This window comes from Pseudomonas sp. Pmew2 (assembly GCF_058129885.1).
This window is the reverse complement of sequence record NZ_CM176702.1, coordinates 4162958-4219077: the sequence shown is the minus strand read 5'-3', so window position 1 is coordinate 4219077 and position 56120 is coordinate 4162958. Positions and strand designations below refer to the sequence as shown.

The following is a 56120-nucleotide window of genomic DNA, read 5'->3' as shown; positions in this document are numbered from 1 at the left end:
GTTGAGCCGCCGGCCATAGGTGTGCAGCGCACCGAAAATCCCGACGCGCAAACCGCGCCGCTTGGCGGTGTAGATCAGGTTATCGGCCGCCAGACGAAACAGCGCATCGAGCAGCCAGCGGTTGTAGAAGAACAGGGACCACAGCGTGTCGGGCAGCGTGAACACCAGATGCTGCCAGGGGCAGTCGGGCAGACGGTTGTTTTGCACGGCGATCCACTGGTCGGTGGCCTTTTTGCCGCAGGAAGGACAGGCCCGGCAATGGCAGGTGTTGCACAGGTATTTGACGTGCGGGCAATGCTCATTGGCACAGGTGTAGTGTTTGACGCCCAGTATCGAGGTGCCGCAGGCGAGCATTTTGCTGATCGACTCCACTTCGATTTGGCGCAGACCGCCGGCTTCCAGCAAATCTGCCCAGCAGCCGTTGGCCGTGAAGAGGTTTTTGAGCGGTCGAGGTTTGTAAGCAGGCGGTGCAGAGGCCACGTCAGCAGGGCGGCTCCTCATCGTGGTGAATGACGGCGGTGATGGCGAATCCGCCTGGCCCTTCTCTCATCTAAACGCTTACGCAAGAAGCGTCGGGAAACATGTCGTTCAGATACGTTGTCTGGCAGCAACTACAAAGATCGACATCACCGAAAGGATCGATATCGAAGGAAAAGTCGGTATCGGGCACGAAGGTAGTATGCCCGGCGCGTTGGAGACGGGTCTGCTTTGCCTTGGCTTTTGCCCGGCTCGCCCGTTTACGTTTTTTGGTCTCTGACGCCATGTGTAAGCCTGTGCTGAGGAGGGATCGACTCGATTTCGGCTATGATAACCGATTTCAAAATCCCACAATTTGCAGCCGCAGGCTGCCCAGTTCATGGCCATCCCCAAGGGGCAGGCCGAAGCAGGCATGGCGTATGGCCTGAGCAGCGGCAAGGTGTTCTTCCGCATTCTGGTGCCGCAGATGATTCGTCTGGCCATCCCCGGTTTCACCAATAACTGGCTGGTCTTGACCAAGGCCACTGCACTGATTTCCGTGGTCGGCCTGCAGGACATGATGTTCAAGGCCAAGCAGGCGGCCGATGCCACCCGCGAGCCTTTCACCTTTTTTCTGGCGGTTGCAGCGATGTACCTGGTGATTACCAGTGTTTCGCTGCTCGCTCTGCGTTACCTCGAAAAACGCTACTCGGTAGGCGTCAGGGCGGCTGACCTATGATCTTTGACTACAACGTGATCTGGGACAGCCTGCCGCTGTACTTCGGCGGCTTGCTGACCACCCTGAAACTGCTGGCGATTTCGCTCGCATTCGGGTTGCTCGCGGCGTTGCCGCTGGGCCTGATGCGGGTCTCGAAAAACCCTTGGGTCAATATGCCGGCCTGGCTGTACACCTATGTGATCCGCGGCACGCCGATGCTGGTCCAGCTGTTCCTGATCTATTACGGGCTGGCTCAGTTCGACGCGGTGCGCGAAAGCTTTTTATGGCCTTGGCTGTCCAGTGCTACGTTCTGTGCCTGTCTGGCGTTCACTATCAATACCAGCGCCTATACGGCCGAGATCATTGCCGGCAGCCTCAAGGCCACGCCGGCCGGTGAAATCGAGGCTGCGCGGGCCATGGGCATGTCGAAGGCCAAAATGTATCGGCGCATTCTGCTGCCGTCGGCCTTGCGCCGGGCGCTGCCGCAGTACAGCAACGAGGTCATCATGATGCTGCAGACGACCAGTCTGGCCTCCATCGTGACCCTGATCGACATCACCGGCGCTGCCCGCACGGTCAACGCGCAGTTCTACCTGCCGTTCGAGGCTTACGTTACCGCAGGCGTTTTCTATCTGTGCCTGACATTCATTCTGGTGCGGCTGTTCAAAATTGCCGAACGCCGCTGGCTGGGCTATCTGGCCCCACGGAAGGTCTGAAATGCAAAGAATCGATCATGTATTGCCGTGGAGCACCCTCGGCACCGAACGCACGCTGAGTGTCTTTCGCTTCGGCACTGGCGAGCGAAAAGCCTACATTCAGGCCAGTCTGCACGCAGACGAACTGCCCGGCATGCGCACCGCCTGGGAGTTGAAGAGACGCCTGACCGAGCTGGAACAGCAAGGCGCGCTCAAGGGCGTCGTCGAGCTGGTGCCGGTGGCCAACCCGCTGGGGCTGGGGCAGTTGCTGCAAGGTGCGCATCAGGGGCGTTTCGAGTTCGGCAGCGGCAAGAATTTCAACCGTGACTTCACCGAGCTGAGCGAGCCGGTCGCCGAGTTGCTGGAAGGCCAGTTGGGCGATGACCCGCGCGCCAATACCCAATTGATTCGTCAGGCGATGATGACTGCACTTGAAGGCTTGCCTGCCGCGCAATCGGAGTTGCAAGGCATGCAGCGCATCCTGCTCAAGCATGCCAGCATCGCTGATGTGGTGCTGGATCTGCATTGCGATGCCGATGCCGCGCTGCACATGTATGCCTTGCCACAGCACTGGCCGCAATGGCGCTCGCTGTCGGCGCACCTGAATATTCAGGTGGCACTGCTGGCCGAGGATTCCGGTGGCAGTTCCTTCGATGAAGCCTGTTCGCTGCCGTGGTTGCGTCTGTCACGGACCTTCCCGCAGGCGCAGATCCCGCTGGCGTGTCTGGCGACCACTATCGAGCTGGGTGGTCAGGCCGACACCGGCAAGCCTCAGGCGCAAGCGCACGCCGAAGGCATTCTGGCGTTTCTGGCCGAACAGGGTTTTATCAGCGGTGACTGGCCGCAGCCCGCACATCAAGCCTGTGAAGGTCTGCCATTCGAAGGTACCGAATTGCTCTATGCGCCGCATCCTGGCGTGGTGACATTCCTGCGTGCCGCAGGCGATAAAGTCGAAATCGGCGATGCGCTGTTCGAAGTCATCGACCCGCTGTCCGTTCAGGTCAGTACCATTTGTGCGAATACTGCCGGGGTGCTGTTTGCCATCGAGCGGCTTCGTTACGCTCAACCAGGTTTCTGGCTGGCCAAAGTGGCGGGGCGCACCGCGCTGCGTCATGGACGTCTGCTCAGTGATTGACCGTTCTGTGGGAGCCCAAAGCATGAACAAACTGGAAGTGCAGGACCTGCACAAGCGCTATGGCAGTCACGAAGTGATCAAGGGCGTGTCCCTGACCGCCAAAGCTGGCGATGTCATCAGCATCATCGGCTCCAGCGGCTCGGGCAAAAGCACCTTTCTGCGCTGCATCAACCTGCTCGAACAGCCCCATGCCGGCAAGATCCTGCTCAACAACGAAGAGTTGAAGCTGGTGCCGAACAAGGACGGCGGTCTGAAAGCTGCCGACGCCAGACAGTTGCAGCGCATGCGCTCACGCTGTCGATGGTGTTCCAGCACTTCAACCTGTGGTCGCACATGACGGCGCTGCAGAACATCATCGAAGCGCCGGTTCATGTTCTGGGCGTGTCGAAAAAGGAAGCGCTGGAAAAAGCCGAGCACTACCTGGCCAAGGTCGGCGTGTCCCATCGTAAGGACGCTTATCCAGGACACATGTCCGGTGGCGAGCAGCAGCGTGTGGCCATTGCCCGCGCGCTGGCGATGGAACCTGAAGTGATGCTGTTCGACGAGCCTACCTCGGCGCTCGACCCTGAACTGGTTGGTGATGTGCTCAAGGTCATGCAGGGGCTGGCTCAGGAAGGCCGGACCATGGTGGTGGTGACTCACGAAATGGGCTTTGCCCGGGAAGTCTCCAACCAGCTGGTTTTCCTGCACCAGGGTGTGGTTCTGGAGCGTGGTGACCCGCGCGAGGTACTGGCCAACCCGCAGACCGAGCGTCTGCAGCAGTTCCTGTCCGGCAGCCTCAAGTGACGATCGGCATCGCATGGCGATGCCTTTTTACGGCAGAACAGGGCATGCTGCGCGACGCGCGACATGACCTGGATGTTCCAGATCGAGCCATCTTCTGAGGCTCGGCTTTTGCGGCAATACGTATCGGATGTCCCAATGACTGCCCATCGAATAGGTTTTCTCGTCTGGCCTGGCACCAAAGCCCTGACTCTGGCACTTGCCGAGGAAGCCTTGCGTGTCGCTCAGCGCGTTCATCCTGAAGTGGTCTACGAATTGTCGTTTCTACAGGCCGAGGCAGGGGAGCCGACAGCGGTTGCCGGAGCCTGGCAATTGCCGGGCGAGCCCTGGACCGGGCGACTGGACGGTTTTCAGAAGCTGTTTCTGCTCGCTGATGAGCCTCCGGCAGGCGTGGCTCCGGCGCTGGGCAGCGCGCTCAAGCAACTGGTGCGTGCCGGCTGTTCGATTGGCGGGCTGTCGGCGGGCGTTTACCCGCTCGCGCAACTGGGCCTGCTGGATGGCTATCGCGCTGCCGTGCACTGGCGCTGGCAGGACGACTTCGCCGAGCGCTTCCCCAAGGTCATCGCCACCAGCCATTTGTTCGACTGGGACCGGGATCGTCTGACCGCCTGCGGTGGCATGTCGGTGCTCGACCTGCTGCTGGCGGTGCTGTCTCGCGATCATGGCGCGGAACTGGCCGGGGCGGTTTCCGAAGAACTGGTGGTCGAACGCATTCGCGAAGGCGGCGAGCGTCAGCGCATTCCGTTGCAGAACCGTCTGGGCTCCAGCCATCCAAAGCTGACCCAGGCTGTACTGTTGATGGAAGCCAACATCGAAGAGCCGTTGACCACTGACGAAATCGCCCAGCACGTGTGTGTGTCGCGCCGTCAGCTAGAGCGAATCTTCAAGCAGTACCTCAACCGTGTACCCAGTCAGTATTACCTGGAGCTGCGCCTGAACAAGGCGCGTCAGATGTTGATGCAGACCAGCAAGTCGATCATTCAGATCGGTCTTTCGTGCGGTTTTTCCTCGGGGCCGCACTTCTCCAGCGCCTACCGCAACTTCTTCGGTGCCACGCCGCGTGAAGACCGCAACCAGCGACGCAGCAGCAGCCCGTTCGAACTTTCGCCGGTGCCTGCCGAACGCGGTTGATTGTCTTGTCACGATAGAAGTGCTGCCGCGACAGCTCTGGTCCAGACAGGCCGGCCTCAATCCGTTTAAACTGCGCCTTTGTGACGCAATATGTCGCATTGCCGAAAACCTTGAAAAAACCCGGTTTTGCGCTGTAACAAGTTGTCGCCTGGCGGCAAGGCCGAACACAATTCAGTCCTTACAATCTTCCCATCGCTCGCCAGTTTCAGGCAGGCGTTCCTCATCAGGAGACTCCGATGTCCGTTGAGCATGCTGCGGTGCAACGCGCCGATTTCGACCAGGTAATGGTCCCCAATTACGCCCCGGCCGGGTTCATCCCCGTGCGCGGTGCGGGCTCCCGGGTCTGGGATCAGGCGGGGCGCGAACTGGTGGATTTCTCGGGCGGGATCGCCGTCAACGTATTGGGCCACTGCCATCCGGCGCTGGTCGGTGCCTTGACCGAGCAGGCCAACAACCTCTGGCATGTGTCCAACGTTTTCACCAACGAGCCGACCCTGCGTCTGGCGAAAAAGCTGGTGGATTCGACCTTCGCCGAGCGCGTGTTCTTCTGTAACTCGGGTGCTGAAGCCAACGAAGCCGCCTTCAAGCTGGCGCGTCGTGTGGCGCATGACCAGTACGGCCCGGAAAAATACGAAATCATCGCGGCGCTGAACAGTTTTCATGGCCGTACCCTGTTCACTGTCAGCGTCGGTGGCCAGCCGAAATACTCCGATGGTTTCGGGCCGAAAATCACCGGCATCAGCCACGTGCCGTACAACGACCTTGAAGCGTTGAAAGCGGCTGTTACCGACAAGACCTGCGCCGTGGTGCTGGAGCCGATTCAAGGCGAGGGCGGCGTGTTGCCGGGCCAGCTGGAATACCTGCAAAGCGCGCGCAAGCTGTGTGACGAGCACAACGCTTTGCTGGTATTCGATGAAGTGCAGAGCGGCATGGGCCGTAGCGGTCATCTGTTCGCCTACATGCATTACGGCGTGACCCCGGACATACTTTCCAGCGCTAAAAGCATCGGTGGCGGCTTCCCCCTGGCGGCCATGCTGACCACTGAAAAACTTGCCAAACACTTTGCGGTCGGCGTTCACGGCACCACGTATGGCGGCAACCCGCTGGCCTGCGCGGTCGGTGAAGCGGTGATTGATGTCGTCAATACGCCTGAAGTGCTGGCTGGCGTGCAGCGCAAGCATCAGCAATTCAAGACCCGCCTGGAGAGCATCGGCCAGCAATATGGCGTGTTCACCGAAGTGCGCGGCCTGGGCCTGTTGATCGGCTGCGTGCTGTCCGACGCCTGGAAAGGCAAGGCCAAGGACATTTTCAACGCCGCTGAAGCCCAGGATCTGATGATTCTGCAGGCCGGTCCCGACGTGATCCGTTTCGCGCCGAGCCTGGTGATTGAAGACGCAGACATCGAAGAAGGCCTGAACCGCTTCGAGCGTGCCATCGCCAAGCTGACGTCCTGATTCATCCGCTTTATCCCGGTGTCTGCCTGATCGGCAAACACCGGACATTTTCCTGTGCTGTGCGGCATGATGCCGTGTGGTGCTTTTACCAGTGCCGGCGTAAATGCCGGTCGATCTACAAGGAGTGGCACCATGCTGGTGATGCGCCCTGCGCAAATGGCTGATCTGGCCGAGGTTCAACGCCTCGCTGCCGACAGCCCTATCGGTGTCACGTCCTTGCCCGACGATGCTGGCCGCCTGACCGACAAGATCGGCTCGTCGGAGGCATCATTCGCCGCCGAGGTCAGCTTCAACGGCGAAGAAACCTACTTTTTCGTGCTCGAAGACAGCGAAAGCGGCAAGCTGGTGGGCTGCTCGGGCATTGTTGCTTCGGCGGGCTACTCCGAGCCGTTTTACAGTTTTCGCAACGAAACCTTCGTGCATGCTTCCCGCGAACTGAAGATCCATAACAAGATCCATGTTCTGTCCCAGTGTCACGACCTGACCGGTAACAGCCTGCTGACCAGTTTCTACGTGGTCCCGGAGCTGGTTGGCACTGCTTGGTCGGAGCTCAACTCTCGCGGCCGCCTGCTGTTTGTTGCCAGTCACCCCGAGCGTTTCGCCGATTCGGTGGTCACCGAGATCGTCGGTTACAGCGACGAACAGGGAGATTCGCCATTCTGGGATGCCATCGGGCGCAACTTCTTCGATCTCAACTACGCCGCTGCCGAGCGCCTGTGCGGGCTGAAAAGCCGGACCTTCCTCGCCGAGCTGATGCCGCATTACCCGATCTACGTGCCATTGCTGCCTGACGCTGCGCAGGAGGCCATGGGTCAGGTGCATCCGCGTGCGCAGATCACCTTCGACATCCTGATGCGCGAAGGCTTTGAAACCGACCATTACATCGACATCTTCGACGGTGGCCCGACCCTGCATGCCAAGGTATCCGGAATCCGGTCCATCGCGCAGAGCCGTCTGGTGCCGGTCAAGGTCGAAACCGCGCAAAGCAGCGATGTCGGCACAGGCGGGCGTCTTTATCTGGTTGCCAACGGCCTGTTGCAGGATTACCGCGCGGTGCTCCTGGAACTGGACTGGGCACCTGGCAGACCGGTGGTGCTGAGCCTGCAGGCCGCCGAAGCACTGGGCGTTGGTGAAGGTGCCAGTGTGCGGATCGTCGCGGTCTGAGCCAGACGTTCGATAGCCGATTAGCGAGTTTCAAGGCTCTCGATGAGCCGCTGAGGAGATAACATGATCGTTCGTCCTGTACGCAGCAGTGACCTGCCTGCGCTGATCGAGCTGGCGCGCAGCACCGGTGCCGGTCTGACGACACTGCCCGCCAATGACCAGCGTCTCGCGCACCGGGTAGGCTGGGCTGAAAAGACCTTTCGCGGAGAAGCCGAGCGCGGCGATGCCGACTATCTGTTCGTGCTTGAAGATGACGATGGTCGGGTGGTCGGTATCTCTGCCATCGCCGGGGCGGTCGGCCTGCGCGAGCCCTGGTACAACTATCGGGTCGGCCTCACGGTCAGTGCGTCGCAGGAACTGAACATCTACCGGGAAATCCCGACCCTGTTCCTGGCCAACGACCTGACCGGCAATTCCGAGCTGTGCTCGCTGTTCCTGCACAGCGATTCACGCAATGGCCTCAATGGCCGCCTGCTGTCCAAGGCGCGCATGCTGTTCATCGCCGAATTTCCGAAGCTGTTCGGTAACAAGATCATTGCCGAGATGCGTGGCATGTCCGACGAGAATGGCCGGTCGCCGTTCTGGGAAAGTCTGGGTCGGCATTTCTTCAAGATGGAATTCAGCCAGGCCGATTACCTGACCGGTGTTGGCAACAAGGCATTCATTGCCGAGTTGATGCCCAAGTTTCCGCTGTACAGCTGCTTTCTTTCCGAAGATGCACGCAATGTGATCGGCCGCGTGCATGCCGACACCGAGCCTGCGCTGACCATGCTCAAGGGCGAGGGTTTCTCGTATCAGGGTTACGTCGACATCTTCGATGCTGGGCCTGCCATCGAGTGCGAGACCGGCAAGATTCGCGCAATCAAGGACAGCCAGACGCTGGTACTGGCCATCGGTACGCCAGGTGACGATGCGCCGCAGTTTCTGATTTACAACCGCAAGCGTGAAGACTGCCGCATTACGGTAGGCGCTGCGCGTTTCGCCGCTGGCACGCTGGTGGTTGCGCCACAAACCGCCAAGCGGCTGCGCATGAGTGCAGGCGACAACGTGCGCGCCGTGCCTTTGTCTGCGGCGCGGGAGGGCGTTTGATGAGTACCCTCTACATTGCAGGTGCATGGCAGGCCGGGCAGGGCGAGCTGTTCCATTCGTTGAACCCGGTGAGCCAGCAAACGCTCTGGTCTGGGCAGGCTGCTACGCCAGAACAAGTCGATTACGCAGTGCAGGCTGCGCGTCAGGCATTTCCCGGCTGGGCGCAGCGCTCTCTGGATCAGCGCATTGCTGTGCTGGAGGCCTTTGCTGCCAGCCTCAAGGGCCGCGCCGATGAACTGGCGCATTGCATCGGTGAAGAAACCGGCAAGCCTTTGTGGGAGTCAGCGACCGAAGTAACCAGCATGGTCAACAAGATTGCCATCTCGGTGCAGAGCTATCGCGAACGAACCGGCGAAAAGAGCGGGCCGCTGGGCGACGCCACGGCAGTATTGCGTCATAAGCCACATGGCGTGGTCGCGGTGTTCGGGCCGTACAACTTTCCTGGTCATCTGCCTAACGGGCACATCGTTCCGGCCTTGCTGGCGGGCAATACGGTAGTGTTCAAGCCCAGCGAACTGACGCCGAAAGTCGCCGAACTGACCATCAAGTGCTGGATCGAAGCCGGGTTGCCTGCCGGTGTTCTCAACCTGCTGCAAGGCGGGCGCGAAACCGGTATCGCACTGGCTGCCAACCCAGGCATCGACGGGCTGTTCTTCACCGGCTCAAGCCGCACCGGTGATGCGCTGCACCAACAGTTCGCCGGGCGTCCCGACAAAATTCTCGCGTTGGAAATGGGCGGTAACAATCCACTGATCGTTGATCAGGTTCAGGACATCGACGCAGCGGTTTACACCATCATTCAGTCGACGTTCATTTCTGCAGGCCAGCGCTGCACCTGCGCGCGTCGCCTGTTGGTGCCCGAGGGCGACTGGGGCGATGCCTTGCTGGCGCGGCTGGTTGCCGTCAGCGCGACTATCGAGGTGGGGGTGTTCGATCAGCAGCCGTCTCCGTTCATGGGCTCGGTCATTTCACTGGAGGCCGCACACGCCTTGCTCGACGCGCAGCGCAACCTGCTCGCCAACGGCGCAGTGACCTTGCTGGAAATGCGTCAGCCGCAGGCCGGAGCAGCGCTGCTGACGCCGGGCATTATCGATGTCAGCGCGGTCGCCGAGCGGCCTGACGAAGAGCTGTTCGGCCCGCTGTTGCAGGTTATCCGCTACGCCGGTTTCGACGCCGCCATCGCCGAAGCCAACGCCACTCGCTATGGCCTGGCGGCAGGCTTGCTCTCGGACTCCGAAGCACGCTATCAGCAGTTCTGGCTGCACAGCCGCGCCGGGATCGTCAACTGGAACAAACAGCTGACCGGCGCCGCCAGCAGCGCACCGTTCGGCGGGGTCGGCGCCTCGGGCAACCACCGCGCCAGCGCTTATTACGCAGCCGACTATTGCGCCTATCCGGTGGCTTCGCTGGAGGCGGGCAGCCTGACCCTGCCGACGACACTGACTCCCGGCATCAGGCTGAGCTGACAGGGTGCGCACGATTGCTTATAAAAACAGATCCACGGAGCCTTGCCGATGAAGTCCTGTGAAGTGAATTTTGACGGTCTGGTCGGGCCAACCCACAACTACGGCGGGTTGTCCTACGGTAATGTCGCCTCCCAGAGTAACAGCCAGCAATGCGCGAACCCGCGTGAAGCGGCGCTGCAAGGCCTGGCGAAAATGAAAGCGCTGATGGACCTGGGTTTTACCCAGGGCGTGCTGGCACCGCAGGAACGCCCTGATGTGGCCGGTTTGCGGCAGTTGGGTTTCACCGGCAGCGATGAACAGGTGATTGAAAAAGCTGCCCGTCAGGACATGCCGTTGCTGGTTGCCAGTTGCTCGGCATCGAGCATGTGGGTGGCCAACGCCGCGACGGTCAGCCCCAGTGCAGACACGGTAGATGGGCGCGTGCATTTCACGGCGGCCAACCTCAACTGCAAATACCATCGCAGCATCGAGCACCCGACCACCAGCCGCGTGCTGGGGGCGATGTTTGCCGATGCAAAGCACTTTGCCCATCATCCTGCGTTGCCACCAGTCGCGCAGTTCGGTGACGAAGGCGCGGCCAACCACACCCGTTTCTGTCAGGACTACGGCCAGCCCGGTGTGGAGTTTTTCGTTTTTGGCCGCAGTGCGTTCGATACCCGCTACCCGGCACCGCAAAAGTATCCGGCCCGCCAGACCCTGGAAGCGTCACGAGCTGTTGCGCGTTTGCATGGCTTGAGCGAGGGCGGCGTGGTTTATGCTCAGCAGAACCCGGCGGTCATTGATCAGGGTGTATTTCATAACGATGTGATCGCGGTCGGCAACGGTGAGGTGCTGTTCTATCACGAGGATGCATTCCTCAACACCGAGCTGATGCTCAATGAGCTGCGCGACAAACTCGGCCGTGTCGGTGGGCAGTTGCGGGCGATTTGTGTGCCGCGTGCCGAAGTCTCGGTGCAGGATGCGGTGCGCTCTTACCTGTTCAATAGCCAGTTGTTGTCACGCCCGGACGGCTCGATGCTGCTGATCGTGCCGCAGGAGTGTCAGGCCAATGCGAGCGTCTGGGCTTATCTGCAGCGATTGATTGCCGATGACGGCCCGGTTGCCCAGGTCAAAGTGTTCGACCTCAAGCAAAGCATGCAGAACGGCGGCGGCCCTGCATGCCTGCGACTGCGTGTGGCGCTCAAGGAAACCGAGCTGGCTGCGGTGAACCCTGGCGTGATCATGACCGCGCCGCTGTACGACACGCTGACGCAATGGGTCGACAGGCACTACCGTGATCGCATGAGTGAAAACGATCTGGCCGATCCCCGATTGCTGAGCGAATGCCGTACGGCATTGGATGAACTTACGCAAATCCTTAAACTGGGTGCCGTCTATCCGTTTCAACTGAATTGAAACACCCTGCGCGCCGGGCAAATGTCTGGCGCATGATTTCTTTATCTAGAGCATTCCGACTATGAGCGACGCCCTGCAACTGATCCTTGAAGACACCGATGGCGCCCAGCTGGAAACCTCTTGCACCCGCGTTGCCATTATCTGGCAGGGCAAGGAGCTGTGGATTCAGCAGGATGGCCGTGGCCAATTGCTGATCGGTGTTGATGTCGAAGAAGACGATGCCGAGTACGCCAACCTGCTGCTGCGCCCGTTGGCAACCAACCTGGTCAGCCTGCAACTGGAAATGGAGCCAGCCGACGCAGGTGCCGACGAAGACGGTCACGTTCACGGTCCTGACTGCAACCACTAAGGAAGTTGCCCTATGCTCGCCCTTGGCAAATTGCTTGAACTGACCCTGGCTGGACGTGAGCCAGCGGAAAAGACTCAACTGACCGTCGAAGGCGTGCGAATGCGATGGATGGGCGAGGGGGCTCTGGAGGTCCGCCCGCCGGAGGTCCGTGACAATGGCACGGACCTGCTGCTCTCTGCCGGTATTCATGGCAACGAGACTGCACCCATCGAGCTGCTGGATGAACTGATCCGCAGCATCGCGCGCGGCGACCTTAAACCGCGCGCACGTATTCTGTTCCTGTTTGGCAATCCCGACGCCATGCGGCGCGGTACCCGGTTTGTCGAGCAGGACGTCAATCGGCTGTTCAACGGTCGTCACGAGCAAAGTGGCGGTGCAGAAGCCCTGCGTGCCTGCGAGCTGGAGCACTTGGCCGCCAGCTTTTTCAGCCTGCCGGATCGCTACCGCCTGCATTACGACCTGCACACTGCCATTCGCGGTTCGAAGATCGAGCAGTTCGCGCTGTACCCGTGGAAAGAAGGTCGTCAGCACTCGCGTCTCGAACTGGCCCGGCTGCGTGCTGCGGGGATGAGTGCGGTGTTGCTGCAGAACAAACCGTCCATTGTGTTCAGTGCCTATACCTACGATCAGCTGGGTGCCGAGGCCTTTACTCTGGAACTGGGCAAGGCCCGGCCGTTCGGCCAGAACCAACAGGTCAACCTTGCGCCGCTGCGTCTGCGTCTGGAGCAGATCATCGAAGGCCGCGAGCCCGAGCTGGATGAAAATCTTGAGGGGTTGCAGCTGTTCAGCGTGGCACGCGAAGTCATCAAGCGCACCGATGCATTCACGTTCAACCTCGCCGATGCTGTAGAAAACTTCTCACCGCTGGAAAAGGGCTACGTGCTGGCCGAAGACGCGGGTGGTTCACGCTGGGTGGTAGAGGAGGATGGCGCGAGAATCATCTTCCCCAACCCGAAGGTCAAAAACGGCCTGCGGGCGGGGATTCTGATTGTGCCGACTGATGCGGGTAGCCTTGGCTGATCGCTGGGCACCCACAAGATCGGACGCAGAGCGTCCAGAACGGCATTCCCACGCTGGAGCGTGAGGAACGATAATCTCAACTATCGTGCGACGCTGCAGCGTGAGGAGCGATAATCTCGACTATCGTGCGACGCTCCGCGTCGGCATGCCGTTCTGGACGCTCTGCGTCCTCTTTGCGACCGTCCTGAAGAACGCCTCTCGTGCCGCTGCTACGCGTTTCAGCAGGCCGCTTTTTGCTGAGCGTCCAGGCGACGCAGGCTGCGTACCTTGTTCAAGGTGTCAGCGCAGGTCTTGGCCGCTTCTTCGCCTTTGTGCGAGAAGTGATCGAAGAAGAACTTCTGATGTTCTTCGCCCGCATGGAAGTGGTGCGGTGTCAGGACCACGGAAAACACCGGTACTTCGGTTTCCAGCTGGACCTGCATCAGCGCGCTGACCACTGACTGCGCAACGAATTCATGGCGATAGATGCCGCCGTCCACTACCAGTGCAGCGCCGACGATGCCAGCGTAGCGGCCGGTATTGGCCAGCAGTTTTGCATGCAGCGGAATTTCGAAGGCACCGCCCACTTCAAAGATGTCGATGTCACTTTCCGCATAGCCATGATTGGCCATCTCGGCGATAAAACCTTTACGGCTTTGATCGACGATATCCTTGTGCCAGCAGGCCTGGATGAAGGCGACGCGTTCGTTCGGGTGGTTTTTGCTTTTGCTGTCGATTGCAGTAGGTTGCACGTGTTCTGACTCCTGTTTTTATGGAAAAAACAGGGCGTTTGGATCGAAAGGGATTCAAGTCGCGTAGGAAAGCCTCCTGAACGATGTCGTTCATGATGAGGTTTTGCAGACGTTCTTGCAGACACCAATCCCGCTCTCTCTTCATCCGGACTATGACCGTCGGCCCCGGAATCACACCGGGTCTGCTGACCTTGCCGATCGCCAGCCAAAGCTGCGACCCCCAAGCGCTCGCGGGCTAGACGCATTGCGCGCCATTACCGCCGGTGGGGAATTGCACCCCGCCCTGAGAACGTTGCCGGCACTTTACGTGGCCGGCGCGGGATTTTTATCACAGTTCGCTGGATCATGCATGGACACTTTCGTACGGTGCACCTACCTTTTTCTTATAAGGGCACGGAGTATCGAGAGCGGCGGTGCTTGATTATCATGTACCGCGTCTTCAGTAATGCCTTGTTGCAAGCCAAAGGTTGCATGCATTATCGATCTTCAACTTCAGGGAGCTTTTTCGTGACTGTCATCGATCTGCGCAGCGACACAGTGACTCTGCCTACGGCCGTTATGCGCGATGCCATGGCACGTGCGCCCGTTGGCGATGACGTCTACGGTGAGGACCCAACCGTCAACCTGCTCGAAGCGACGCTCGACGAGCGCCTCGGGTTTGATGCTGCGCTGTTCGTGCCGTCAGGCACCATGAGCAATCTGCTGGCACTGATGGCGCACTGTGAGCGTGGCGATGAATACATCGTTGGTCAGCAGGCCCACACGTATAAGTACGAAGGCGGCGGTGCAGCGGTGCTGGGCTCTATTCAGCCACAGCCACTGGACGTGCAGGCCGATGGCTCGCTGGACTTGCAGCAGGTGCTCGACGCCATCAAACCCGATGACTTTCACTTCGCCCGCACACGCCTGCTGGCCCTGGAAAACACCATGCAGGGCAAGGTGCTACCGTTGGAATACCTGGCCGCCGCACGCACACTGACGCTGGAAAAAGGCCTCGCCCTTCATCTGGACGGCGCACGGCTGTACAACTCATCGGTCAGGCTGGGAGTCGATGTCCGCGAGATTACCCGGCACTTCGATTCGGTATCGGTGTGCCTTTCCAAGGGTCTGGGCGCACCGATCGGCTCGGTGCTGTGCGGATCGCAGCCGTTGATCGCCAGAGCGCGCCGCTTGCGCAAAATGCTCGGTGGCGGCATGCGTCAGGCCGGAGTGCTGGCTGCCGCAGGGCTCTACGCGCTGGATAATCAGGTCGAGCGGCTGGCGGATGACCATGCCAATGCTGCGTTTCTGGCCGAAGGCCTGAGCGGGCTCGGCTACGCTGTCGAGCCGGTGCAGACCAATATGGTCTACGTGCAGATTGGTGAGCGCGCTGCAGCACTCAAGGCGTTCTGCGCCGAGCGTGGCATCGTGCTCACAGCCGCGTCGCGACTGCGCATGGTGACCCATCTGAATGTGTCGCGTGCGCAGGTTGAACAGGTCATCGCTGCATTTGCAGCCTTTGAACACTCATGAGATGACGATAATCCAGTTAGTTGTTTCTATCGCACAAACACACTGTACCGAGGGCGCAACGCCTATATAATGCGGCCCTTTGCCGTCGCTACGTCATTTGACGTTTTGCACTTGCCTCTGGCCGCAGTCTCCGTGGAAGAACCTATGAAAAGCGCAGAAATCCGTGAAGCCTTCCTTGGCTTCTTCGAAGAGCAAGGCCACACCCGTGTTGCTTCAAGCTCCTTGATTCCGGGCAATGACCCAACCCTGCTGTTCACTAACGCAGGCATGAACCAGTTCAAGGATTGCTTCCTGGGCCAGGAAAAACGCGCCTACACCCGCGCCGTTACCAGTCAGAAATGCGTGCGTGCCGGTGGCAAGCACAATGACCTGGAAAACGTCGGCTATACCGCTCGTCACCACACTTTTTTCGAAATGCTGGGCAACTTCAGCTTCGGTGACTATTTCAAGCGTGATGCCATCACCTACGCCTGGACTTTCCTGACCTCCGAGAAATGGCTGAACCTGCCCAAGGAAAAGCTTTGGGTCACGGTCTACGCGACCGACGACGAAGCCTACGACATCTGGACCAAAGAGATCGGCGTGCCTGCCGAGCGCATGGTTCGTATCGGCGACAACAAAGGCGCGCCTTACGCCTCCGATAACTTCTGGACGATGGGCGATACCGGGCCATGCGGTCCTTGCAGCGAGATTTTCTTCGATCACGGCCCGGAAATCTGGGGTGGCCCGCCAGGCTCGCCGGAAGAAGACGGTGACCGTTACATCGAAATCTGGAACAACGTATTCATGCAGTTCAACCGTACGGCTGATGGCGTGTTGCACCCACTGCCGGCGCCCTCGGTCGATACCGGTATGGGCCTGGAGCGTGTCAGTGCCGTTCTGCAACACGTACATTCCAACTATGAAATCGACCTGTTCCAGAGCCTGCTGGCTGCGTCGGCCAAGGCCATTGGTTGCAGCAATGACAACCAGGCTTCGCTGAAGGTCGTGGCGGACCACATCCGTTCTTGCGGTTTCCTGATCGCAGACGGCGTGCTGCCTTCCAACGAAGGTCGTGGCTATGTCCTGCGCCGCATCATTCGTCGCGCCTGCCGTCACGGCAACAAGCTGGGTGCCAAGGGCAGCTTCTTCTACCAGATCGTTGCGGCGCTGGTGGCCGAAATGGGCTCTGCGTTCCCTGAGCTGGTGCAACAGCAGTCGCATATCGAGCGCGTGCTGAAAGGTGAAGAGGAACAGTTCGCCAAGACCCTTGAACAGGGTCTGAAAATTCTTGAACAGGATCTGGCTGACCTCAAAGGCACCGTGGTGCCGGGTGAAGTCGTGTTCAAGCTGTACGACACCTACGGTTTCCCGATGGACCTGACGGGTGACATCGCCCGCGAGCGCAATCTGACCCTGGACGAAGCCGGCTTCGAGCGTGAAATGGACGCCCAGCGCGTGCGCGCCCGTTCGGCCAGCTCGTTTGGCATGGACTACAACAGCCTGGTCAAGGTCGACGTCGCCACGCAGTTCACCGGTTACTCTGCAACGACTGGCAGCGCCAGCGTTGTGTCGCTGTATAAAGAAGGTCAGTCGGTCACTCACCTGAATGAAGGCGAAGAGGGCGTGGTGATTCTCGACACCACCCCGTTCTATGCCGAATCAGGCGGTCAGATCGGCGACAGTGGTTTCCTGCATGCCGGTGATGTGCGTTTTGATGTCAGTGACACCACCAAGACTGGCGGTGCGTTCCTGCACCACGGTGTTGTGGCGTCCGGCAGCCTGAGCGTTGGCGCACAGGTTGAAACACAGGTGGCCGATGAAGTTCGCGATGCAACCAAATTGAATCATTCGGCCACTCACTTGCTGCACGCCGCATTGCGTCAGGTGCTGGGTGAGCATGTTCAACAGAAAGGCTCGCTGGTCGACAGTCAGCGTCTGCGCTTTGACTTCAGCCATTTCGAGGCGATCAAGCCCGATCAACTGCGTGCGCTGGAAGATATAGTCAACGCCGAGATTCGCAAGAACACCGAGGTAATGACCGAAGAAACCGATATCGACACGGCGAAGAAGAAGGGCGCCATGGCGCTGTTCGGCGAAAAGTACGGCGACAGTGTTCGCGTACTGAGCATGGGCGGCGAGTTTTCCGTCGAGCTGTGTGGTGGCATTCACGCCAGCCGCACCGGTGACATCGCGCTGTTCAAGATCGTCAGTGAAGGCGGTGTCGCTGCAGGTGTGCGGCGTATCGAGGCGGTTACCGGTGCTGCTGCGCTGGCCTGGCTGAATGCGGCCGAAGATCAACTCAAGGAAGCTGCGACGCTGGTCAAAGGCAATCGCGACAACCTGCTGGACAAGCTGACGGCTGTGCTTGAGCGCAACCGTCTGCTGGAAAAACAACTGGAACAACTGCAAGCCAAGGCAGCCAGTGCCGCCGGCGACGACATGTCGTCTGCCGCGCTGGATGTCAAAGGGGTCAAGGTTCTGGCTACGCGCCTGGATGGCCAGGACGGCAAGGCGCTGCTGGCGCTTGTCGACCAGTTGAAGAACAAGCTCGGCCGCGCAGTGATCCTGCTCGGCAGTGTTCATGAGGACAAGGTTGTCTTGGTCGCAGGCGTGACCAAGGACCTGACTGGCCAACTCAAAGCCGGTGATTTGATGAAGCAGGCGGCTGCCGCTGTCGGTGGTAAAGGCGGTGGGCGTCCTGATATGGCTCAAGGCGGTGGTGTCGATGCAGGTGCGTTGGATTCAGCGCTGGCACTGGCCGTTCCTTTTGTAGAGCAGGGTATCTGAGTCGAGTCTGCAGGCCTGTCGATTGCCGGCAGGCCTTGCAAGGATTTGAATGGGTTAATAGGTGCTCTTAACGGGTTCTGAGGCGGCTTTGAGATGGCTTTAATCGTACAGAAATTTGGCGGCACCTCGGTGGGCTCTGTAGAGCGCATCGAGCAGGTGGCCGACAAGGTCAAGAAATTCCGTGAGGCTGGAGACGACCTTGTGGTCGTGCTGTCGGCCATGAGCGGCGAAACCAACCGTTTGATCGAGCTGGCCAGGCAGATCAGTGATCAGCCGGTTCCCCGTGAGCTGGACGTGATCGTTTCCACTGGCGAGCAGGTCACCATCGCGCTGCTGGCGATGGCGCTGATGAAACGTGGCGTGCCTGCGGTGTCCTACACCGGCAATCAGGTCCGTATCCTTACCGACAGCGCGCACAACAAGGCGCGCATCCTGCAGATCGACGACCAGAAGATCCGCTCCGACCTGAAAGCCGGTCGTGTGGTGGTGGTCGCCGGCTTCCAGGGCGTCGATGAGCACGGCAACATCACCACCCTCGGCCGTGGTGGCTCGGACACTACCGGTGTTGCGCTGGCCGCAGCGCTGAAAGCTGACGAGTGCCAGATCTACACTGACGTCGATGGTGTGTACACCACCGACCCGCGTGTCGTGTCGCAGGCTCAGCGCCTCGACAAGATCACCTTCGAAGAGATGCTGGAAATGGCCAGCCTCGGGTCCAAGGTGCTGCAGATCCGAGCGGTCGAGTTCGCCGGCAAATACAACGTCCCGCTGCGCGTTTTGCACAGCTTCAAAGAGGGGCCGGGCACCCTCATTACAATCGATGAAGAGGAATCCATGGAACAGCCGATCATTTCCGGCATCGCCTTCAACCGCGATGAAGCCAAGCTGACCATCCGTGGTGTGCCAGACACCCCCGGCGTAGCGTTCAAGATTCTCGGCCCGATCAGCGCGGCCAATATCGAAGTCGACATGATCGTGCAGAATGTTTCGCACGATAACACCACCGATTTCACCTTCACGATCCATCGCAACGACTATCAGGCGGCCTTGCAGGTGCTTGAGTCCACCGCGCGTGAGATCAGCGCTCGTGAAGTGTCCGGCGATACCAAGATCGCCAAGGTGTCCATTGTCGGTGTCGGCATGCGCTCGCATGCAGGCGTTGCCAGCCGTATGTTTGAAGCATTGGCCAAGGAAAGTATCAATATACAGATGATCTCCACGTCGGAAATCAAGGTTTCCGTGGTCATCGAAGAGAAGTATCTGGAGTTGGCTGTGCGCGCGTTGCACACGGCTTTTGAGCTGGATGCTCCGCGGCAGGGTGAGTGATCCTGTCGTCGAAGGACGCGGTCCGACCGCGTCTTTCGGGTGCTGCGCAGAAAGGCTGTGGTTTTCTTTGCGTTAGTCGATACACAGGTAAGGGTTGTGGCCTTGTGCTACAGGTCGATGCCTACTGGTTTGCAGACTGTTGTCCCTGAATAAAGGCGTAAGGAGAAAAGTATGCTGATTCTGACTCGTCGGTGCGCGGAAAGCCTGATCATTGGTGACGGTGAGATTACCGTGACCGTGCTCGGAGTGAAGGGTAATCAGGTGCGTATTGGTGTCAATGCGCCCAAGGAAGTCGCTGTCCACCGTGAAGAGATTTACCTTCGCATCAAGAAAGAGAAGGACGAAGAACCAAGCCATTAATTTTTATTGAATTTTTGGTTTGCAAACGGGGAAAAGGGTGGTTATTATACGCCCCGTGTTGCGGAGAGCTGGCCGAGTGGCCGAAGGCGCTCCCCTGCTAAGGGAGTACACCTCAAAAGGGTGTCGGGGGTTCGAATCCCCCGTTCTCCGCCATTATTTATGTAGTGCGTAAGATTGGGCTTGATCGGTAAGTTGTTGAATTTACTAGAAAAAGTGCTTGACTAAACAATATTACGACCTATAATGCGCGGCACCAACACATGCACTCGTAGCTCAGCTGGATAGAGTACTCGGCTACGAACCGAGCGGTCACAGGTTCGAATCCTGTCGAGTGCACCATTTAAAGTTGTTTGAAGTGTTGTAAGCAATTACAAGGTTTCCGATAACTGGCTTCAACCAGAGGTGATCTGGTCTAAAAACACCAATGCACTCGTAGCTCAGCTGGATAGAGTACTCGGCTACGAACCGAGCGGTCACAGGTTCGAATCCTGTCGAGTGCACCATACAACGAAAAGCCCACATCGAAAGATGTGGGCTTTTTGCTTTCTAGCGTTTTCCTTTAACGCATCCGTTCCCGTCGAATGTCACATTGTTGCTGCGGCCCTTTTTCTGGTTGTACACGTAATGCAATTCGCCATTACGGTTGGTGATTTTGTCCGGACGCCCCAGCAGGCTCTCGACATCACGCATAGTCATGCCGGGAGGTGTGCGCTGGTTGATGATAGCTGCCCGACGCTGTTCGGCGCTAAGGCGGTTGCCGCAACCATCATCGCGCGTGCCGACCACTACCAGTTCCTGGCTCGCGGGCTTCCTGCGTGTTGGCGCTGAAAGGTTTGCGGGCGGGAGTAACCCGATGTTGGTTCCCGGTGGCGCATTGAAGGCCCTTTGCATGCTGGTGCTGTGGCCTTCAGGGCAGCCGAGAGTGGTGAACATGATTTTTCCGGAAGCGTCTTCGCAGCGATGAACAGTGCTGGCGGTCGCGGGTGCAGGAGCGCAGAGTAGAGCGCTCCACAGGGATAGATGAACGGCTGTGCGCATGCTCAAGTCCTCCATGACAGGGTGTCGTGCAAGCCTAGCCGCAGCCTCTGGAGGCGGCGAGCAGGTTTTCTTGGCTGAATGTGACGTTGAGGCCGGGCCAGCTCACAGAGTTTTACAGGTTTGTGCTGCAAACGGTTGTTATAGGCCGAATTTCTCGCATGCGCTTCTCTAAAAGCGGTGTATCATTGCGCCCGTCAGCTCCGCCGGGGCTTGTGGAACACCTCCATGGACTTACCCAGTCGTTACTCAATAATGTTTTTCAACAATCATGAATTAACTGATTGATCTCCCGGCGTGCTCCGCTGCTGGGAGTGGAGTTCGCCTATGACCGAAAGAGAAGTAAAAAAAACGCAGGAAAGCTTGCAGGATCGCCTGGCTCAGGTTGTCGATCTGCTGCAGCGCCAGCGTATTGTTGAAGACCTGACCCATCGTCAGGAAGGTCAGCATCAGGACCGTGTAGAAAACCTGGTTCACCGGCAGAACCTCGTCGAGTTGCAACGCAAGCTCGAAGACCTTCACTCTGCCGACGTCGCTTATATCCTCGAAGCCCTGCCTCTGGAAGATCGTCTGACCGTATGGCAGCTGGTCAAGGCTGAGCGTGACGGCGACATTCTTCTTGAAGTATCCGATTCCGTTCGTGAAACCCTGATCGCTGACATGGATGATCACGAGTTGCTCGCGGCGGCACGGGACATGGACGCCGACGAACTGGCTGACCTTGCTCCCGAGTTGCCCCGTGATGTCGTTCACGAGCTTATGGAGGCACTGGATTCACAACAGCGTGAGCGCGTCCGTTCGGCTTTGTCCTATGACGAGGATCAGGTCGGTGCGCTGATGGACTTCGAGATGGTGACGATCCGTGAGGATGTCAGCCTTGAAGTGGTGCTGCGCTACCTGCGCAGGTTGAAAGAGCTGCCGGGCCACACCGACAAACTGTTTGTGGTCGACTCCGAAGGCGTGCTCAAGGGTGTGCTGCCGATCAAGCGCCTGCTGGTCAATGATCCGGAGAAGCAGGTTGGCGAAGTCATGGCCAACGATCCGGTCAGCTTTCACCCGGAAGACGATGCCTACGATGCGGCACAGGCCTTCGAGCGTTACGACCTTATCTCTACGCCGGTGGTGGACAAGAACGGCAAGCTGATCGGCCGTCTGACCATCGATGAAATGGTCGACCTGATTCGTGAAGAGAGCGAAAGCGAAGTTCTCAACATGGCGGGTCTGCGCGAAGAAGAAGATATTTTCGCTTCGGTATGGCGTTCCCTGCGCAACCGTTGGGCCTGGCTGGCAGTCAATCTGGTGACGGCCTTCCTGGCTTCGCGCGTGATCGGCCTGTTCGAAGGCTCCATCGAGAAGCTGGTGGCGCTCGCTGCGCTGATGCCTATCGTGGCCGGGATTGGTGGCAACTCCGGTAATCAGACCATCACCATGATCGTTCGCGCGATGGCGCTGGATCAGGTCAATACCGGTAATACCGCCCGCTTGCTGCGCAAGGAACTGGCTGTCGGCTTGATCAACGGTTTGCTCTGGGGCGGGGTGATCGGCGTGGTTGCCTACATGCTGTATGGCAGTTGGTCGCTAGGCGTGGTCATGACCGCAGCCATGACGCTCAATCTGCTGCTGGCGGCGCTGATGGGCGTTTCCATCCCTATGGCGCTGGCGCGCCTGGGGCGAGACCCTGCCATGGGAGCAAGCGTCATGATTACGGCGATGACCGACAGCGGCGGTTTCTTCATCTTCCTGGGGTTGGCGACGATCTTTCTGCTCTAAGCTTTCTGTTTCAAGATAGGCTCTTAAAATAAAAAAACCGCCATGATCAGGCGGTTTTTTATGCCCTGACGAAGTCTTCGGCTTGCCATGTACTGCCGCTAGGCCTACGACTACTAACGAAAAAGGCTACAACGAAAAAGGCCAGCTTTCGCTGGCCTTTGTCTGTTACACCAAGTCTCAGGACTCTTCGGAAGCGAGTTCCGTGTCATGAGCAATCAGCGAAACAAGTGCATTCTGTTGACGATGTGAAAGCTGACGAAAACGTTGCAGCAGCTCGCGTTCGTGCAAGGACAGCTCAGGACTGTCAAGACGCAGGCTTGGTTCATCACCAAGTGCGCCTTCCTGAATCAGGCTTTGTTCGAGACGAGCAATGATTTCCGAGTTCATGCTGCGGTGATGATTCTTGGCTACCTCTTGCACGCGATTACGCATGCCGTCTGGTAGGCGAACGACGAACTTGTCAGCCGTGCGGCTGGAATAAGTAGCCTGTTTCATAGGGCTCATATATTTAACCGGTTAGTTCAGGGGAAGCGGTTCTAGCAAGTGGCCGCAAGATCGTGAGACAGTCATTTTGGCCAAATGTTCAACCGGGGTTCCAAGGGGCCGACATCATGCCGTAATACGTCGAATCCTTGGCGTCAATTCTGTGACAAATATTGACTCAGGTGGCGGCTTTTGGCCAGCACCAATTATCAGAAATGCGAGCAAATTTGCAAAGTCCTCGCATTTGCCCCTGAATAACCGGGCACGTCACTGAGCTTCTTTTTGCCATCATGGCCATCTGACTCTGAGAGTAGGTCGGAATTCAGCGCAAACGAAGCTACCCGACCAAGGGTTGCGAGGGCGGGGCGAAAGCAGGATTTGGAGGATATGAGCGCAGTGCTCGGCGCGATGAGCGGGTCGAGCGAGAGGGTTGTGAGCTTTTGGTGCTATGCCTTTTAGATTAGCGAAGCACCGGGTCGAATTTGATACGACGGCCGAGAAAAAGCGCTACTACGAAAAGACTGGCGAACACGCCTGCAGCGATGTTGGCAGCGATGCTCAGGGTGTGCGCTTGGACAGGAAGCAACAGGTCAACGATCACAGCCATAATCGCCAGGACCAGAAATGACAACGCGGATTTTGACATGGCTACTCTCTCTATAAATGGCTGGTTCAAGCGTTCTCAGAAAATCCAGCGCTGCTCGGCGCGTGGCATCTGGAGTGAATCATCATCGTCATTGGCCAATACCGCTGCGCTAGCAATGCGGTCAGTCATGATAGCCAACTGAGGCGCATGGCTGATCTGGTGATGAACAGGAGCAGGTGCGGTGACCTGCGTGTCACTGGCGCCGGAGTCATGAAAATGAAATGCCACCAGAGCCACCAGAGCTGCCGCATTCAACACTGAGAGAGTCTTGTTCATTTTCCAGTACCTGTGCCCGACCGTTTGGGAGGAGATGTGTTCACTGATACTGATAATGCAGTCTGCATGCCAATCAGAAAATGATAAAAATTCCTTTTAAATCAATGACATATTAATTGAAAAAAGTCGGGTGCAGTGCGTTTTGCAATGATGGCTTTTTGGGGGATTGCAAATTGCATGATCGGTTTATTCAGCCGCGTTTCGGGGCGACATCGGCTACAGCTTTGAAGGGCAATGACGACATGACAAAAGCGGCACATGCCGCTAAGATGCACGCCGTCCTCGCTGGCACCGATCGGTGTGCTGGCACGCAGTGTCTCAGTAGCTCAATTGGATAGAGCATCCCCCTCCTAAGGGGAAGGTTGGCAGTTCGAACCTGCCCTGGGACACCATAATTATCAAGTGGTTAGCGAGACTTGGTGTTAGCTTTTTCGATTATCCTTGTCGCTAGTCCCCACTTTGGTCCCCACTTCTCTGCACGTTCATTATCGAGAGATCCACCAAGGAACCATGGTTGTTTTGGTCGATTTCCGAAACTGGTGCTAGCTCGTTCTCACTTTCTTTGAATTCCATTCCAATTGAAAAGTCATTTGCGCTGCAGTTGATCTCGATACGTCGGAATTGGTCGGCACGTTTGAGCCGCCCATGTAGGGGCGGCTGACAGAGATAAACCCTTACAGGTCATGTGTGCTTGTGCCCAAATCCCCGAGGCTGAAGAAACATGTTTTCTAGGTCATTTGGGCCAACATCGGAAGCGTCCTTCACCTGCAACGATCTCTTAAGCAGATAGATTCCGTCGATGAATTGCGGTGGTTGCCCAGGCACCATTACAACTGGCATTAAGAGATAAGCACCAGCCTTCTTGTAGTCGTCCAAAAACCTTGTGAGGTTGACGTCATCAGCAGGTTCCATGGTCAGGGAGCGCGACGCCAGCATCGCAACTTGTAGATCCCCTTGATCCCTCGGGATCTTTGAGGTGATGACCATTCCGTAATGCGTCGGATGCTCGATGGAAAACCGGCGAACAATGCCTACGTGGATTTCCTCCTCCTTGTCTACTGTCCCGAATCGCTCTCGCCACCGCTCAAATATTTTTACGGCCGCATCCCTATCCTTAAACATTATCGCAATGAAGGGCGGCGCCATGGGATTAACCACTCCATAAGCTATGTGTAGTGGTCTAATGAAACCGGACACCCATTTAGGGAATCTCCGAACAAGTCCCGGTTATGCGAAAATCGCCTGACCACCTGATCCGAGCCTCCCATGAGCCAGATGAGCTTTTCCGATTTCGAATATGCCAGCAAGCGCAAGCAGACACGCCGCGAACGCTTCCTCGCCGAGATGGATCAGGTCGTCCCCTGGACAGGTCTGCTGGGCCTGATCGAACCGTTCTACCCCAAGGCCGGCGGTGGCAGAAAACCTTATCCGCTGGAAACCATGCTGCGCATTCACCTGCTGCAGAACTGGTTCTCCCTGAGTGATCCGGCCATGGAAGAAGCGCTCTACGAAATCACCCCCATGCGCCAGTTTGCACGCCTGACGTTGAGTGCGCCGATACCGGAAGACACCACGATCATGAACTTCCGGCACCTGCTGGAGAAACATCAACTGGCTCCTGCAATCCTCGCGGTCATCAACGGTTATTTGCAGGAAAAAGGCCTGTCGCTGCGCCAGGGCACCATCGTCGATGCCACCATTATTCATGCCCCAAGCTCGACCAAGAACAAAGACGGCGAGCGTGATCCCGAGATGCATCAGACAAAGAAGGGTAACCAGTATTTCTTCGGTATGAAGGCCCACATCGGCGCTGACGTTGAGTCTGGACTGGTTCATCACGTCCATGGCACTGCGGCCAATGTGGCCGATGTCACTCAAGTCGCCGAACTGCTCCACGGGGAAGAAAACGCGGTCTATGCGGACGCTGGCTACACCGGTGTCGAGAAGCGTGAAGAGCACGAAAATCGTAACGTGATCTGGCAAATCGCGGCGCGGCGCAGCACGTATTCCAAGCTGAACAAACGCAGCCTGTTGTACAAAGCCAAGCGCAAGATCGAGTACTGCAAAGCGCAGACACGCGCCAAGGTCGAGCATCCGTTTCGGGTCATCAAGCGCCAGTTTGGTTACGTGAAAGTACGCTTTCGTGGGCTGATGAAAAACACGGCCCAACTGACCACGCTGTTCGCCCTGTCGAACCTGTGGATGGCTCGAAAGCGACTAATGGGTTTGGGTGAGTTGCGCGCTTAACACGGAAAACCGAGCGAAAAACGCGCTCGACTCACACTGCATCAGACCGTTTTCAGAAAAATAGCGCTATGTGCCTGGCAAATTACGGCTTGCCACCGCTGCGCGGCAAGTTGATCGGAGCATCCTTAGGCGAGAATGCTCGCCAGACAGAGGTGTCTGATGACCAAACAACGCCGTACCTTTTCCGCTGAATTCAAACGTGAGGCCGTAGGCCTCGTGCTCGATCAAGACTATAGCCACATTGAGGCCTCTCGCTCGCTTGGTGTCGGAGAGTCTGCTTTGCGCCGATGGGTCGACCAGGTGCAGCAAGAACGCACGGGCGTCACCCCGCAGAGCAAGGCGCTGACCCCGGAGCAGCAGAAAATCCAAGAGCTGGAAGCCCGAATTGCTCGCCTTGAGCGGGAAAAAGGCTAACGGCTTCTTGCTGAGCCAATTTTTAAAACAGGTTCTTCGTCAGGCTGATAGGCCGTTTACGTCATCCACTATTCAGCTATCGCAAAACCTGAAAGGTAAATCGTGGTACAGCAACAACTGCCGAATCAGGCGCTCAGGCGCCTGGCCCTGCTTCGTACTGCGTATGGTGCGCGGCTATCGCCCAAGCGATTCGCGCCAGCTTGTTAGCCAAGGCACAGGCCACAACATTGGAGTGGCGTCGACTCAGCAATGAACGAACCCAGTCGGCCAAGGCTCCTTTCTGGTGATCGAGTCTCTGCATGTAGACCCTGGAACATTGCACGAGCAACTGTCGAAGGTGCTTGTCGCCGCGTTTACTGATCCCCAGTAAGTTGGCCTTGCCGCCGGTGCTGTATTGCTTGGGTACCAATCCCACTGATGCGGCAAAGTCCTGGCTGCATCGATACTGCTCACCATCGCCCATCTCCACAGCTAGCAGGCTGGCGGTGATCGGGCCTACACATGGAATGCTCAGCAAACGGCTACCCAGATCATCATCGGCCACTTGGCATGCCAGCTCTTTATCCATTGCCTTGATTTGCTCATCCAGATAGATGAGGTGATTGTGCAAACGCTGCAGCAGCACCGTCAGACGAACGGGAAGTTCATGCTCAGCCAAAACAACCGCCAGACGCTTCATGATGGCCAAACCTCTGGGCAGGCTGACGCCAAATTCCAATAGAAAACCGTGCATCTGATTAGCGGTTCTGGTGCGATCACGCACCAACGATTCGCGCATCCGATGGAGTACAGAAAGGGTTTGCTGGGATTCAGTCTTGGGCGTAACGAAACGCATCGAAGGACGAGAAGCGGCTTCGCAAATCGCCTCAGCGTCGACAAAGTCGTTTTTGTTGCCCTTGACGAAGGGCTTGACGAACTGCGGGGAAATCAGCTTGGGCGTGTGTCCAATTGCCGCCAACTGACGAGCAACACAGTGCGACCCCGCACAGGCCTCCATTGCCACGACACAGCTCTGCGAGCTGGCAAAAAATTGCATCATGTGCGCCCGTGAACATTTTTTGCGAAACACCTCCCGGCCTGACTTATCCTGGCCGTGCAGATGGAACGTATGTTTACCGAGATCAATACCTATCAGCGCTGACTCGCTCATGATGATGCCCTCCGAAAATAAAGCACCCTGCTAAAGCTTAGCCCTCGCAGGGTGTGGGGGTGACCATCTCATTAGGCTACCGCGCTCTTGATATCGGAAGATCTCGAGGGTTCGCGCTGATTGACCAGTTGAGCATCCACGAGCCGGTTGATTGGCTGTGCAAGGTGTTTGAAGTGACCCGCTCGTGCTACTACGCTCGGCGTCTCAGGCGCCGCACACCGGATGTAGAACGCCTTCGATTGCGCAGTCGGGTGAACGAGTTGTTCACCCAAGGCCGCAGTGCTCCCGGTAGCCGTAGCATCACGGCCATGATGCAGGACGACGGCGAGCGAATCGGGCGATTCAAGGTGCGCAGCCTGATGCGCGAGCTGGAGTTGGTCAGCAAACAACCGGGATCGCATGCTTACAAAAAGGCGACGGTCGAGCGGCCCGACATTCCTAATATTTTGAACCGGGAGTTTGATGTGTCCGCTCCTGACCACGTCTGGTGTGGCGATATCACTTACACCTGGGCTCAAGGGAAATGGCAGTATCTGGCGGTTGTGCTAGATCTTTTTGCCTGCCGTGTTGTGGGCTGGGCGTTGTCGGGAAAGCCGGATGCCGACTTGGTCATCAAGGCCTTGGACATGGCTTACGAGCAGCGAGGGAAGCCTCAAGGTTTGCTGTTCCACTCCGACCAAGGCTCGCAATATGGAAGCCGGAGTTTTCGCCAGCGCCTTTGGCGATATCGCATGCGTCAGAGCATGAGCCGGCGAGGAAATTGTTGGGATAATGCGCCGATGGAGCGGGTGTTCAGGAGCCTTAAAACCGAGTGGATACCGACCATGGGCTACACGACGGTCCAACAAGCTCAGCGGGATATCAGCCATTTTTTGATGCACCGGTACAACTGGATTCGACCGCACCAATTTAATGGTGGACTGCCACCGGCTCAGGCCAAGAAAAAACTTAACGTCGTGTCCGGGATCAGTTGACCACTACAATGCCACACTAAATCCAGCCGAAAAATACGGGCCGCCCGGAATCTTGGTATGCCGCTATGGAACTAAACCCATAATATCGACCACACATATCATATGTGTCATCTACGAATGGGAAAAACATATGAAAACAAATTTTGATCGATGGGTGGATGCTCTGATAGCGCGTTACAAGCTACCTACGCCACCCGGAAAGCAGTTCGAGGATGAGGTTTATCGCTTTATGGTCAACGACGATATTCCCGTTAAGATTTATGGAGAACGTGACGGTTGTATTTATTTACATAGCACTCTTGGTGCGTATCAAGATAAGTACGAAGGATTTAGTCGTGAGCTACTTCAAGCTAATGACTTTAGCCTAAAAAAAACCTGCCTGATATTAGGTCTTGATAATCAATATAATCTGATTTTGCATGCTCGGCTGTTGCCAGCGGACATCGAAGGCGCACAGGGGGTCGCAAGTTTTGAGCACTTTATCGATAGCAGTAGCGCAATAAAAAACCACTTCAATCTTAAGTGAGGAATCTTCCATGGGCATATGTGCATCATCCAGTCGCAACCAATATAGTCCAACAGTATCTAGTACCTGTTCACCTCAGCATGTCGCGTCGCACGGAAACCTAGCCAGCAGCGGCGGAAATCGTATTACGTCTGTAGACCAGCTAAACTCTACTGAGCGTAAACGGTTTTTAGAACAGCAAGATTGCGGATTCCACGACTATCCGGACACCCATTCCACCAACATCCGGACACTGATTCCATGCTGATCCGGACACTCATTCCACAAGCATCTGGACACCGATTCCACGGCCATCCGGACACTTTCAGGCAGGCAGCAACGCAGGACTATTCACTACTATCGACCTCTTTTTTCGAAGCGAAGAGGTCGTCGTGGAGCGTTTATCCATGCATAAAATCCGAGAGGTACTACGCCTAAAGTTCGACGCTGGCCTGTCCGTGCGCAAGATCGCCGCCAGCTTATCCATCGGCCATTCGAGTGCAGGGGATTACCTTTGCCGGTTCGCCGCCAGTGGGCTTCAGTGGCCCATCGATATTTCTGACGCGGAGTTGAATCGACGGCTGTTTCCACCGGCAGTGCCAGTGCCGACCGACCAGCGCCCAATGCCTGACTGGGCATGGGTACACGCGGAGTTGCGCCGCCCCGGCGTCACTTTGGCCTTGCTCTGGCAGGAATATCGACTCGCTCACCCGCAAGGCTTCCAATACAGCTGGTTCTGCGAGCACTACCGCCTTTGGACCGCCAAGGTCGACGTGGTCATGCGCCAGGAGCATCGTGCTGGCGAAAAGCTGTTCGTCGATTACGCCGGGCAAACAGCGCCGGTCATCGACCGACAAACCGGCGAGATCCGTCAGGCTCAGATCTTCGTCGCCGTTCTCGGCGCGTCCAGCTACACCTTTGCCGAGGCCACCTGGTCGCAGAAACTGCCCGACTGGCTGGGCTCGCACGTCCGATGCTTTGCTTTTTTCGGCGGCACAACGCAGATCCTGGTGCCCGATAATCTGCGCAGTGGCGTGACTAAAGCGCACCGTTACGAGCCGGATATCAACCCCAGCTACCGCGATCTGGCCGAGCATTACGGCGTCGCCGTCTTGCCTGCTCGCTCGCGCAAGCCCAAGGACAAAGCCAAGGTCGAAGTCGGCGTGCAAGTGGTCGAACGCTGGATCCTGGCGGTGCTGCGCAACCGCCAGTTCTTCTCGCTTGGCGAACTCAACACAGCCATCGCGCTACTGCTGGATCGCCTCAACCACAAGCCCTTCAAAAAGCTGCCCGGCTCACGCCGGTCAGCCTTCGAGGCCATCGACCAACCGGCCCTGGAAGGCCTGCCGGAACACCCGTACGTCTATGCCGAATGGAAAAAGGTACGCGTCCATATCGACTATCACGTTGAGGTCGATGGCCACTTTTACTCGGTGCCGTACCAGCTGGTGAAGCACCAAGTCGAAGTGCGGCTCACGGCCCAGACCGTCGAGTGCTTCCACGCCAACCAGCGCGTGGCCAGCCACCTTCGCTCGCAGCACAAAGGCCGCCACACCACCCAAACCGAGCACATGCCCAAGAGCCACCGCGAGCACGCCGAATGGACACCGCAACGGCTGATCCGCTGGGCAGAGCAGACCGGGCCTAACACCGCCGGCGTCATCACCTACATCCTCGAACGCCGAATCCATCCGCAACACGGCTTCCGCGCCTGCCTGGGCATCCTGCGCCTGAGCAAACAGCACGGCGAAGCGCGGCTGGAAGCCGCGTGCCAGCGGGCGCTGGCACTGGGCGCATGCAGCTACAAAAGCCTCGAGTCGATCCTGCGCCAAGGGCTGGAGCGCCTGCCGCTGGCCCAGCAAAACCTGCCGCTGCTGCCTGACGAGCACATCAACCTGCGTGGCCCGGGCTACTACCACTGACCTGAGAAAGGAGCTTCGAAATGCTACCGAATCCAACGCTCGACAAGCTACAAACCTTGCGCCTGCACGGCATGATCAAGTCGCTGGGCGAACAACACGCAACGCCTGATATCAATGATCTGAGCTTCGACGAACGCTTCGGTCTGATGGTCGATCGCGAGCTGACCGAGCGCGAAGACGCCCGCCTGACCACCCGCCTCAAAGCCGCGCGGTTGCGCCACAACGCCTGCCTGGAAGACATCGACTACCGCAGCCCGCGTGGCCTGGATAAGGCCTTGATCCTGCAACTGGGCAGCGGCCAATGGCTGCGCGATGGCCTGAACCTGATCATCGGCGGGCCGACGGGCGTAGGTAAAACCTGGCTTGCCTGCGCGCTGGCTCACAAAGCCTGCCGCGACGGTTACAGCGTGCGCTATCTGCGTCTGCCGCGCTTGATGGAAGAACTAGGCCTGGCCCACGGCGATGGCCGCTTCGCCAAATTGATGGCCGGCTACGCCAAGACTGACCTGCTGATCCTGGACGACTGGGGCCTGGCACCGTTTACCGCCGCGCAACGGCGCGACATGCTTGAGCTGCTGGACGACCGCTACGGCAACCGCTCGACGCTGGTGACCAGCCAAATGCCAGTGGACAAATGGCATGCGTTGATCGGCGATCCGACCTTGGGCGATGCGATCCTCGACCGGCTGGTGCATAACGCTTATCGAATTGAACTGAAGGGTGAATCGATGCGCAGGCGCGCAACGAAATTGACGGCGGCAGGGGCTTCAGACTAACAATGCAAACCTGCGTCGCTGCGCTCCGACTGCCTGTCCGGATAAGCGTGGAACGAGTGTCCGGATGTTGGTGGGCTGAGTGTCCGGATGACGTGGAATTCGCACAAAGGAGACACATTGATTGCTAAAGAGGTGATGCGCCTTAGTAAACCCTATATTGGTCCCGTGAGGTTAGAATGGCCTGAGATTACGGTTTCGAAATTAGGGTCTGCCAGGGACATCGCAACACCCCCATTACAAGTGATCTACAGCCATCCTGTTGAATCTGCCGTCGACCTCATCTACTCACAGATTCGGTGGATGACCCTGTGGATAACCTCAGCGCAAGTTGGGCTTACCCGCCGTGCTGCTGGGCTGTGAAGCATTGGTCTTTTTTTGACCAATGCCTGTCGCGTCAACGGCGTGAGTCGATTGGAGGTATTTTCAACACGGTGTTGACCTGTCTGTGCATCTGGTTGGCTTCTGCATGCAGTGTCGCCGCCAAGGTGCTGGCTATGGGCGACAAAGCATTGTCTGTTGGCGCTGATTGCGAATTAACCCGTTGGGTGATGACATGCTAATCCAGCATCAATCGGTAAATATTCAGCATTGATATGATGCGCAAGGTAGAAGCCAGGGGCAGCAAAATTTCGGTAACGGAGTCAACCCTGCGCCAGCGTCACCATAACCCGGGAACTAAGCACGTTCGGCGGGGCCATACTGACTCACGATCAAATAGACTGGACTCGCATCGTAGACATGGGGCATTTTTCAAGCGGAAGCTACGCGCTGAGCTATCAGCATCCACTCGTTCATCTTTGAATTGGGTTTTCCAGTCCTGCCAAGGATTTTTAGTTGTTACTTTCCGATGAGACATCATCATGGATGCGTTACCCACCCACCTGCTTCAGCTCGCGCTACAGAGTGCCGACCTGGGGGTCTGGATGCTCGATCTGGAGCGCGACCAAGAAGTCCTGAGATCTCTTCGCCACGATCAGATTTTTGGCTACGAAACCCTCCAGCCCCAATGGGGACTGGAGATTGCTCTGACGCATATCGTTGAGGAGGATCGCCATATCCTCACGGATGCTTTCGAGCGTGCAAGAACGGTCGGCTCACTGAGTTGCGAATTTCGTGTGCGCTGGCCGGACGGTTCCATTCATTGGGTTTCACCGCTCGGGCGGACCGAGTTTTCTGAAGGCGGCATTCCTCTACGTGTATCTGGCGTGGTCGCGGATATTACAGTCCGCAAGCAAATGGAAGCCGAATCGTTGCAAAGAAGCAAAATGGCTGCGATCGGCGAGCTTACTGCAGGCATCGCCCATGACTTCAATAATATCCTCCAAGGTCTCGGCGTCTCTTTCGAACTTATTTCTAACCTCGCCAGATCTGGACGCTTCTCGGCAGTTCCTGAGCGAGCTAGGCGCGGACAAGAGCTGGTTCAGCGGGCTGCAATGATCACACACCGACTACTAGCTTTCTCTCGGCGCTCGCCACTTGCCCCATGTGCACTCGACCTTGCGAGCCGTCTGCCTGATATCGTAAGCCTCCTACGTCCTACTGCGGAACACCACGTCAACGTGACGGTGTGGGTATCTCCGAATCTTCCAGCTATTCACGTTGATAGTGCCCAATTTGAGGCGGCAATCCTCAATCTTTTGGTCAATGCGCGAGATGCGAGCCCACGAGGTGGGAATATCGAAGTGACGGCGCAACAAGCCCAGGATATGACGCTTGCTCTGGATGACGATAAAACGTATCAGAGCTTTGCACTCATCGAGGTCATGGACCAAGGTAGTGGCATCCCGCTGGAGCAACTCGACCAGGTATTTGAGCCATTCTTTACCACCAAACCGATTGGAGCCGGGACGGGACTGGGCTTGTCCCAGGTTTACGGTTTTGCTAACCAGTCGGGGGGCAAAGTCGACTTGGATAGTGTGCTCGGAGTCGGGACTCGGGTTCGAATGTGGTTACCCTTTGAAAGTTCTGACTCATCAACAGACGCGGTCGTCGAAACGCTGTCACCTAGCCTTGAGCAGTCATCAGTTATAGATAAGCCAACAGGCCGCATTCTGTTGGTAGATGATGAGTTTGAAGTGCGTGAAACGATGGCGACCTGGCTAAAGCAGTTGGGTCATGAGGTTATCGTCGCCAGCGACGCTTCCGGTGCACTAGAGCGCATGCGCGAAGCTGCTGAATCCTTCGATTTGATGATCAGCGATATCGGCTTGACCGGCCCAATGGATGGCTGCGAGTTGGCCTATCAATGCCGAGTGCTGTACGACGATATGCCCGTATTGCTTGTCACCGGTTATGCCGGAGACGACTTGGAGAAACGTCTCCCGCCAGACACGCTGGTGCTGGTCAAACCCTTCGATATGCCGACGTTGGTCGCTGCGATCGCCAAATGTGTAACTTAGAGCCAGTTGGTTTAGCTCGCGCCCGGCCTGGAGGGCAGCGGCCCTAGAAATGATCAGAGCCCATACCAACGTGCTGATTGGCGTGGTCGTGCCAACTACTGATCAGACTCGGCCACCGAATACTGATCTCGTGAAGCTCGCACATTGGAAGCGAGAGTAAGTCAACGCAAGCGAACTCGCTGCTTGCCAGTTGCCTCGCGTCGTTCAAAACAGTAAGCCGACAACCAAGCCAGAATCTTGGTACGGGCAACCTGAACTGCTGCAGGAAATCCTGAAATTGGCGAATCCTGTGCGCGGGAGTAAGGTTGCAGCTTTCAAATGGTTGGAAAAGCCCAACCCTATTTAGACGATAAGCGACCAATTGAACTCGCTGAATCTGATGAAGGTGCGACTCGAGTGCTGGAGTACATGAAGAACTGGGTTGCTCAGCATTTATAAGTCTCCGTTTCGGACGAACAGAACGAGAGCTGATCCTCCAGTATTGCTGTCTGGCCGCCTTCTTAAGCTGCTAACTGTTATTCCGGGGCTATGTACTGCGAGGAGAAAAATCAGTCTCAGCGTGCTGTAAAGATGAACTTTTTCGCCATGGCTACGACGCATGTTCTTGTTGGTTTATACGCATAGAAAAAATCACGCCGATCAGCTTGGCAATTATTTCCAAAGTGCTAATTACATCTGGGTCATCAAGCAGCGCTGGCTGTGAATCTATGGCACACAGGCTCCCAAAAAGCGTTCCATTAGAAAAAAATATAGGTATTGCTACGTAGCTTTCGAAGCCAAAAAGGCTCACGTTCGGATGATCGCGGTATTTCGGATCTTGGCTCAACCTCGGAATCACTAGAGTCTTGTGATCAAAACGCATTGCATTGCAAAGGCTCTCCTCCAAAGCAAAAGCATCACCTGGTGCGATGCCAAAATGCACGGCATCATGAACTGCACACGCAATCCAGTCGCTTTCTGTAAACTTGGCAATGGACACGAATCTCATCTGAGTAAGGCGGCTGACCAATTGCAATGTGCTAGTAGTCGCTTCAATTTCAGCGATAGCGGAGAATTCGGCCGCGGTGATCACAGGTTTATCTGGGTTGGTATTGGAAAATCTCATGTGCGTCCTATCAGATAAAGCTTTCTTTTGAATCGTTCCGTATACGGTATCATGGGCTCACTGGACGTGGCCAAAATATCTCAACGTTTCTCGCCGCAGAAGTACCGACAGGGTCGCGGTTGGTGGTGTTGCTTCAACGGCTTTTGAGCAGCCGATAAGCGCTCTGCGAACTTGCCTTGCCAAAAATGCTATTGATTTATACCACGCTCGCACAGCCGTCACCATATGCATTAGGGCGACGGGGCCAGCCAGAGAAAGCCGCTCAGTTATTGGGGCCGCAGTTTCATGGGCATGGAATGCTTTTACTGTTCTTGGCAGGCTCGACGACGTTTCCAAAAATGCTTCTTAGTCTCAATTTCGTCGAGCAAGGCCATCCATTGATCAACTGTGATTAGCATCTGATCTTGCGCACAATGTAGATACCCAGCTGCATATGCAGCTTGTGTTTCTAGAACCTGTTCGTTTGAGGAATCAGAGATCCTATCAATCACGATCCGAGCATCTTTCAGGGTAAGCTCGAAAAACAGTGCAGATAAACTACGTTCTTTCACTAGGGTCTGTTCCCGTTTCGACGTAACCCATTGATCTCTATGAGAACAGGCCCGTATTGTTGGAGTTCTCACACAACACCAATACGAGCCTGCAATGCCCCGATTAATGCTCAGTGATGAGCACTGGCCGAAGCTTCGAGAAATTTTGCTGCACGAATCGATCTACAACAAGCGAGATTTGCGCACCACGGTTGAAGGCATGCTGTACCGCATGCGTGTGGGTTGCCCTTGGCGAGACCTGCCGAAAGCGTTTGGAAACTGGAGCAAGGTCTACAAGCGGTTCAATGCCTGGTCTGCTTCAGGCAAGTGGGTCAAGGTGCTTGAGGTGCTGATGACCGATCCTGACATGGAGTGGGTTTTCATTGATGGCAGTTATGTAAAGGCTCATCAGCACAGTGCAGGTGCTGCCAGCACGCAGGACCAGGCCATCGGAAAAAGCCGAGCCGGTAACACCAGCAAGATTCACCTGGCTGTAGACGCTTGTGGGCTGCCCATTGCATTTGACGTGACCGGAGGCCAGACCAATGATTGTTCGCAGGCGGCCTCGTTGATTGCCAAGATGCCCAATGCAGAAGTGATCATTGCGGACAAGGGCTACGACACTGAAGCGATACGCGCTCAGGTCGAGCAGCAAGGCAGCAAAGTGGTGATTCCACGAAAGCGCAATTCTCTGAAAGGGAACGCAGATCTGGACAAAGGATTATATCGCAATCGACATCTCGTAGAAAACGCCTTTGCCCGGTTGAAGCATTTCCGGGCGGCGGCTTCTCGGTTCGACAAACTCAAGAGAAACTATGAAAGCGTCATTGAACCGCCCCGGGTTTCTCGGAGACTCCAACCTTTGAGAGGATGGAGCGATGAAAAAACTACCGAAGTATTCCCCAGAGGTCCGTGAGCGGGCCATCAGGATGGTTTTCGAACACCTTCCTGAGTACGAGTCGCAGTGGGCCACCATCAGTGCCATTGCCCCCAAGATCGGCTGCACGCCCGAGACATTACGGCTGTGGGTTCGCCAATCTGAGCGCAACAGCGGCCAGCGTGATGGGCTGAGCACAGTCGAACGTGAGCGAGTCAAGCTCTTGGAGCGTGAGAACCGTCAGTTGCGTCAAGCTAACGAGATCTTGCGTAAGGCCTCAGCCTATTTTGCCCAGGCGGAGCTCGACCGCCCATTCAAACGATGAAGACGTTTATTGATGAAAACCGCCAGTCTTACGGGGTCGAGCCGATTTGCAAGGTGTTGCCAATCGCCCCGTCGACGTACTACCGGTACGCTGCTCAGCAGGCTGACCCCAGCCAGCAGTCAGCGCGTGCGCAGCGTGACCAGGAACTGGGTGAGCACATCCAGCGAGTCTGGGATGAGCACTTCCAGGTATATGGCGTGCGCAAGGTCTGGCGACAATTGCTGCGTGACGGACTGCAAGTCGCCCGCTGTACGGTGCAACGTCTGATGGGAGAGCTGGGCCTGCAAGGCGTGGTACGCGGCAAGCCCGTCAAGACGACGGTCAGCGACCAAGCCAGGCCGTGCCCGCAGGATCATGTCAACCGTCAGTTTGTGGCTGAGTGCCCGAACGCCCTATGGGTATCGGACTTTACCTACGTCAGTACCTGGCAGGGTTTTGTTTACGTGGCCTTCATCATTGATGTCTTTGCCCGATTCATCGTCGGTTGGAAGGTGTCCAGTTCAGCGCGTACCGATTTTGTACTCGATGCACTGGAGCAAGCCCTTTACGCCCGTCGCCCAGTCAAGCAGGGTGGACTCATTCACCACAGTGACCGTGGCGTGCAGTACGTGTCCATTCGCTATACCGAGCGTCTTGTCGAAGCCGGTATTGAGCCATCGGTCGGGAGTGTCGGTGACTCTTACGACAATGCTTTGGCTGAGACCATCAATGGTCTTTACAAGGCTGAAGTGATTCATCGACGCTCTTGGCCCACACGGGGGGCGGTGGAGCTGGAAACCCTGAAATGGGTGGACTGGTTCAATCACCGCCGCCTGCTGGAGCCAATCGGTCATATTCCACCGGTCGAAGCAGAAGCAATCTATTATCAGCAACTCACCGAGTCTGCCCAGGTGGCATGACTCAAACAAAAGGGTCTCCGAGAAACCCGGGGCGGTTCATCATAGCAATGGCCTGCGCTTTTCTGTGGCTGCCAATGTGAAACGGGAACAGACCCTAGACGCTATCCTTAGGTGTGGTGCTCAGCGGGGTGTCTTCTGTGCACGCTTACAATCTTCACTGACAAGCAGCGCGTGTCCGACTACTGCTAAGGCCGCGACTTAGCGGGCTGATGGAAGATATGGATTTTCAGTCAGGTGTTTGTCACTGATCTGAGTCTGGTAGGTGTTCGTCGCACCACAAATCCAATCCATCGGCACGGTAGGTAGTCGATCGCTCCCCGATTCGGAGCCAGTGTTCTCGTAACATTCGATAGCGATTGGCGTCTCGCCGTAGCGTGTCCAGCTCGTTATCTGCCGCCTCGATTAGGTCAACCGTAATGGAGACTGCTTTGTCTGTGAACTCGTCCCAATTCCGGGGTTCATGCGCAGCAGACCTGAGATCCACAAGGCCTCCACCAAATTTGGGAGACCCATAAAAGATTACTAGCGCGTCACGCATCGCGACTCCAGGTATTCCATACCCGCAATCGGAGTGCTGTTCTACAAGTCCGTTGGCATGCACAAGCCGCCATTCGTAGCTGGCATTCTCAGGGTCGCCAAAGACTTCAGCCGTTACACCTTCTTCCAAGTCAAGTCGGTAGCGGTCCAAGGTGCGCACGTCCTTTGTTATCCTAAGATACAATTCGTCACGAAATTTCATAGCGCAGATCCGTTCGATTTCTCGGATAGATTACAGCCTCGAGTGCATCATTGTTCACAGAAAATGAGAAAACCGAGGCCAAGCGGCTACCGCCCTGCTTGGCCAGCCCGCTTTACCACTGCTTGCGGCTAGTGGGCGGTTCAACCGTGAGCCAGCGATCTGCAGGAGATGCCTGGTGACGCCCCCCTGCGAGTGCATGGCAAAGCACGCAAGATCTCGTTCCTGTGGGTACGGACGTGCTCGATGTTCAGCGTGCCGCCCATCATGGGTCGCAGTGTGGTGTAGTCTTGGATATTCTGCGGCATATACAGCTTAGTTTCGGTCAAGTCGTCGCGGATGCGCGGCGCAAAACGAAAGCCAGCAGGTGCTTTATGACGAAGACAAGGTCAGTGAACCTCGCCGTGCCTGTGTAGTGTTACTCGGTCAGAAGATCTGACTCGTGATACAGCAAACCATCGAGCGCGTAGGTCGCGTCCCGCACACCGACTTTAAACATGCGGGCACTGAATGGTGCGAGTTGGTCAGAGAGGCGGGTATGGAACAGCCACCCACGGTTCGTTGCCGTGCTTCGGGTTGACGTGCCCCATGCTGTGGCCTCGACCGCCTGCAAGGAAGCGCTAGCCATCGCAGGGCAAGGTAGTGCCGTCTCGATCATTGCCAGGGGCGGTGTCGAGTGCTGATGCATCCCGGGGCGGGATCATCAGTCCGGACTGGGTGAGGATAGCGTCAGGGAGTTCACTGTCCTTGGCCAGCTTGGCGACAGTCGCCAGCGCAGCTCCAGCAACTGCAAGCGCTCCTCCAGATTCTGGTCGCTGTTTGGGTTTGTTCGCCAATGGCAGCGCCTGTTCCTTCTTGAGTGCAGGGCGCCGGTGCGTGCGTTTGGCGGCGACTCCTGCCTCACTAAACGCGGGTATCAAGAGGGCATATTCCGTCTAGGTGGTGCTTACCGTACAATTTTATCCCAGCCCTGCTAATTCCTCGGGTTCATGCGGTTTCACCCCCGACGCAGGGAACCGTTCTGGGCGGGACACCACTCATTCCTTTCATTGCGTCGCTATGCCGTTGAAAGAAGGAGTAAATCAATGAATCCAGCTCAGATCACGCGTCCGTCTCAATTATTCCTGGCGAGTATTTCCACTGCGTCCTCCGAAGCCGAGAGCAGCCATGCGCAATCGCCTCAGCAAGCTCGTACTCGTGCATTCGTCGCCTCTGGTGAATTGAACGCTGCATTCGGGCGCACTTCAACTGCGCCGACGCAAGACTTCACAAGACTGTTGGGTGCTGTTCAGCGTGAACTGGAGAGGGCGATCACATCGTTTCCTGCTGTTGCCGAACTCGCCAATCAGCTTGCCGAGGCTGCAATGGGCAAGCATTGGTCGGCGCATGATGAGCAGCAGGCGCTGAAAGAGGTAATTGACCGCTGCACGAGCCAGCAGGCACACACACCGGTGTCCCATCCTTCTCATGATGCACTGACCCAAGTGTGCGAAAGTCTGAAAACGGTGCGGCTGCATCAGTCAATAAGCGATATGGTCAATGAGTCACACGCGACGGTTCGAGGCGTTCCGGATCTTTTGGCCTTGATCCATATTGATCCCAAGGTTTTGGCCGATATGCCAGTCAGTATGTCGTCCCATGTGAAGTTCGGCAGTTTCATTTGCCTGGCCAGAGCTCGCGTAGCGGAGCTAAGTGAAAGCCTCAATAGTAATTCTGGAGAAGTCGCCCTTTAGCTCCATCCTCATGCCGATACGCTTTTGGGTCTTGAGAAGCTGCCTGAGGCTTTGGCTGCATTAACGGAGAATTGCCCAGATACACCTACGCAGGATGATCTACTCGCCTTGGCGGAAGAGGCTGGGGGCTTGCTGCAGAATTTGCGTAGCAAAGGTCTCTTGCCCCGATCAGAGGTATCGAGCGAGTCGTACGAAACGTTGGTGCGCAGTTGCGAGGCCGTCGAGCCAAAGTTGACGCTGGGCCAGGTGTTGCTCAAGGCGGGCGGTGATGGGCCGCTCGACGCACGGCGTGTTCATCTTGAAGCTTTGCGCCACGCTCCGACACATGCAGCTTCCGGCGATTCTGGATCACGCGCGCCCGAGCGAGTGGCTGGCGGTTCGCGAAAAGCGGCTGGTCTTTATGCAGAGAAAAAGAGGACAAATTGGACCCAAGCAACCGGGGTCGCCGGGAAAATCGGTCACAAGATTGAATCCCTGTTGGGGATGCGAGATGCGCAGTCTCGTGTCCAGGTGTTCGTCGCATTCATGGCCGATGGGAAGGGGAATACGGACGCAACAACGCTCGATCTAGGTAACGGGTGGACGAGGGTAACGCGTGTCATCAAGGGGAAAACGGCCTTGATCGACTTCCAATGCGAAAGTGATGGGCAGGTTGTAGACGCACGACATCCCGGCAGATTTCCCTTGTTGCCCGAAGGGCATGAGCGGGAAGCCTTCAATACTGTACTTCAAGAACTGAAATTCAGGGGAGCTGAGACGTTGTCCAAAGTCCCTGTATATTACGTCAATAGGAATACGCGGGGTTACGTCATTCCTACCCATGGCTATGTGGTCGCTGGTCACCCCAACCGCGGGCGCAAGAGCGGAGCAGTGTTGTATGGCGTTGGGGGTGAGTCGCCCCGGGTTTTGTAGACACCTCCATGCCTTAAACTGAGGCCAATCAGGAGGTGCCATGAGCAACCCACGTTATCCCGAAGAATTCAAAATCCAAGCGGTCAATCAAGTGACCGAAAAGAAGCTGCCTGTCGCTGATGTGGCGGCGCGTCTTGGCGTGTCGACGCATAGCCTCTATGCCTGTTGGCGCTGATTGAAAACTGACCCACCCTGCCGATTGAAAATTGACCCAGGACGGATTGCTGATTTTTGCCCCAGCAATTGTGGATAAGCTTAGCAGCAGTGTTCCGATTGAAGACGCATCAAGCCCCACCGCATGCAGCAGGGCATTTATGGTGCGGATCAAAATGGCTCATCGTCCTCGATATCATTTCCGTCCTTTCGCTTTCGTTCGCGTGTTTTGATCTTTGTCTGGGCAGCCAATGTGCTGTGTTGTAGGCGGTAGGACTCGTTGCCCGTTTCGACGATGTGGCAGTGGTGTGTCAGCCGATCCAGCAACGCGGTGGTCATCTTGGCGTCGCCAAACACACTCGACCATTCCGAGAAGCTCAGGTTGGTGGTGATGACCACGCTGGTGTGTTCGTACAGTTTGGACAGCAGGTGAAATAACAGGGCGCCACCGCTTTGGCTGAAGGGCAAATATCCGAGTTCATCCAGTATCACCAGGTCTGTGCGCAGCAGTGCCTGGGCGATTCGCCCTGCCTTGCCATCGTACTTCTCACGCTCCAGCAGATTCACCAGATCCACCGTGGAAAAGAAGCGCACGCGTTTGTTGTAGGCCGTGATTCCGGATACAGCCAAGGCACTGGCCAGGTGTGTTTTCCCGGTGCCAGGGCCGCCGATGAACACGACATTCTGCGCGGTTTCAGTGAACGCCAAGCTGGATAGATCGCTGACCAGCCGGGCATCAGCGCTGGAAGCGCTGAAGTCAAAGCCAGCTAAGTCACGGTGCATGGGGAGTTTTGCCATGTTCATCTGATGATTCACCGAGCGCACCGCGCGATCCGCATGTTCCTGCTGAAGCAGATGTTCCAGCAGCCATTTCGATGAAGCCGTCGACGCTGTTCCTTGAGAGACCAGTTCTTCCCAAGCACTGGCCATGCCGTGCAGGCGCAGTTCTTTGAGTTCAGTCATTAGGTCACGCATTGCGATTCTCCTCATCGGTCGTACGGAGCCGGTCGTAGCGTGCTGTATTGGCAACCGGCGCCACTTTGAGTTGCAGGCTGGTTTCTACACAGGGAGGTGGTGCGGTGGAGGTCAGGCGGGCAACGACATTGAGGATGTGATCGGCGCTCAGACTTCCCGATTCAAGTACCAGCTCCACCGCCACCAGCACTGGTTCGAGACCGGCGATGGGCACAGCAGCCAGTACCTGCATCATGATTCGATCACCGTTGGTGTGACGCCTCAGTCCGCGTTTAAGAAGCTGTAACGGTTTTGGCAGATCAGCAAATGGAGCGCCATTGCGCAGTGCACCAGGCTTGCGTTCGATGAGTGGGATGTAGTGCTGCCAGTCAAAACCGATCTGATCTCGATCAAAGAGGCGCTCGTGACTGGCGATCACCGTTTCGTCGGCAATGACCACGATTCGCGAAGGGTACAAACGGCTGCTGACCCATTGACCCACACGCTCGCAAGGCACCGAATAACGATTGCGCGCCACGCTGATCAGGCAGGTGCTAGAGACACGGACGGTGCGTTCCACGTAGCCATCAAAGGCCGTCGGCATCGGCATCATTTCAGCCTGCTCCAGCTCCAGGACTTCTGCCACCGTCAAACCGTTGTACTGCGGATGTACAAGTTCAGCCCAGAGCGTACGACAGCGTTGGCCGAGCCAGACGTTCAGCTCCTCGAAGGTATGGAACATGCAATTTTGAGCATCGAGCCAGATTCGCCTCCGGCTGTCTTGCACGTTCTTTTCGACGATGCCTTTCTCCCAGCCAGAGGCCACGTTGCAGAAGTCCGGATCGAACAGATAGTGCGCGCACATCACGGAAAACCGGGCATTGACCGTGCGGCCTTTGCCTTTGTTAACCTTGTCGACAGCCGTTTTCATGTTGTCGTAGATGCCGCGACGTGGCACGCCACCCAACGCTCCAAACGAACGTGTATGGGCATCAAACAGCATCTCGTGGCCTTGACTGGGGTACGCAACCAACCAGAACGCGCGACTTGCGCACAGCTTCATATGGGAGACCTGGATACGTCGAAACAGGCCACCGATCAGCAGGCCTTCTTCGCTCCAGTCAAACTGAAAGGCCTCACCGAGGGCAAAAGTCAGCGGTACAAAAGCGCGTACAGACTTGCCTTGCTCGCACCGCCAAGAGCGGACAAACGCCGTGAGCTGGCTGTAACCGCCGTCATAACCCTCGGCCTTGATCTGCTCAAAAAGTGCCTTGGCGCTCCTACGGTTGTGTTTTGGCCGGAACGAATCAGCCTTGAGCGCCTGCTCTAAGGTCTCGTGAAAAGGGTTGAACTTATTGAAGGATGCGCACCGTTGGTACGCTGGTTGATTGGCTTCGGGCGCTCTGACCCATTTTCGGATGGTGTTTCTCGACAGCCCGGTACGCTTGGCTATCTGATGCAGCGAGAGCTTGTCGCGGAAGTACATCCGCCGGATTTTTCCCAACATTTCCATGCTGATCACCCTGTGTTCTCCTGCTCAAAAAGTGAGCAGAAGCAGTTGAACACCTGGGTCAGTTTTCAGTCGGCAGAACAGCCTCTACTGGGTCAGTTTTCGGTCAGCGGCAACAGCGCGAGCAATGGCGCTCTTGTAAACGCCCCCTTTTTGAGATGCCGTACCGATACGAAGTGCCATACCGCCTCCAGTCAAGCTCAGTGCGTTATTGCGTTATTGCGTCAATTAACGCAAATCGTAATCCTCATTCATTGCACAAGCAAGAGAATTATAACGCTTTGACGCTTTGACGCAAAATTAGGTAGGGAGATAGCTCAGAGCGTAATATGGAAGGAAACCAATCATCATGGCGTAAAAGGTAGGCTCATTGTGACCTAGCTCTAAAGGGTCGCGTTTAGGCCGATTGATCCATAGCTAATGAGCAGAGCTTCGTCGGGTATACCTAAATAGACCAGCCTAGCATTCTTGATTTATGGTATCAAAAGCATATAGTGATAGCACTGATGGCAAAAACTGGTAACTACCAAGTGGCAAACGTGAACGTAAGAAATCTACCCGATGAAGTGCATCGAGCAATCCGCATCCAAGCTGCCCTGCACGGGCGCAGCACCGAGGCCGAAATACGCGACATCTTGGAGCGGGCGGCGAGACCCGAGGGACGTGTGAAACTTGGCTCGTTCCTAGCTTCTATTGCCCGTGAGGTTGGTGGTCTGACCGATAAAGAACACACCTTGTTTGAGAACACGCGCATCACGTCTCCGGCCCGTGCGGTGAGCTTTGAATGATCCTGCTCGATACGAACGTAATTTCAGAACCGCAGCGCCGAGAGCCCAATGCCCACGTCCTTGACTGGATAGACGCACAAGCGCTGGAAACGCTTTATGTGTCCACCATCACGGTAGCCGAGTTGCGTGCAGGTATCGCGCTGATGCCTGTCGGAAAACGCCAGGATAGCTTGCGTGAAAACCTGGAAAAGCACCTGCTGCCGATGTTCGCCAATAGGGTGCTGTCGTTCGATATGACTTGTACGAAGGCTTATGCCGAGCTGCTGGCCAAGTCCCGCGCAGCCGGGTTGGCGGTCGAAACGGCAGATGCCTTCATTGCAGCCATCGCCATCGCCAACGGCTTCACCGTCGCCACCCGTGACACTGGCCCTTTTGAGGCTGCCGGGTTGAACGTCATTAACCCCTGGGAAGCGTAAACGTAGTGTTGAATCAGGAACGTATCTAAAGGATTAAAGTATGACGACTCTCAACGTTGCGCGGGTGTACCTGCGTGTCAGTACCGAAGACCAGGACTTGCAGCGCCAAGAAGCGATCATTGGCAATGCGCGAGCATCGGACTACTACGTGGCTGCGGTCTATCGCGAAAAAGCATCGGGCGCTCGATCCGACCGTCCCGAGCTGTTGCGCATGAGATCGAATCAGCCGTCTTCCCTTGGTCGAAGCAGAAAAGCTTGTGGACGCGATCAAGGCTAAGGGCGCACGCTTGGCGGTTCCCGGCATCGTCGATCTATCGGAATTGGCCGAGGCATCCAGTGGCGTCGCCAAGGTGGTGTTGCAAGGCGTACAAGACATGCTGTTGCGTGTGGCACTGCAAATAGCACGTGACGACTTCGAGGACCGGCGAGAGCGACAGCGGCAGGGCATCGACTTGGCCAAGAGCGCTGGTCTATATAGAGGACGCAAGCCGAATGCTAAAGTGCATGAACAGATCATTGCCTTTAAAAGCGGCGGGTGTAGCATTGCAGAGACTGCGCGGCTGGCGGGTGTCAGTGTCAGCCAGGTAAAACGTGTTTGGTCGCAGTACCTGGCGGCTAAGGCAGATGTCTGAGCGCTGCCTTGGTCCAGAGCCTGTCTGTGACCTTGCTGAAGTATTTTCAGTCACTTGATTTGCAGTGCAACGATGGATGGCTCAGATTTGGCGTACATATGATGCGAAAATGACGTACACATGGCGTGAACGCTATGTAACAGTGATGTAAAACCCTCCCAGCTGGAGAAAGCCACATGGCCAACCTCTCACCCATCGTTTCAGAATTCGAAACCGATGAACAGGCCGCAAGCTACGACCGCTGGTTTCGCGCCAAGGTCGCCGCCAGTCTGGCCGATCCGCGTCCGGCCATCCCTCACGATGAGGTCATGGCGGAAATAGAAGCGCTGATCGATCAGGTTGAAACCCAACGTGAGAAACGCTGATGCTGCCGGTGGTCTGGCTCAGTCCCGCACTGGATGATCTGCGCGAAATCGCAACCTACATCGCATGGGAAAACCCGAGCGCAGCGCGCCGGTTGAAAAGCCTCCTGCAGGAGGCTATCGAGCCGGTAGCCGAACACCCCTATTTATATCGTTCTGGGCGAGCGCCAGGCACTCGCGAGCTGGTGGCTCATCCAAACTACGTCCTGGTCTATCGTGTCACCCTCAAGCGCATCGAGGTCGTGAACGTAACCCACGCTAGGCAGGAATACCCCTCTCCCTGATTGGTGGCGTATTTGCGGGTATTAAGCGGCTGCTTGCTGAGCGTCCGTAGGACGATCCTCTTTCGGACAGACGCTTAGGTTCGGCTCATGGAGAAAGAAGGCCAATAGCTACTATCCTTAAGTCGGTTCGCTGTTCCATTGCTCCCCGGACCCCTAAAACAGTAAGACGTTGAAAACGTATTGTTATATTGCTACAAAACTGACCGCAAACGATAGCTAATGTACGATTTTGTCCTAATTCTGCGGGCTCCCCTTCTTAAGTGCATTTTCTGTTCCGTTACTCCCCACACCCCGTGACAGACATTTCGGCAGTTTGTGCCGGTCTGATCAGACAACCAGCTTGAAACGTGCGACGACATTGCGCATGTCGCTCGCAACCCGTGCCAGTTCGTCGGCGGTCACTGCGTTGTTGTCGATACCCAGCATCAAGGTCCCGGAGCTGTTGCGAATTTCCATGACGTTACGGTTGATGTCTTCGGAAACCGCATGCTGCTGTACGGCAGCGCTGGCGATCTGGGTGTTCATTTCGACGATACGCTCGACACCCTCGCTGATGCTCGACAGGCTGCCGGATGCTTCGCTGGCCGCACTGATGCACGCTTGAGCCTTGTGCTGCCCTGCCTGCATTTGCTGCACGGCAGCGTCGGTCGCGCTTTGCAGCTGTTGAATGATGCTGCGGATCTCTTCAGTAGACGCCTGAGTACGCGATGCCAGCGTGCGGACTTCGTCAGCCACGACCGCAAAACCACGACCCTGCTCGCCGGCACGTGCCGCCTCGATGGCCGCGTTGAGCGCCAGCAGATTGGTCTGATCGGCAATAGTGCTGATCACCTGAATGACGCCGCCAATCGACTGGCTGTGCAAGGCTAGCGCCTGAACCTTCTGGGCACTGACTTCCACTTCATCGGCCAGGGCCTGAATCGTTGTGTGGGCCTGATGCATGATGCGCAGCCCATTACGCGAAGCGGTATTGGCCTCGTCAGCAGCCGATGCTGCGCCTTCGGTGTTCTGCGCCACATCGGCGACGCTCGCAGTCATCTCGTTGATAGCGGTGGCCACCTGTTCGGTTTCGGCCTGCTGCGCGTTCATCGATTGCTTGGCCAGACCAATGGAAGTGCCCAGTCGCGCCGCCACGTCAGACAGTTCATACGATGTACGATCCATGTGCGAGATGGAGCTTGAAAACGCTTCTGCCATCAGGTTCAGACCATTACCGATATCGGCCACTTCATCCTTGCTGACCACTTGCACTCGCGCACTCAGATCACCGTCGGCCAGTCGACGGGTGACACCCAACAGGCTGTCGATGGCGATGCGCAAGGCGCGATAGATGCTGCTGAACGCATAGAGCAGCAACAAACCTACAATCACGCACATGGCGATCATCATCTGGCGTAGCTGGAGCAACGAGGTGTAGCGGGAATCCAATTGGTCCTGCAGTGCAACCTGGATTTCGTCTTGTGCCTTATAAAGGGCAGCGACCGCAACGTTACCCTGAGCACCGAGCGCCTGACCTCTTGGTGCCGAGTAGTCCGTGCCTTTGACATAGGCTTGCAACTCATTGCGGAAACTGTCCATTGCCGTGGTGGCCGTGGCGATCGGATCATTGATGCGGTTGGCCAGTTCTGGAGAGCGTCGTTTGAGCAAACGAACGCTCTGCTCAAGCTCGCCACGGAACAGCAACTCGAGCCTCAACAGGCTGTCGAGCGAACCGCGCATCGAGGCGGTCAGGCCCTGTCCTGTGCTAATGCCCGCAGTGATACCTCGGACCTGACCGGCCACGTTGATTTCCCTGGGCATACGAATGGTACTCAGGTCGATCAGAAACAGCGTCGCAGGATCATCGTCCAGCACCAGACCAGAGGTGGCCGATACGTAGTAGATAAAGTTGAGCGTCTGCGCCAGTTGCTCGTTCCACTGAGCAAACAAATCGTCCGGCGACAGGCCCGGTTTGACACCTTCCATCAGTGAGCGCGCACTTTCGCGAAGGCGCTGCACGCGATTCTCTGTTTCCAGCTCAGGGCCCTTGCGAGCATCCATATCGGAAAGATTATTGAAGGCCGTTTCAAGCTGGTTGCGGTTATTGGCAAGGTCTTGAGCAGCAGACGCATCACCTGACAACAGACGGTTGGTGTGCGCGCGCTGGAGCATGGAAAGCCGCAGAATAGGCGTGACGGTAAGCAGGTATTCGCGACCGACACGCTCTTGCTCGACGCTATCGATTCTTGAATTCAGGTTGCTGAACACCCTCATACCGAGAATGACCAGTGGAATAACGATAATTACGGCTAAAACGGCAAATTTGGCAGGGAAGCGCAGGCGGTTGGTAAGGCTGATACCAGGCGAAAGAATGTTCATGTCTTTTCTCGTTTTAATTGAAGGTGCCTGATCAGGCTCAAGAAACACCCTTCTTTGCAGGTGCAGGTCAGTTTTGCGATGCCAAAACAGCTCATCTACATGAATAGATGGCTCTATGGCATCACTAATGGCAACTCATCATTGAGAAGTTCAATGACGGCCATAAGCTGAATATAGACCTATCGGCAATGCCACGCAGAACGTGAGCCTGAGAAGGGGTCGTTTCCGGCTGGGGCGTGCAGGCCCTCGTGCCGCTTGGGCTGTATCCGAAAGAAGTACACCCTTGTGAGACGCGTGGCTGAGGCGCTTTTTGCGTCTCAATAGGGTGGCTTTTCATTTTTGATATGGTAAGTTCTCAGCTTCTAGAGCCTAAAGAGACATACTTGAGGATGGCCCTTTACGGATACGCTCGTGTTTCCACAAGCGATCAAGATTTCGTTCTGCAAGAAAAAACTTTGCGTGAAGCGGGTTGTGATGTCGTGCGTGCCGAGAAAAAAAGCGGGGCTAGGGTCTGTTCCCGTTTCACATTGGCAGCCACAGAAAAGCGCAGGCCATTGCTATGACGCTTTCATAGTTTCTCTTGAGTTTGTCGAACCGAGAAGCCGCCGCCCGGAAATGCTTCAACCGGGCAAAGGCGTTTTCTACGAGATGTCGATTGCGATATAACCCTTTGTCCAGATCTGCGTTCCCTTTCAGAGAATTGCGCTTTCGTGGAATCACCACTTTGCTGCCTTGCTGCTCGACCTGAGCGCGTATCGCTTCAGTGTCGTAGCCCTTGTCCGCAATGATCACTTCTGCATTGGGCATCTTGGCAATCAACGAGGCCGCCTGCGAACAATCATTGGTCTGGCCTCCGGTCACGTCAAATGCAATGGGCAGCCCACAAGCGTCTACAGCCAGGTGAATCTTGCTGGTGTTACCGGCTCGGCTTTTTCCGATGGCCTGGTCCTGCGTGCTGGCAGCACCTGCACTGTGCTGATGAGCCTTTACATAGCTGCCATCAATGAAAACCCACTCCATGTCAGGATCGGTCATCAGCACCTCAAGCACCTTGACCCACTTGCCTGAAGCAGACCAGGCATTGAACCGCTTGTAGACCTTGCTCCAGTTTCCAAACGCTTTCGGCAGGTCTCGCCAAGGGCAACCCACACGCATGCGGTACAGCATGCCTTCAACCGTGGTGCGCAAATCTCGCTTGTTGTAGATCGATTCGTGCAGCAAAATTTCTCGAAGCTTCGGCCAGTGCTCATCACTGAGCATTAATCGGGGCATTGCAGGCTCGTATTGGTGTTGTGTGAGAACTCCAACAATACGGGCCTGTTCTCATAGAGATCAATGGGTTACGTCGAAACGGGAACAGACCCTAGCCGGGTTGGTCGGACGGAGTTGAAAACACTGCTCGATTTTCTACGCCCTGGCGATACATTAGTGGTGACGCGTGTTGATCGTCTCGCACGAAGCATCAAGGATCTTCAAGACATCGTTTATACGCTCAAAGAACGTGGGGTTAGTCTCAAGGCGACGGAGCAACCAATCGATACGCAGAGCGCAGCCGGAAAAGCATTCTTGGACATGCTGGGCGTGTTCGCTGAGTTTGAAACCAACCTGCGACGCGAACGGCAGCTTGAAGGAATTGCTGACGCTAAAGCTCGTGGTGTTTACCGGGGTCGCAAACCGTCGATTGACCCGCTGGAAGTTCAGCGCTTATGGACCGAAGAAAATCTAGGTGCCACAGAAATTGCTCGAAAGCTTGGCGTTGGTCGCGCTTCAGTGTATCGAGCCCTAGCTCAAAATGGACGCCAAGCGTAGTTCCATTCCTGTTGACTCGTTGCTGCAATTGCGGCAACGGCTCGACCGCTTGCCGAAGAAAAGCCCTGAGCGGGCTACACAAGTGGCCGCGATAGCTGAGTTGTACGGCGTGTCCCCCAGCACCGTGTACCGGGCGCTGAACCTCATCCATAAACCCCATACGGTCCACCGTGCCGATCGCGGTAAGACGCGTGTATTGCAGCGGGCCCAGCTGGAACGCTACTGCGATCTGATCGCTGCGCTCAAACTACGTACCACGAACAAGCAAGGGCGGCACCTTTCCACTCGCCGCGCTATCGAGCTGTTGGAGGATTACGGGGTGGAAACTGAGCAAGGCTTGGTCAGAGCACCCAAGGGTATTCTGACCCGTAGCACGGTGAACGAATACCTCGGTCGCTGGCTCCTGAATCAGTCGCGATTACTGCGGCAACCGCCCGCCGTTCGGTTTCAGGCTGAGCACAGCAATGACTGCTGGCAATTCGACCTGTCACCTTCCGACCTCAAGCACATCGACAAGCCTGAATGGATTGACCCGAGCAAGGGTGAACCGACGCTGATGCTGTTCAGCGTGGTAGATGACCGCAGCGGTGTGGCTTACCAGGAATACCACTGCGTTTACGGTGAAGACGCGGAAACGGCGCTGCGCTTTCTGTTCAACGCCATGGTACCGAAGGCTGACCCGACCTTTCCGTTCCAAGGCCGTCCCAAGATGATCTATCTGGACAACGGCCCCGTGGCCAAACGTCGCGTTTTCCAGAACGTCATGCAGGCGCTCGGCATCGAGTGGCAGACGCACATACCGGCTGGCAAGGATGGCACACGCACCACGGCTCGCTCAAAGGGCAAGGTTGAGCGGCCCTTTCGTACCGTGAAGGAAGCTCACGAGACGCTGTACCACTTCCACAAGCCGGAAACCGAGGTGCAGGCCAACGAATGGCTGATGCGTTACCTGGTGCGCACCTACAACGTGCAAGGCCATCGTTGCGAACCGCATTCGCGTATTGAGGACTGGCTAGCCAACCTGCCCGCCGAAGGCCTGCGCGAGATGTGTACCTGGGAGCAGTTCTGCCGCTTCGCTCGCGAGCCAGAGAGACGCAAGGTTGGCATTGATGCACGCGTCACCATTGAGGGCACAACCTTTGAGGTCGAGCCTGACATGGCGGGAGAATCCGTGGTGTTGCTCTGGGGACTGTTTGATAACGAGCTGTATGCTGAGTTCAATGGCGAGCGCTTCGGCCCTTTCTACCCGGTGTCCGGCCCCATACCGTTGCATCGATACAGAGCGTTCAGGCGTGGCAAAGCCGATGAACGATCCGAACGCATCCGTTCACTGGCCGATCAGTTAGGCCTGCCCATCGCCGCGCTGGCCGGGAACGACGTGAGGCTGACACCGTCCGCCGTTCCCGTGGAGTTGCCACGTCTGCCCTTCGATGCCGAAGCGCATGAGTACCAATTTCCCAGTGTTATCGCCGCCAAGCTGGCCGTCGCCAACGAACTGGCGCAGCCATTGGCCAAGCTTTCGAAAGAGGATCTAGCGTTTATCCACCAGGTGGTGAGCGAGACCTTGATTCGACGGGTTGTCCTTGAACGCGTCAGAAGCTACTTCCGCAACAAGAAAACAGGAGACGAACATGCGGGTTGAAGTGATGCATCACTACGGGCTGACGTTGCCGCTGAACCAGGCCGGTTATTTTGAGACTGCCCACCATCAGCAACTGATCAAAGACATCAAGGGCGCGATCTTCGAAGGCCGCCTGATTGCGCTCTGTGGCGTCATCGGCAGTGGCAAAACCGTGATGCTGCGACGGCTTCAACAGGTGATGGAGGCAGAGAAGAAGATCACCGTGTCCAAGTCCCTCGCCATTGAGAAGCACAGCATCAAACTGGCCACCTTCATCGCCGCGCTCTACTACGACCTGTCCACCGAAAAACAGGTACGCATCCCGACCCAAGGGGAAAAGCGTGAGCGCGATTTGCGCGAGCTGGTGAAGAAGAACAAACGCCCAGTGGCGCTGTTCGTAGATGAGGCCCATGACCTCAATGGCCATACGCTGACCGGACTTAAGCGCTTGATGGAGCTGGTCGAGGACGGTGACGGTCGGTTGTCGGTGGTGCTGGCCGGGCATCCCAAACTGCGCAACGATCTGCGTCGGCCGACGATGGAGGAAATTGGCTACCGCACCGACATCTTCTCACTCGACGGCATCGCTGGCAGTCAGCGTGAGTACATCCACTGGCTGCTGGAGACCTGCACGGAGGGCAGGGTTGACGCTAAATCGATTCTGACCGAAGACGCCATCGACCTGCTCGCCACCAAGTTGCGCACACCGCTGCAAATCCAACTGCACATCAGCCTGGCACTGGAGGCCGGTTACCTGACAGGCGAGAAACCTGTCTCAGCGGAGTTGGTGGAATCCGTGCTGTCGCGGCAACTGGATGATCTGGAACCAACCCTGACGCGCCATGGCTACCGCATCAAGGATCTGGTCGAGCAGTTCGACGCCAGACCCACCGAGATCAAAGCGCTGTTCAGTAACGCACTCGATCCGGCTCGCACCACAGAACTGCGCGACAGGATGCTGGCGGCGGGACTGCCGATTTGAAATCGTTTACTTTAATTCGCAGCTAATATGAGTCGGAAGCGACGGAATGCGGTTTCATTCGCAATTAATGTGAGGCCGTGAGCACTTCGATTTTAAATGTCCGATTGAAGTGATGACCAAGTAAGTTAGTGTGCAATATGCTACGTAAACTTTAATTCAGTTACTGTGCTGCATTCTGCCCCTGCAACCGCCGTCTAAAAATAAAAGTTCGCAGTTAGGGTTCAGACCATAGCCAGTAAAATATATTTTATTTAATAGACTGCTTTATGTGGAACCGATTGAGGGGTTCTGACCACATAAATAAAAATTCAAGATGGAGAGTGTACTAAAGCAGATTATGCCATAACAAGTCTGTAGCTCTATAGCCGTCTAATTTGATATTTTGCAAGACATTCAATAAATAGCTATTAAATTAATACTTACACAGGCAGTAATGATGATGAGAATACAAGGTGGTACGTCTTTTAGCATTCAACAGAACACAACATTTGAGCATAACCAAGCTCAAGAGCAAGGGAGGGCTTCTTTCGGCGAGGAAAGGGATTCAATCAGCTCGCCTGTCGGCTCCCCAACATCAGTGTCAACGGAACCCACTGAAAACGCACGAGTTATGAGCGCCGTGCTGAACCCACAAAGGTCCAATTTAAAGAAAGCAGATCTTATTCCAGGCGATATTTTGCTTCTGATCGATGAGCCACATGATACCGAGAAACTGCATAAAATTATTATTGCTGGCCAAAAACTTGAAGGTCTGTCTATGCTGAGGAACAATATGGGTAAAGCCAGTGCGGTTCACGCAATATTGTGGACTCGAAATCCCCAAAATCCAGTTTCAACCGAGCGTGGTGGGAAGGGGGAGAGTGAAGTTGTTGAAATGCGCGGCGGCGGTATAATGGACACCGCCTTGCGCAAGGGCCTTTATCAGGTTTACCGGCCTAAAGACAAAAATATAGGTGACTGGGCAGCGCAGTCAGCCATGTCATGGGCAAGCGAACGAAAAATACCTTACAATGCAATTAAGTCCGCTAAGTCTGTCACTCGCTTTTCAAACTTTGGTCCATTAGCCATAGCCTCTGCAAAAAAATATAGCCAAGACGCGTTCGAATCCAATCCAAAGTGGGGGGAAGACGGCGCGTTCTGTTCTCATCTTGTACTTGCTGCTTATCAGGCAGCCGCCCAAAACGTGGGAACTCCTTTGAGTGGGGCATTAAAAGTGGATGCGAAAGGATGTTCTGTTAGAACGCTTAGTCACTTTCTACAAAAAGACACGACCCAGTTCGAGTTCACTGGTCACTTACGTATAAAACCAGACGAAGTTCTTTTTCCTGAGGATTAATTCTATAGATTTGTCAGATAGTGTCGAAAAGATAGGAATTTAAGCTCGATAGTTGCCACAGTCGACACCCTTCAGTCGCAATTAGTCCTGGTCGGCTGTGCTCGATTGCAGGTCGAAGCGGATGGATGCAGGTTCATTGGCACTGAATCTCGGTTTGCGGTGCTGAATAACCGCAATTAATTCGGGTCGGAAAAGGCGTTGATTGCAGGTCGAGGCCTTTTCCATTGCAGGTTGCTACAATTATCGGACCCGTGAGGCTGCTCAGGCGGACTCACGTGATAGTCGATCAATTTATCCAACCAACCGTCTGCTTCCGACCGGTCTACAAAGACTCGCAGAGGCAGAGGTTGCCTCTCGGATGCTCGAAAGCCGCTGGCTGTTGCCATCACTAAAAATACTGTGTCCATGCTTCTTCCCCTCAACTCTCGACGACCTGTAGCGCTGGCACATCAACCCAGTCCGCACGGAACATCCAAAGTCGGAATTCTTCAACAGTCTGCCCACTTTTAGCATGTAGCCCCGCGAGCAATCCTGAGAGACGCTGCTCATGGATCTCGTTTTCTTCATCAAATGAGACAGAAACGGCGAGTGGTCACTCTCAAATAATTCCGGTTCATGACGGTCGATTGCAGGTCTAACCAGATGAATGCAGGTTCATTCGCAAATAATCCCGGTTTGCTGGCTCGAATAGACGCAATCAATCCTGGTCGAAAAACGCGATGATTGCAGGTCGAGGCCATTTCGTGTCAACGCCAACTAAAAAGTGACCCCCTTCCGTGCTAAATCGCCAACTTAGTTTTGACCCCCCTCGGGTTCATATTTTCGAGCCGGTTCGGCCCGAGACGATTTGATTCCTGCTTTGCGCTTGTCCTTGAGTCGATAGCTTTCACCTGTCATCTGCACGATATGGGCATGATGTAACAGCCTGTCCAGCATGGCCGCTGTCAGTGTTTGATCATCCGCAAAGGTTCCGGCCCACTGGGTAAACGGCAAGTTACTCGTGAGGATCAGGCTGCCTTGCTCGTAGCGCTTGGCGACAACATTGAAGAACAGGTTGGCTTCATCACGACCAAACGGCAGGTAACCGATTTCATCGATGACCAACAACCCGGGGGCCATCACCACACGACTGAAGTATTCCTTGAGCCGTTCCTGGCGGTGCGCAGCGGTCAGTTGCAGCATCAAGTCAGCCGCAGTGACGAAGCGGGTTTTGATACCGGCCATCACTGCCCGGTAGGCCAGGGCGATGGCCAGGTGGCTCTTGCCTACACCACTAGGCCCCAGGAACACGATGTTCTCGGTACGCCCAACAAAACTCAATGCTGCCAGCTCCTGGAGCTGTGCCCGGGGGACGCCGGTGGCAAACGCGAAGTCGTATTGCTCCAGCGTTTTCACGGCGGGCAGCGCGGCAGTTTTCAGCAGGGCCTGTCGAGAGCGTTCACTTCGGGCATCGGTCTCGGCAGCCAGCAGCTTTTCGAGGAAGTCGGCAAAGCTGTCTTCGCCGCTTGCTGCTTGTTGGGCAAGGTGCGGCCAGTCCACCCCGACGCGCTCAAGCTTTAGCCCCTTGCATAGTTCTGTCAGGCGAGCATGTTGAAGGTTCATGCTCTCACCTCCAGCAGTTGCTCATAAACCGACAGCGGATGCTGCA

The 56120-nt window shown here is 56.3% G+C and carries 46 protein-coding genes, 4 tRNA genes, 11 pseudogenes, 1 riboswitch and 1 other annotated feature (2 of these 63 running past the window's edge); of the genes and pseudogenes, 42 read left to right on the top strand and 19 right to left on the bottom strand.

The features are described from left to right. On the bottom strand, positions 1–501 hold the beginning of the coding sequence (locus AC4ANK_RS19345; protein WP_460384752.1) for an IS91 family transposase. 729 nt of this gene lie to the left of the window's left edge; the window shows 501 of its 1230 coding nt (coding positions 1–501); the start codon lies at positions 499–501; its stop codon lies off the left edge, out of view. A 49-nt stretch (positions 502–550) separates the two neighbouring features. Then, positions 551–763, bottom strand: coding sequence for a hypothetical protein (locus tag AC4ANK_RS19340; protein ID WP_460382897.1), 213 nt, complete (start codon positions 761–763; stop codon positions 551–553). A gap of 90 nt (positions 764–853) precedes the next feature. Here AC4ANK_RS19340 and AC4ANK_RS19335 point away from each other — a divergent pair. The 12 genes and pseudogenes from AC4ANK_RS19335 to astE all read left to right on the top strand — a co-directional run. Continuing rightward, a pseudogene (locus AC4ANK_RS19335) lies at positions 854–1195 on the top strand (ABC transporter permease subunit); the annotation flags it as partial. Further along, on the top strand, positions 1192–1890 hold the full coding sequence (locus AC4ANK_RS19330; RefSeq protein WP_002554441.1) for an ABC transporter permease: 699 nt from the start codon (positions 1192–1194) through the stop codon (positions 1888–1890). The pseudogene AC4ANK_RS19335 and the gene AC4ANK_RS19330, both read left to right, overlap by 4 nt. A gap of 1 nt (position 1891) precedes the next feature. Continuing rightward, positions 1892–3004, top strand: coding sequence for a succinylglutamate desuccinylase/aspartoacylase family protein (locus AC4ANK_RS19325; RefSeq protein WP_460384754.1), 1113 nt, complete (start codon positions 1892–1894; stop codon positions 3002–3004). Next, positions 2982–3790, top strand: a pseudogene (locus AC4ANK_RS19320) (ABC transporter ATP-binding protein). The gene AC4ANK_RS19325 and the pseudogene AC4ANK_RS19320 overlap by 23 nt, the downstream one beginning before the upstream one ends. A gap of 135 nt (positions 3791–3925) precedes the next feature. After that, on the top strand, positions 3926–4918 hold the full coding sequence (gene argR, locus AC4ANK_RS19315; RefSeq protein WP_002554438.1) for a transcriptional regulator ArgR: 993 nt from the start codon (positions 3926–3928) through the stop codon (positions 4916–4918). 236 nt (positions 4919–5154) lie between these two features. Beyond that, complete coding sequence (locus AC4ANK_RS19310) at positions 5155–6372, top strand: aspartate aminotransferase family protein (protein ID WP_002554437.1); 1218 nt, start codon at positions 5155–5157, stop codon at positions 6370–6372. A 132-nt stretch (positions 6373–6504) separates the two neighbouring features. Further along, positions 6505–7536, top strand: coding sequence for an arginine/ornithine succinyltransferase subunit alpha (aruF, locus tag AC4ANK_RS19305; protein ID WP_002554436.1), 1032 nt, complete (start codon positions 6505–6507; stop codon positions 7534–7536). 63 nt (positions 7537–7599) lie between these two features. Then, positions 7600–8625 carry an arginine N-succinyltransferase gene (gene astA / locus AC4ANK_RS19300; RefSeq protein WP_002554435.1) on the top strand — a complete coding sequence of 342 codons (1026 nt, stop codon included), beginning with the start codon at positions 7600–7602 and terminating at the stop codon, positions 8623–8625. Next, positions 8622–10091: a succinylglutamate-semialdehyde dehydrogenase gene (gene astD / locus AC4ANK_RS19295; protein WP_460384757.1), complete on the top strand. Its 1470-nt coding sequence runs from the start codon at positions 8622–8624 to the stop codon at positions 10089–10091. The genes astA and astD overlap by 4 nt, the downstream gene beginning before the upstream one ends. Positions 10092–10139: 48 nt before the next feature. Further along, positions 10140–11486: an N-succinylarginine dihydrolase gene (astB, locus tag AC4ANK_RS19290; protein ID WP_002554433.1), complete on the top strand. Its 1347-nt coding sequence runs from the start codon at positions 10140–10142 to the stop codon at positions 11484–11486. 61 nt (positions 11487–11547) lie between these two features. Continuing rightward, positions 11548–11835, top strand: a complete 288-nt coding sequence (locus tag AC4ANK_RS19285; protein WP_002554432.1) for a hypothetical protein — start codon at positions 11548–11550, stop codon at positions 11833–11835. A 12-nt stretch (positions 11836–11847) separates the two neighbouring features. Next, on the top strand, positions 11848–12855 hold the full coding sequence (gene astE / locus AC4ANK_RS19280) for a succinylglutamate desuccinylase (protein WP_002554431.1): 1008 nt from the start codon (positions 11848–11850) through the stop codon (positions 12853–12855). A 218-nt stretch (positions 12856–13073) separates the two neighbouring features. On the opposite strand, the gene AC4ANK_RS19275 is transcribed toward astE, so the two are convergent. After that, positions 13074–13586: a 6,7-dimethyl-8-ribityllumazine synthase gene (locus tag AC4ANK_RS19275; protein WP_002554430.1), complete on the bottom strand. Its 513-nt coding sequence runs from the start codon at positions 13584–13586 to the stop codon at positions 13074–13076. A 128-nt stretch (positions 13587–13714) separates the two neighbouring features. After that, positions 13715–13881, bottom strand: a riboswitch (FMN riboswitch). Positions 13882–14093: 212 nt separating this feature from the next. Here AC4ANK_RS19275 and ltaE point away from each other — a divergent pair. The 7 genes from ltaE (at position 14094) to AC4ANK_RS19240 (ending at position 20056) form a co-directional block, all read left to right on the top strand. Continuing rightward, the gene (ltaE, locus tag AC4ANK_RS19270) at positions 14094–15098 is read left to right on the top strand and encodes a low-specificity L-threonine aldolase (RefSeq protein WP_460384760.1); all 1005 of its coding nucleotides are present in this window, start codon (positions 14094–14096) and stop codon (positions 15096–15098) included. A 144-nt stretch (positions 15099–15242) separates the two neighbouring features. Beyond that, positions 15243–17867: an alanine--tRNA ligase gene (gene alaS / locus AC4ANK_RS19265; RefSeq protein WP_002554428.1), complete on the top strand. Its 2625-nt coding sequence runs from the start codon at positions 15243–15245 to the stop codon at positions 17865–17867. A 93-nt stretch (positions 17868–17960) separates the two neighbouring features. Beyond that, on the top strand, positions 17961–19193 hold the full coding sequence (locus AC4ANK_RS19260; RefSeq protein ID WP_002554427.1) for an aspartate kinase: 1233 nt from the start codon (positions 17961–17963) through the stop codon (positions 19191–19193). Positions 19194–19364: 171 nt separating this feature from the next. Further along, positions 19365–19553 carry a carbon storage regulator CsrA gene (gene csrA, locus AC4ANK_RS19255; RefSeq protein WP_002554426.1) on the top strand — a complete coding sequence of 63 codons (189 nt, stop codon included), beginning with the start codon at positions 19365–19367 and terminating at the stop codon, positions 19551–19553. Positions 19554–19615: 62 nt separating this feature from the next. Further along, positions 19616–19706: transfer RNA gene (locus AC4ANK_RS19250), tRNA-Ser, on the top strand. Positions 19707–19815: 109 nt separating this feature from the next. Beyond that, positions 19816–19892, top strand: a tRNA-Arg gene (locus AC4ANK_RS19245). Between the two features lie 87 nt (positions 19893–19979). Next, positions 19980–20056: transfer RNA gene (locus AC4ANK_RS19240), tRNA-Arg, on the top strand. A gap of 43 nt (positions 20057–20099) precedes the next feature. Here AC4ANK_RS19240 and bamE read toward each other — a convergent pair. Beyond that, entirely contained in the window at positions 20100–20591 is a 492-nt protein-coding gene (gene bamE / locus AC4ANK_RS19235) for an outer membrane protein assembly factor BamE domain-containing protein (RefSeq protein ID WP_002554425.1), read from the bottom strand. A gap of 324 nt (positions 20592–20915) precedes the next feature. Between bamE and mgtE the strand changes: the two genes are divergently transcribed. Further along, positions 20916–22358, top strand: a complete 1443-nt coding sequence (mgtE, locus tag AC4ANK_RS19230) for a magnesium transporter (protein ID WP_002554424.1) — start codon at positions 20916–20918, stop codon at positions 22356–22358. Positions 22359–22535: 177 nt separating this feature from the next. Here the strand turns inward: mgtE and AC4ANK_RS19225 are convergent, their stop codons facing one another. From AC4ANK_RS19225 to AC4ANK_RS19215, 3 genes are all read right to left on the bottom strand, one after another. Beyond that, on the bottom strand, positions 22536–22862 hold the full coding sequence (locus AC4ANK_RS19225) for an Arc family DNA-binding protein (protein WP_002554423.1): 327 nt from the start codon (positions 22860–22862) through the stop codon (positions 22536–22538). A gap of 439 nt (positions 22863–23301) precedes the next feature. Then, the gene (locus tag AC4ANK_RS19220; protein WP_002554422.1) at positions 23302–23487 is read right to left on the bottom strand and encodes a PA3371 family protein; all 186 of its coding nucleotides are present in this window, start codon (positions 23485–23487) and stop codon (positions 23302–23304) included. A gap of 36 nt (positions 23488–23523) precedes the next feature. Continuing rightward, positions 23524–23763 carry a hypothetical protein gene (locus AC4ANK_RS19215; RefSeq protein ID WP_002554421.1) on the bottom strand — a complete coding sequence of 80 codons (240 nt, stop codon included), beginning with the start codon at positions 23761–23763 and terminating at the stop codon, positions 23524–23526. A gap of 315 nt (positions 23764–24078) precedes the next feature. Here AC4ANK_RS19215 and AC4ANK_RS19210 point away from each other — a divergent pair. Next, a tRNA-Arg gene (locus AC4ANK_RS19210) sits at positions 24079–24155 on the top strand. Between the two features lie 289 nt (positions 24156–24444). On the opposite strand, the gene AC4ANK_RS19205 is transcribed toward AC4ANK_RS19210, so the two are convergent. Then, positions 24445–24909 carry a hypothetical protein gene (locus AC4ANK_RS19205; protein WP_004665888.1) on the bottom strand — a complete coding sequence of 155 codons (465 nt, stop codon included), beginning with the start codon at positions 24907–24909 and terminating at the stop codon, positions 24445–24447. A 120-nt stretch (positions 24910–25029) separates the two neighbouring features. On the opposite strand from AC4ANK_RS19205, the gene AC4ANK_RS19200 reads away from it, so the two are divergent. Together AC4ANK_RS19200 and AC4ANK_RS19195 are read left to right on the top strand one after the other, a co-directional pair. Beyond that, complete coding sequence (locus tag AC4ANK_RS19200; protein ID WP_044424202.1) at positions 25030–26010, top strand: IS5 family transposase; 981 nt, start codon at positions 25030–25032, stop codon at positions 26008–26010. Positions 26011–26169: 159 nt separating this feature from the next. Then, a pseudogene (locus AC4ANK_RS19195) lies at positions 26170–26418 on the top strand (transposase); the annotation flags it as partial. Positions 26419–26557: 139 nt separating this feature from the next. Here AC4ANK_RS19195 and AC4ANK_RS19190 read toward each other — a convergent pair. Continuing rightward, positions 26558–27574, bottom strand: a complete 1017-nt coding sequence (locus AC4ANK_RS19190) for an IS110 family RNA-guided transposase (RefSeq protein ID WP_002554419.1) — start codon at positions 27572–27574, stop codon at positions 26558–26560. Between the two features lie 74 nt (positions 27575–27648). Here AC4ANK_RS19190 and AC4ANK_RS19185 point away from each other — a divergent pair. From AC4ANK_RS19185 to AC4ANK_RS19165, 5 genes and pseudogenes are all read left to right on the top strand, one after another. Beyond that, a pseudogene (locus tag AC4ANK_RS19185) lies at positions 27649–28548 on the top strand (IS3 family transposase); the annotation flags it as partial. A 130-nt stretch (positions 28549–28678) separates the two neighbouring features. Continuing rightward, positions 28679–29074: a CesT family type III secretion system chaperone gene (locus AC4ANK_RS19180; RefSeq protein WP_031599172.1), complete on the top strand. Its 396-nt coding sequence runs from the start codon at positions 28679–28681 to the stop codon at positions 29072–29074. A 386-nt stretch (positions 29075–29460) separates the two neighbouring features. Then, entirely contained in the window at positions 29461–30975 is a 1515-nt protein-coding gene (gene istA, locus AC4ANK_RS19175; protein ID WP_082301208.1) for an IS21 family transposase, read from the top strand. Between the two features lie 20 nt (positions 30976–30995). Next, positions 30996–31751: an IS21-like element ISPsy14 family helper ATPase IstB gene (gene istB, locus AC4ANK_RS19170; protein WP_002552598.1), complete on the top strand. Its 756-nt coding sequence runs from the start codon at positions 30996–30998 to the stop codon at positions 31749–31751. An 860-nt stretch (positions 31752–32611) separates the two neighbouring features. Beyond that, complete coding sequence (locus AC4ANK_RS19165; protein ID WP_031598481.1) at positions 32612–34150, top strand: PAS domain-containing hybrid sensor histidine kinase/response regulator; 1539 nt, start codon at positions 32612–32614, stop codon at positions 34148–34150. Between the two features lie 589 nt (positions 34151–34739). Here AC4ANK_RS19165 and AC4ANK_RS19160 read toward each other — a convergent pair. Together AC4ANK_RS19160 and AC4ANK_RS19155 are read right to left on the bottom strand one after the other, a co-directional pair. Then, the gene (locus AC4ANK_RS19160; RefSeq protein ID WP_005734824.1) at positions 34740–35255 is read right to left on the bottom strand and encodes a GAF domain-containing protein; all 516 of its coding nucleotides are present in this window, start codon (positions 35253–35255) and stop codon (positions 34740–34742) included. Positions 35256–35557: 302 nt separating this feature from the next. Then, complete coding sequence (locus tag AC4ANK_RS19155; protein ID WP_031598479.1) at positions 35558–35806, bottom strand: hypothetical protein; 249 nt, start codon at positions 35804–35806, stop codon at positions 35558–35560. Between the two features lie 94 nt (positions 35807–35900). Here AC4ANK_RS19155 and AC4ANK_RS19150 point away from each other — a divergent pair, with 94 nt between their 5' ends. Beyond that, positions 35901–36701 (top strand): IS5 family transposase, encoded by an 801-nt coding sequence (locus AC4ANK_RS19150; protein ID WP_460384766.1) that lies wholly within the window; start codon positions 35901–35903, stop codon positions 36699–36701. Beyond that, positions 36664–37886 (top strand): IS3-like element IS51 family transposase gene (locus AC4ANK_RS19145; RefSeq protein ID WP_095178853.1). Its coding sequence is split into 2 segments (ribosomal slippage): positions 36664–36949 and positions 36949–37886, totalling 1224 coding nucleotides; the frame shifts between segments, so codons are not numbered across the junction. The genes AC4ANK_RS19150 and AC4ANK_RS19145 overlap by 38 nt, the downstream gene beginning before the upstream one ends. Next, positions 36942–37058 (top strand) — a sequence feature (AL1L pseudoknot). It overlaps the preceding gene by 117 nt. Positions 37887–38807: 921 nt before the next feature. Here AC4ANK_RS19145 and AC4ANK_RS19140 read toward each other — a convergent pair. Next, a pseudogene (locus AC4ANK_RS19140) lies at positions 38808–39485 on the bottom strand (Tn3 family transposase); the annotation flags it as partial. 126 nt (positions 39486–39611) lie between these two features. Here AC4ANK_RS19140 and AC4ANK_RS19135 point away from each other — a divergent pair. Continuing rightward, positions 39612–41267, top strand: a pseudogene (locus tag AC4ANK_RS19135) (HopW family type III effector protein). 40 nt (positions 41268–41307) lie between these two features. Continuing rightward, positions 41308–41430 (top strand): annotated as a pseudogene (locus AC4ANK_RS19130) (transposase); the annotation flags it as partial. 161 nt (positions 41431–41591) lie between these two features. Here AC4ANK_RS19130 and istB (AC4ANK_RS19125) read toward each other — a convergent pair. Then, positions 41592–42395, bottom strand: a complete 804-nt coding sequence (gene istB, locus AC4ANK_RS19125; RefSeq protein ID WP_031598096.1) for an IS21-like element ISPsy20 family helper ATPase IstB — start codon at positions 42393–42395, stop codon at positions 41592–41594. Beyond that, positions 42388–43887, bottom strand: coding sequence for an IS21-like element ISPsy20 family transposase (gene istA, locus AC4ANK_RS19120; RefSeq protein WP_460384768.1), 1500 nt, complete (start codon positions 43885–43887; stop codon positions 42388–42390). The genes istB (AC4ANK_RS19125) and istA (AC4ANK_RS19120) overlap by 8 nt, the downstream gene beginning before the upstream one ends. 527 nt (positions 43888–44414) lie before the next feature. On the opposite strand from istA (AC4ANK_RS19120), the gene AC4ANK_RS19115 reads away from it, so the two are divergent. The 5 genes and pseudogenes from AC4ANK_RS19115 to AC4ANK_RS19095 all read left to right on the top strand — a co-directional run bounded on the left by AC4ANK_RS19115 (position 44415) and on the right by AC4ANK_RS19095 (position 46366). After that, positions 44415–44672 carry a FitA-like ribbon-helix-helix domain-containing protein gene (locus tag AC4ANK_RS19115; protein WP_003381346.1) on the top strand — a complete coding sequence of 86 codons (258 nt, stop codon included), beginning with the start codon at positions 44415–44417 and terminating at the stop codon, positions 44670–44672. Then, positions 44669–45088: a type II toxin-antitoxin system VapC family toxin gene (locus AC4ANK_RS19110; RefSeq protein WP_044424067.1), complete on the top strand. Its 420-nt coding sequence runs from the start codon at positions 44669–44671 to the stop codon at positions 45086–45088. The genes AC4ANK_RS19115 and AC4ANK_RS19110 overlap by 4 nt, the downstream gene beginning before the upstream one ends. A 40-nt stretch (positions 45089–45128) precedes the next feature. Continuing rightward, a pseudogene (locus AC4ANK_RS19105) lies at positions 45129–45720 on the top strand (recombinase family protein). 176 nt (positions 45721–45896) lie between these two features. Further along, entirely contained in the window at positions 45897–46085 is a 189-nt protein-coding gene (relB, locus tag AC4ANK_RS19100; protein WP_002556028.1) for a type II toxin-antitoxin system RelB family antitoxin, read from the top strand. Further along, the gene (locus AC4ANK_RS19095; protein ID WP_460384770.1) at positions 46085–46366 is read left to right on the top strand and encodes a type II toxin-antitoxin system RelE/ParE family toxin; all 282 of its coding nucleotides are present in this window, start codon (positions 46085–46087) and stop codon (positions 46364–46366) included. Before relB ends, AC4ANK_RS19095 begins: the two co-directional genes overlap by 1 nt. A 327-nt stretch (positions 46367–46693) precedes the next feature. On the opposite strand, the gene AC4ANK_RS19090 is transcribed toward AC4ANK_RS19095, so the two are convergent. Together AC4ANK_RS19090 and AC4ANK_RS19085 are read right to left on the bottom strand one after the other, a co-directional pair. Continuing rightward, entirely contained in the window at positions 46694–47404 is a 711-nt protein-coding gene (locus AC4ANK_RS19090) for a methyl-accepting chemotaxis protein (RefSeq protein WP_369812049.1), read from the bottom strand. 159 nt (positions 47405–47563) lie between these two features. Beyond that, positions 47564–47743: pseudogene (locus tag AC4ANK_RS19085) on the bottom strand (HAMP domain-containing protein); the annotation flags it as partial. A gap of 1370 nt (positions 47744–49113) precedes the next feature. Between AC4ANK_RS19085 and AC4ANK_RS19080 the strand changes: the two are divergent. Then, positions 49114–49254: pseudogene (locus AC4ANK_RS19080) on the top strand (recombinase family protein); the annotation flags it as partial. On the opposite strand, the gene AC4ANK_RS19075 reads toward AC4ANK_RS19080, so the two are convergent. Beyond that, on the bottom strand, positions 49247–49996 hold the full coding sequence (locus tag AC4ANK_RS19075) for an IS5 family transposase (RefSeq protein ID WP_460382697.1): 750 nt from the start codon (positions 49994–49996) through the stop codon (positions 49247–49249). The pseudogene AC4ANK_RS19080 and the gene AC4ANK_RS19075 overlap by 8 nt on opposite strands. 75 nt (positions 49997–50071) lie before the next feature. Here AC4ANK_RS19075 and AC4ANK_RS19070 point away from each other — a divergent pair. The 4 genes and pseudogenes from AC4ANK_RS19070 to AC4ANK_RS19055 form a co-directional block, all read left to right on the top strand. Then, positions 50072–50533, top strand: a pseudogene (locus AC4ANK_RS19070) (recombinase family protein); the annotation flags it as partial. Between the two features lie 4 nt (positions 50534–50537). Further along, a complete protein-coding gene (locus AC4ANK_RS19065) occupies positions 50538–52175 on the top strand; it encodes a DDE-type integrase/transposase/recombinase (protein WP_178090293.1) in 1638 nt (545 codons plus the stop codon). Then, positions 52165–53136, top strand: coding sequence for an ExeA family protein (locus AC4ANK_RS19060; RefSeq protein ID WP_057425950.1), 972 nt, complete (start codon positions 52165–52167; stop codon positions 53134–53136). The genes AC4ANK_RS19065 and AC4ANK_RS19060 overlap by 11 nt, the downstream gene beginning before the upstream one ends. Before the next feature lie 610 nt (positions 53137–53746). Then, positions 53747–54472, top strand: coding sequence for a hypothetical protein (locus AC4ANK_RS19055; RefSeq protein ID WP_235805444.1), 726 nt, complete (start codon positions 53747–53749; stop codon positions 54470–54472). Positions 54473–55264: 792 nt separating this feature from the next. On the opposite strand, the gene istB (AC4ANK_RS19050) is transcribed toward AC4ANK_RS19055, so the two are convergent. Together istB (AC4ANK_RS19050) and istA (AC4ANK_RS19045) are read right to left on the bottom strand one after the other, a co-directional pair. Beyond that, positions 55265–56074, bottom strand: coding sequence for an IS21-like element ISPsy4 family helper ATPase IstB (gene istB, locus AC4ANK_RS19050; RefSeq protein WP_460383172.1), 810 nt, complete (start codon positions 56072–56074; stop codon positions 55265–55267). After that, positions 56071–56120, bottom strand: partial view of an IS21-like element ISPsy4 family transposase gene (gene istA, locus AC4ANK_RS19045; RefSeq protein WP_460383174.1) — the 3' end only. It continues 973 nt past the right edge of the window; only the last 50 of its 1023 coding nucleotides appear in the window; the start codon falls outside the window, past its right edge — the gene reads right to left on this strand; the stop codon is at positions 56071–56073. Before istA (AC4ANK_RS19045) ends, istB (AC4ANK_RS19050) begins: the two co-directional genes overlap by 4 nt.

What these genes read in the sequence shown, in the direction of transcription:
- AC4ANK_RS19190 (WP_002554419.1), bottom strand. Translation starts at nt 27,574, where the DNA reads ATGAGCGAGTCAGCGCTGATAGGTATTGATCTCGGTAAACATACGTTC.
- AC4ANK_RS19160 (WP_005734824.1), bottom strand. Translation starts at nt 35,255, where the DNA reads ATGAGATTTTCCAATACCAACCCAGATAAACCTGTGATCACCGCGGCC.
- AC4ANK_RS19310 (WP_002554437.1), top strand. Translation starts at nt 5,155, where the DNA reads ATGTCCGTTGAGCATGCTGCGGTGCAACGCGCCGATTTCGACCAGGTA.
- AC4ANK_RS19205 (WP_004665888.1), bottom strand. Translation starts at nt 24,909, where the DNA reads ATGGCGCCGCCCTTCATTGCGATAATGTTTAAGGATAGGGATGCGGCC.
- AC4ANK_RS19180 (WP_031599172.1), top strand. Translation starts at nt 28,679, where the DNA reads ATGAAAACAAATTTTGATCGATGGGTGGATGCTCTGATAGCGCGTTAC.
- AC4ANK_RS19325 (WP_460384754.1), top strand. Translation starts at nt 1,892, where the DNA reads ATGCAAAGAATCGATCATGTATTGCCGTGGAGCACCCTCGGCACCGAA.
- argR (WP_002554438.1), top strand. Translation starts at nt 3,926, where the DNA reads ATGACTGCCCATCGAATAGGTTTTCTCGTCTGGCCTGGCACCAAAGCC.
- aruF (WP_002554436.1), top strand. Translation starts at nt 6,505, where the DNA reads ATGCTGGTGATGCGCCCTGCGCAAATGGCTGATCTGGCCGAGGTTCAA.
- istB (WP_002552598.1), top strand. Translation starts at nt 30,996, where the DNA reads ATGCTACCGAATCCAACGCTCGACAAGCTACAAACCTTGCGCCTGCAC.
- AC4ANK_RS19200 (WP_044424202.1), top strand. Translation starts at nt 25,030, where the DNA reads ATGAGCCAGATGAGCTTTTCCGATTTCGAATATGCCAGCAAGCGCAAG.
- AC4ANK_RS19055 (WP_235805444.1), top strand. Translation starts at nt 53,747, where the DNA reads ATGAGCGCCGTGCTGAACCCACAAAGGTCCAATTTAAAGAAAGCAGAT.
- istA (WP_082301208.1), top strand. Translation starts at nt 29,461, where the DNA reads ATGCATAAAATCCGAGAGGTACTACGCCTAAAGTTCGACGCTGGCCTG.
- AC4ANK_RS19095 (WP_460384770.1), top strand. Translation starts at nt 46,085, where the DNA reads ATGCTGCCGGTGGTCTGGCTCAGTCCCGCACTGGATGATCTGCGCGAA.
- csrA (WP_002554426.1), top strand. Translation starts at nt 19,365, where the DNA reads ATGCTGATTCTGACTCGTCGGTGCGCGGAAAGCCTGATCATTGGTGAC.
- AC4ANK_RS19340 (WP_460382897.1), bottom strand. Translation starts at nt 763, where the DNA reads ATGGCGTCAGAGACCAAAAAACGTAAACGGGCGAGCCGGGCAAAAGCC.
- astB (WP_002554433.1), top strand. Translation starts at nt 10,140, where the DNA reads ATGAAGTCCTGTGAAGTGAATTTTGACGGTCTGGTCGGGCCAACCCAC.
- AC4ANK_RS19220 (WP_002554422.1), bottom strand. Translation starts at nt 23,487, where the DNA reads ATGTCAAAATCCGCGTTGTCATTTCTGGTCCTGGCGATTATGGCTGTG.
- AC4ANK_RS19110 (WP_044424067.1), top strand. Translation starts at nt 44,669, where the DNA reads ATGATCCTGCTCGATACGAACGTAATTTCAGAACCGCAGCGCCGAGAG.
- AC4ANK_RS19090 (WP_369812049.1), bottom strand. Translation starts at nt 47,404, where the DNA reads ATGACTGCGAGCGTCGCCGATGTGGCGCAGAACACCGAAGGCGCAGCA.
- AC4ANK_RS19330 (WP_002554441.1), top strand. Translation starts at nt 1,192, where the DNA reads ATGATCTTTGACTACAACGTGATCTGGGACAGCCTGCCGCTGTACTTC.
- AC4ANK_RS19075 (WP_460382697.1), bottom strand. Translation starts at nt 49,996, where the DNA reads ATGCCCCGATTAATGCTCAGTGATGAGCACTGGCCGAAGCTTCGAGAA.
- istB (WP_460383172.1), bottom strand. Translation starts at nt 56,074, where the DNA reads ATGAACCTTCAACATGCTCGCCTGACAGAACTATGCAAGGGGCTAAAG.
- AC4ANK_RS19165 (WP_031598481.1), top strand. Translation starts at nt 32,612, where the DNA reads ATGGATGCGTTACCCACCCACCTGCTTCAGCTCGCGCTACAGAGTGCC.
- istA (WP_460384768.1), bottom strand. Translation starts at nt 43,887, where the DNA reads ATGGAAATGTTGGGAAAAATCCGGCGGATGTACTTCCGCGACAAGCTC.
- AC4ANK_RS19260 (WP_002554427.1), top strand. Translation starts at nt 17,961, where the DNA reads ATGGCTTTAATCGTACAGAAATTTGGCGGCACCTCGGTGGGCTCTGTA.
- AC4ANK_RS19285 (WP_002554432.1), top strand. Translation starts at nt 11,548, where the DNA reads ATGAGCGACGCCCTGCAACTGATCCTTGAAGACACCGATGGCGCCCAG.
- relB (WP_002556028.1), top strand. Translation starts at nt 45,897, where the DNA reads ATGGCCAACCTCTCACCCATCGTTTCAGAATTCGAAACCGATGAACAG.
- AC4ANK_RS19215 (WP_002554421.1), bottom strand. Translation starts at nt 23,763, where the DNA reads ATGAACAAGACTCTCTCAGTGTTGAATGCGGCAGCTCTGGTGGCTCTG.
- AC4ANK_RS19150 (WP_460384766.1), top strand. Translation starts at nt 35,901, where the DNA reads ATGCCCCGATTAATGCTCAGTGATGAGCACTGGCCGAAGCTTCGAGAA.
- AC4ANK_RS19225 (WP_002554423.1), bottom strand. Translation starts at nt 22,862, where the DNA reads ATGAGCCCTATGAAACAGGCTACTTATTCCAGCCGCACGGCTGACAAG.
- mgtE (WP_002554424.1), top strand. Translation starts at nt 20,916, where the DNA reads ATGACCGAAAGAGAAGTAAAAAAAACGCAGGAAAGCTTGCAGGATCGC.
- AC4ANK_RS19060 (WP_057425950.1), top strand. Translation starts at nt 52,165, where the DNA reads ATGCGGGTTGAAGTGATGCATCACTACGGGCTGACGTTGCCGCTGAAC.
- istB (WP_031598096.1), bottom strand. Translation starts at nt 42,395, where the DNA reads ATGCGTGACCTAATGACTGAACTCAAAGAACTGCGCCTGCACGGCATG.
- alaS (WP_002554428.1), top strand. Translation starts at nt 15,243, where the DNA reads ATGAAAAGCGCAGAAATCCGTGAAGCCTTCCTTGGCTTCTTCGAAGAG.
- astE (WP_002554431.1), top strand. Translation starts at nt 11,848, where the DNA reads ATGCTCGCCCTTGGCAAATTGCTTGAACTGACCCTGGCTGGACGTGAG.
- bamE (WP_002554425.1), bottom strand. Translation starts at nt 20,591, where the DNA reads ATGCGCACAGCCGTTCATCTATCCCTGTGGAGCGCTCTACTCTGCGCT.
- astA (WP_002554435.1), top strand. Translation starts at nt 7,600, where the DNA reads ATGATCGTTCGTCCTGTACGCAGCAGTGACCTGCCTGCGCTGATCGAG.